General features: G+C 65.9%; 43 protein-coding genes and 2 tRNA genes. 12 read left to right on the top strand and 33 right to left on the bottom strand.

Features of this window, described 5'->3' with window-relative positions:
- The 7 genes from FE263_RS10830 to FE263_RS10800 all read right to left on the bottom strand — a co-directional run.
- The coding region (locus FE263_RS10830; RefSeq protein WP_205880335.1) for a carbohydrate-binding domain-containing protein at positions 1-1,940 on the bottom strand (1,940 nt) is incomplete at its 3' end.
- A gap of 362 nt (positions 1,941-2,302) precedes the next feature.
- Positions 2,303-3,715: a hypothetical protein gene (locus FE263_RS10825; protein WP_138326004.1), complete on the bottom strand. Its 1,413-nt coding sequence runs from the start codon at positions 3,713-3,715 to the stop codon at positions 2,303-2,305.
- 1,150 nt (positions 3,716-4,865) lie between these two features.
- Positions 4,866-7,271 (bottom strand): glycosyltransferase, encoded by a 2,406-nt coding sequence (locus FE263_RS10820; RefSeq protein WP_138326003.1) that lies wholly within the window; start codon positions 7,269-7,271, stop codon positions 4,866-4,868.
- Positions 7,268-8,755, bottom strand: a complete 1,488-nt coding sequence (locus FE263_RS10815; RefSeq protein ID WP_171034043.1) for a lipopolysaccharide biosynthesis protein — start codon at positions 8,753-8,755, stop codon at positions 7,268-7,270. Before FE263_RS10815 ends, FE263_RS10820 begins: the two co-directional genes overlap by 4 nt.
- A gap of 59 nt (positions 8,756-8,814) precedes the next feature.
- Positions 8,815-10,926, bottom strand: a complete 2,112-nt coding sequence (locus tag FE263_RS10810; protein WP_276611184.1) for a GumC family protein — start codon at positions 10,924-10,926, stop codon at positions 8,815-8,817.
- A 20-nt stretch (positions 10,927-10,946) separates the two neighbouring features.
- The gene (locus FE263_RS10805; protein ID WP_138326000.1) at positions 10,947-12,224 is read right to left on the bottom strand and encodes a glycosyltransferase; all 1,278 of its coding nucleotides are present in this window, start codon (positions 12,222-12,224) and stop codon (positions 10,947-10,949) included.
- A gap of 15 nt (positions 12,225-12,239) precedes the next feature.
- The gene (locus FE263_RS10800; RefSeq protein ID WP_138325999.1) at positions 12,240-13,481 is read right to left on the bottom strand and encodes a glycosyltransferase; all 1,242 of its coding nucleotides are present in this window, start codon (positions 13,479-13,481) and stop codon (positions 12,240-12,242) included.
- A gap of 555 nt (positions 13,482-14,036) precedes the next feature.
- On the opposite strand from FE263_RS10800, the gene FE263_RS10795 reads away from it, so the two are divergent.
- Positions 14,037-15,389 carry an O-antigen ligase family protein gene (locus tag FE263_RS10795; RefSeq protein ID WP_138325998.1) on the top strand — a complete coding sequence of 451 codons (1,353 nt, stop codon included), beginning with the start codon at positions 14,037-14,039 and terminating at the stop codon, positions 15,387-15,389.
- A gap of 181 nt (positions 15,390-15,570) precedes the next feature.
- On the opposite strand, the gene FE263_RS10790 is transcribed toward FE263_RS10795, so the two are convergent.
- Positions 15,571-15,660, bottom strand: a tRNA-Ser gene (locus FE263_RS10790).
- 206 nt (positions 15,661-15,866) lie between these two features.
- Here FE263_RS10790 and FE263_RS10785 point away from each other — a divergent pair.
- Positions 15,867-17,318: a circularly permuted type 2 ATP-grasp protein gene (locus FE263_RS10785; protein ID WP_138325997.1), complete on the top strand. Its 1,452-nt coding sequence runs from the start codon at positions 15,867-15,869 to the stop codon at positions 17,316-17,318.
- A gap of 71 nt (positions 17,319-17,389) precedes the next feature.
- Positions 17,390-18,520 (top strand): alpha-E domain-containing protein, encoded by a 1,131-nt coding sequence (locus tag FE263_RS10780; RefSeq protein WP_138326309.1) that lies wholly within the window; start codon positions 17,390-17,392, stop codon positions 18,518-18,520.
- Positions 18,521-18,580: 60 nt separating this feature from the next.
- Here FE263_RS10780 and FE263_RS10775 read toward each other — a convergent pair whose 3' ends face one another.
- Positions 18,581-18,802: a hypothetical protein gene (locus FE263_RS10775; RefSeq protein WP_138325996.1), complete on the bottom strand. Its 222-nt coding sequence runs from the start codon at positions 18,800-18,802 to the stop codon at positions 18,581-18,583.
- Between the two features lie 137 nt (positions 18,803-18,939).
- Positions 18,940-20,016: a glycosyl transferase family protein gene (locus FE263_RS10770; RefSeq protein ID WP_138325995.1), complete on the bottom strand. Its 1,077-nt coding sequence runs from the start codon at positions 20,014-20,016 to the stop codon at positions 18,940-18,942.
- Between the two features lie 111 nt (positions 20,017-20,127).
- Between FE263_RS10770 and FE263_RS10765 the strand changes: the two genes are divergently transcribed.
- Entirely contained in the window at positions 20,128-20,805 is a 678-nt protein-coding gene (locus FE263_RS10765; protein WP_138325994.1) for a DsbA family oxidoreductase, read from the top strand.
- On the opposite strand, the gene FE263_RS10760 is transcribed toward FE263_RS10765, so the two are convergent.
- Positions 20,790-21,773: a bile acid:sodium symporter family protein gene (locus FE263_RS10760; RefSeq protein WP_138325993.1), complete on the bottom strand. Its 984-nt coding sequence runs from the start codon at positions 21,771-21,773 to the stop codon at positions 20,790-20,792. The two genes, FE263_RS10765 and FE263_RS10760, sit on opposite strands and share 16 nt — an antisense overlap.
- Positions 21,774-21,851: 78 nt before the next feature.
- Here FE263_RS10760 and FE263_RS10755 point away from each other — a divergent pair, with 78 nt between their 5' ends.
- Complete coding sequence (locus tag FE263_RS10755; protein WP_138325992.1) at positions 21,852-22,856, top strand: hypothetical protein; 1,005 nt, start codon at positions 21,852-21,854, stop codon at positions 22,854-22,856.
- Between the two features lie 48 nt (positions 22,857-22,904).
- Here FE263_RS10755 and FE263_RS10750 read toward each other — a convergent pair whose 3' ends face one another.
- The 5 genes from FE263_RS10750 to FE263_RS10730 all read right to left on the bottom strand — a co-directional run bounded on the left by FE263_RS10750 (position 22,905) and on the right by FE263_RS10730 (position 31,613).
- Positions 22,905-23,417 (bottom strand): amidase, encoded by a 513-nt coding sequence (locus FE263_RS10750; protein WP_138325991.1) that lies wholly within the window; start codon positions 23,415-23,417, stop codon positions 22,905-22,907.
- A 261-nt stretch (positions 23,418-23,678) separates the two neighbouring features.
- Complete coding sequence (locus FE263_RS10745) at positions 23,679-26,411, bottom strand: glycoside hydrolase family 3 C-terminal domain-containing protein (RefSeq protein WP_171034041.1); 2,733 nt, start codon at positions 26,409-26,411, stop codon at positions 23,679-23,681.
- 536 nt (positions 26,412-26,947) lie between these two features.
- Positions 26,948-27,739 (bottom strand): 3-hydroxybutyrate dehydrogenase, encoded by a 792-nt coding sequence (locus tag FE263_RS10740; RefSeq protein ID WP_138325989.1) that lies wholly within the window; start codon positions 27,737-27,739, stop codon positions 26,948-26,950.
- Entirely contained in the window at positions 27,739-31,206 is a 3,468-nt protein-coding gene (gene mfd / locus FE263_RS10735) for a transcription-repair coupling factor (RefSeq protein ID WP_138326308.1), read from the bottom strand. Before mfd ends, FE263_RS10740 begins: the two co-directional genes overlap by 1 nt.
- 41 nt (positions 31,207-31,247) lie before the next feature.
- Entirely contained in the window at positions 31,248-31,613 is a 366-nt protein-coding gene (locus FE263_RS10730) for an FAD assembly factor SdhE (RefSeq protein ID WP_138325988.1), read from the bottom strand.
- Positions 31,614-31,792: 179 nt separating this feature from the next.
- Here FE263_RS10730 and recG point away from each other — a divergent pair, with 179 nt between their 5' ends.
- Together recG and FE263_RS10720 are read left to right on the top strand one after the other, a co-directional pair.
- Positions 31,793-33,886 carry an ATP-dependent DNA helicase RecG gene (recG, locus tag FE263_RS10725; RefSeq protein ID WP_171034077.1) on the top strand — a complete coding sequence of 698 codons (2,094 nt, stop codon included), beginning with the start codon at positions 31,793-31,795 and terminating at the stop codon, positions 33,884-33,886.
- 33 nt (positions 33,887-33,919) lie between these two features.
- Complete coding sequence (locus FE263_RS10720) at positions 33,920-35,998, top strand: S9 family peptidase (protein ID WP_138325986.1); 2,079 nt, start codon at positions 33,920-33,922, stop codon at positions 35,996-35,998.
- A gap of 5 nt (positions 35,999-36,003) precedes the next feature.
- Here FE263_RS10720 and FE263_RS10715 read toward each other — a convergent pair whose 3' ends face one another.
- The 3 genes from FE263_RS10715 to FE263_RS10705 all read right to left on the bottom strand — a co-directional run bounded on the left by FE263_RS10715 (position 36,004) and on the right by FE263_RS10705 (position 37,917).
- Positions 36,004-36,438, bottom strand: a complete 435-nt coding sequence (locus FE263_RS10715; protein ID WP_138325985.1) for a GFA family protein — start codon at positions 36,436-36,438, stop codon at positions 36,004-36,006.
- A gap of 73 nt (positions 36,439-36,511) precedes the next feature.
- Complete coding sequence (locus tag FE263_RS10710; RefSeq protein ID WP_138325984.1) at positions 36,512-36,946, bottom strand: GFA family protein; 435 nt, start codon at positions 36,944-36,946, stop codon at positions 36,512-36,514.
- 11 nt (positions 36,947-36,957) lie between these two features.
- Complete coding sequence (locus FE263_RS10705) at positions 36,958-37,917, bottom strand: acetamidase/formamidase family protein (protein WP_171034040.1); 960 nt, start codon at positions 37,915-37,917, stop codon at positions 36,958-36,960.
- Between the two features lie 232 nt (positions 37,918-38,149).
- Here FE263_RS10705 and FE263_RS10700 point away from each other — a divergent pair, with 232 nt between their 5' ends.
- A complete protein-coding gene (locus FE263_RS10700; RefSeq protein WP_205880334.1) occupies positions 38,150-39,250 on the top strand; it encodes an AI-2E family transporter in 1,101 nt (366 codons plus the stop codon).
- 48 nt (positions 39,251-39,298) lie between these two features.
- Here FE263_RS10700 and FE263_RS10695 read toward each other — a convergent pair whose 3' ends face one another.
- Positions 39,299-39,958 carry a helix-turn-helix domain-containing protein gene (locus tag FE263_RS10695; protein WP_205880333.1) on the bottom strand — a complete coding sequence of 220 codons (660 nt, stop codon included), beginning with the start codon at positions 39,956-39,958 and terminating at the stop codon, positions 39,299-39,301.
- Between the two features lie 39 nt (positions 39,959-39,997).
- Here FE263_RS10695 and FE263_RS10690 point away from each other — a divergent pair, with 39 nt between their 5' ends.
- Positions 39,998-40,189 carry a hypothetical protein gene (locus tag FE263_RS10690; protein WP_138325981.1) on the top strand — a complete coding sequence of 64 codons (192 nt, stop codon included), beginning with the start codon at positions 39,998-40,000 and terminating at the stop codon, positions 40,187-40,189.
- A 53-nt stretch (positions 40,190-40,242) separates the two neighbouring features.
- Here FE263_RS10690 and FE263_RS10685 read toward each other — a convergent pair.
- From FE263_RS10685 to FE263_RS10650, 8 genes are all read right to left on the bottom strand, one after another.
- Positions 40,243-40,319, bottom strand: a tRNA-Pro gene (locus FE263_RS10685).
- Between the two features lie 97 nt (positions 40,320-40,416).
- A complete protein-coding gene (locus tag FE263_RS10680; protein ID WP_408886183.1) occupies positions 40,417-41,118 on the bottom strand; it encodes a MerR family transcriptional regulator in 702 nt (233 codons plus the stop codon).
- Positions 41,115-41,477 (bottom strand): integration host factor subunit alpha, encoded by a 363-nt coding sequence (locus FE263_RS10675; RefSeq protein WP_171034039.1) that lies wholly within the window; start codon positions 41,475-41,477, stop codon positions 41,115-41,117. The genes FE263_RS10680 and FE263_RS10675 overlap by 4 nt, the downstream gene beginning before the upstream one ends.
- A gap of 33 nt (positions 41,478-41,510) precedes the next feature.
- Positions 41,511-42,506: a beta-ketoacyl-ACP synthase III gene (locus FE263_RS10670; protein WP_138325979.1), complete on the bottom strand. Its 996-nt coding sequence runs from the start codon at positions 42,504-42,506 to the stop codon at positions 41,511-41,513.
- 11 nt (positions 42,507-42,517) lie between these two features.
- Entirely contained in the window at positions 42,518-43,585 is a 1,068-nt protein-coding gene (plsX, locus tag FE263_RS10665; protein WP_276611183.1) for a phosphate acyltransferase PlsX, read from the bottom strand.
- A 135-nt stretch (positions 43,586-43,720) separates the two neighbouring features.
- A complete protein-coding gene (gene rpmF / locus FE263_RS10660; protein ID WP_138325978.1) occupies positions 43,721-43,924 on the bottom strand; it encodes a 50S ribosomal protein L32 in 204 nt (67 codons plus the stop codon).
- Between the two features lie 171 nt (positions 43,925-44,095).
- The gene (locus FE263_RS10655; protein WP_138325977.1) at positions 44,096-44,668 is read right to left on the bottom strand and encodes a YceD family protein; all 573 of its coding nucleotides are present in this window, start codon (positions 44,666-44,668) and stop codon (positions 44,096-44,098) included.
- 47 nt (positions 44,669-44,715) lie between these two features.
- A complete protein-coding gene (locus FE263_RS10650) occupies positions 44,716-45,252 on the bottom strand; it encodes a ubiquinol-cytochrome C chaperone family protein (protein ID WP_240759373.1) in 537 nt (178 codons plus the stop codon).
- A gap of 99 nt (positions 45,253-45,351) precedes the next feature.
- Between FE263_RS10650 and FE263_RS10645 the strand changes: the two genes are divergently transcribed.
- Positions 45,352-45,942 (top strand): outer membrane protein assembly factor BamE, encoded by a 591-nt coding sequence (locus tag FE263_RS10645; protein ID WP_138325976.1) that lies wholly within the window; start codon positions 45,352-45,354, stop codon positions 45,940-45,942.
- A gap of 25 nt (positions 45,943-45,967) precedes the next feature.
- On the opposite strand, the gene FE263_RS10640 is transcribed toward FE263_RS10645, so the two are convergent.
- The 3 genes from FE263_RS10640 to FE263_RS10630 all read right to left on the bottom strand — a co-directional run bounded on the left by FE263_RS10640 (position 45,968) and on the right by FE263_RS10630 (position 48,789).
- Complete coding sequence (locus FE263_RS10640; RefSeq protein WP_138326303.1) at positions 45,968-47,308, bottom strand: ATP-binding protein; 1,341 nt, start codon at positions 47,306-47,308, stop codon at positions 45,968-45,970.
- A 90-nt stretch (positions 47,309-47,398) separates the two neighbouring features.
- Positions 47,399-48,121 (bottom strand): response regulator, encoded by a 723-nt coding sequence (locus FE263_RS10635; protein ID WP_138325975.1) that lies wholly within the window; start codon positions 48,119-48,121, stop codon positions 47,399-47,401.
- On the bottom strand, positions 48,118-48,789 hold the full coding sequence (locus FE263_RS10630) for a MarR family winged helix-turn-helix transcriptional regulator (RefSeq protein WP_138325974.1): 672 nt from the start codon (positions 48,787-48,789) through the stop codon (positions 48,118-48,120). The genes FE263_RS10635 and FE263_RS10630 overlap by 4 nt, the downstream gene beginning before the upstream one ends.
- A 91-nt stretch (positions 48,790-48,880) precedes the next feature.
- Between FE263_RS10630 and FE263_RS10625 the strand changes: the two genes are divergently transcribed.
- Positions 48,881-49,783 (top strand): branched-chain amino acid aminotransferase, encoded by a 903-nt coding sequence (locus tag FE263_RS10625; RefSeq protein ID WP_138325973.1) that lies wholly within the window; start codon positions 48,881-48,883, stop codon positions 49,781-49,783.
- A 19-nt stretch (positions 49,784-49,802) separates the two neighbouring features.
- Here the strand turns inward: FE263_RS10625 and FE263_RS10620 are convergent, their stop codons facing one another.
- Positions 49,803-50,480, bottom strand: coding sequence for a COQ9 family protein (locus FE263_RS10620; RefSeq protein WP_240759371.1), 678 nt, complete (start codon positions 50,478-50,480; stop codon positions 49,803-49,805).
- Positions 50,477-51,031 (bottom strand): peptide deformylase, encoded by a 555-nt coding sequence (gene def / locus FE263_RS10615; RefSeq protein ID WP_138325972.1) that lies wholly within the window; start codon positions 51,029-51,031, stop codon positions 50,477-50,479. Before def ends, FE263_RS10620 begins: the two co-directional genes overlap by 4 nt.
- 234 nt (positions 51,032-51,265) lie before the next feature.
- Here def and rpsU point away from each other — a divergent pair, with 234 nt between their 5' ends.
- Positions 51,266-51,469 carry a 30S ribosomal protein S21 gene (gene rpsU, locus FE263_RS10610; RefSeq protein WP_084440514.1) on the top strand — a complete coding sequence of 68 codons (204 nt, stop codon included), beginning with the start codon at positions 51,266-51,268 and terminating at the stop codon, positions 51,467-51,469.
- Positions 51,470-51,510: the final 41 nt, after the last annotated feature.

The following is a 51,510-nucleotide window of genomic DNA, read 5'->3' as shown; positions in this document are numbered from 1 at the left end:
CCTGCGCCAACCGTCGGAAGCGCCTGCGCCGGGTTGATGAAACTCATCGTTTGCGTTCCGGCGCTATCCAGGGTCAAGGACCCACCTGTTATCGCCGCGCCGTTGTAACTGCTCGAGGTAACATAGAGGTTCCTATCACCGACGCCGGGCGTATAGAGGTCGTTCAGGAAATCTACCGCAACGGTATGCTTGCCTGCTCCGAACGTGCCGTCGATATTCAGCAACTGCGTCTGGCCCGCTGCGTGGCTGGCGGTCACGGTCATCGTGCCGCCGACCTGCGTGCCGTCAACGCTGACGGTGAACTGCGCGTCACCCTGGAATGCGTCCTCCGACAGGTTAAGAGCCACGACATTGGGACCTGCGCCAACGGTGGAGAGGCCTGCAGGGAGTGACACCGCGGCTGGTTCGACCTCGACGATGAGGGGATGGTCAGTCACCGAAAGCACAACCGAAGAGACCTTGAAGCTGTCCGAGACTGTGTTGCCGGTCAGCGGATCCACGACCTTCACTTCCGACTGTATCCCTGCGAACTGAACAATGGTTGCACGCGGTGTCGCGGCGATAGGTGTACTCGTCTTTGCGTTCCAGATCTCAGGTTCCGCCCAAACTACTAGATCGAAGGCCCCGTTGGACTTCTCCATTAACAAGGTGTCGCCGGATGCAGGAAGGCCACTGATGGTGTATGCGAGGGCACCGGGCGTGAAAGTAGAGGCGGCAGAGCCGGTGTCGCTAAGCGTTGCCATCAGGTTGTGGATCGCGGTCGCCACCTCTTTCGGAGTGCCGTCGGCATTGAACAGGCCGAAATGGTCCTCGTTGTTAGTGTCCTTGGGATCGACCTGCTCATCCAACAACTCGTACAGGAAGGTCGCCTGGACGCCATCCTTGGTGGCGTCCATTAGCAGGTCAAGGTCATAGCGTGCTTGCACATCCACGGAGACGGAGCCAGAGATCATCGGGGCCGAGGTATAGTTGGTCTCGGTGATGACAGTCGGGTCGGAGGGTGTCGATGTAGTGGCTAGGCCAAGCGCATATTGTAACGTGGATGCCGGTGGCAGGCCGTTCTGATAGTAGACATGCATGTTGCCATCGGTGGCTGCAGCTGAGAGATTGCCCAACCCAGCATAGCCGGACGCGCCAACGCCGCCAAGCGTGAGACTGTAGACAGCATCTTTTGCTAGATCGGGAGTGGCCTCAACGGCCGCATATAGTGCGGACTGATAAGCTGCCGCGGCTCCGAGCGTGCTACTGCCGTTCCAGCTGAAGTCTGACGTCAAGTTGACCTCATTTGGACCCTCGACCGCCATAACGGCACTCGCGATTGGCGCGATCGCGGCCAGCTGACTCGTTAACAGACTGCTCGACGAGGTCGACGGCATCAGCACATCGAACTTAGCTCCGGACGCTGCCAGCGCTTCCATCTCGGGAAGTGTTTGGGCGGTCGGCACTCCGACGCGAAGATTGGTAATCCCCAGATAGGCAAGCGAGCGGGCGACGAGGGCCTCATTGCCGCCGGTCCCGCCGATCAATCCATAGGAGGTATTCCAGTAGTCAAGATGGACGTCGACTCCAAGGCTGGACTTGAAGGCAGCAGCCCTTATAGCTGGAGTAGCTGAAGCACTCAGCGTGAACGTGTTGGTTTGATCGTAGTAATAAGCTTTTTTGTCGCCGAGTTGGGAGACGTTGTCGTAGGAAAACCCGTCAAGATACAAATTCTGCTGTTGCGCAGGTGTTCCTGTGTAGGGATCGTTGAGATACGAGACGGCGACCACCGGTCTGGTTCCGAAGTTCCCGGTGAAGGTGAATGCCTGGACATCGTCTTGCGCGTTGATCGCGGCGACATCAAGAACGCCGCCTACGTTTACGCCGTTGACGTTGACCTCTGCCTCAGGATTACCTTGCCAGGCGTCTCCGGAAAGGTAAATCGTCAGCGTGTCGGTCATGTGGAAGCTCTCTATGACGGTATACTAACCTTTCACGTCGTTGCGATATAGCATATATAATTATTTAAGATTTTTAAGTCAATTTAAGGACGGCTCTATCCAAGTCAGCCATGGCCGGAATATCGGTCGTCTGTCGTCATGATCAATCGCAGTAGCACGCCGCCCTCCTGACATGAAATACCTGCGGTGGAACTCAAGCAGAACCTCTCGTATGAGGTCGTTATAGTTACGATATGAATTGCCGATAGGGAGGGTGAACTCAAGATGTTACCATGTCGGAAAGACTACTATCTCAACCACCTGCCGGAGCGCGGATAGATAGTAGGTGGACCCACAGTCCCAAACTATTGGAGTGCTGCGCGTTATGATGCCCGATGCATCAGCACCGCGACTACCTGATCTCTTAACGGCACACTGACAGACGCGGTATTAGGTGCCACCTCGTGACGGTCGAGATGCCAAGCGAGGTCGTAGTCGAACCAAGCTACCGGACGCCACGCCTCTTGTGGAGTGACGTCGATCTGACCTGGGGGGACAGCGATCGACCGGGGCGGTGAGACAACGGTGTCCGCGCTTGCGACCTCGTGCCAAATCAACAGGATCGACTCATTCATCGAACGCTGAACGATCAGACTGTGAACGTAGCGTGGTCGATCAAGACCGGCGGGCATGTGTGCGAGAAGGGTGACTTTAGGCTTTACGGCAACTTCATTATCATGTCCCGCATCTTTGATCGGTTTGACCAATGCGAGGAGACCCTGCAACGCGATGAAAGCTGGCTTGCGTGTGAGGTCGTTGCGCATAAGGCCGAAATGAGCTTCCATGTCTCCACCCTTGGTATCCGGCCGCACGTCCACAAGTTCGTATAGATAAGTTCGACGAATTCCCAGGCGGCAATATTCGGCCACCAGTCTCGGGATGTACTTTGCCTGCACTTCCTCGGTGACGCCGTTCCGCCACGTGGGGTAACCGGTCTCGGTGGCATCCATCGGCCGGGGCTGGAATGGTGGTGAATAGGCCTCAAACGCATACGGATATTCATCAAGGTTTCCCGATGGCGGATTCCCCGTCCAGTAATAGCGGGCAACACTGTCATACGAGAACGGCAGACTGAAGGAGTTGCCGCCGAATGGGTAGGGGTGGAAGTTGCCGAAATCGACGGCATCCGCCAGGCCGCCGCCGAAATAAGGGTTGCTGTTCAGCGGTGCGGGAGGATAGGTGCGACCAAGGCTGGGGCCGATTACGTGCACGGCTCTAAGCTCGGGACGGGACCGGATCGCTGCGTAGAGGTCGCGCTGGTAGGCCAATGTGCCGGCTGGGAAACTCTCTCCATGATATTTGTATTTGTGCATCGGCCAGAAAAGGTCGGCCTCGTTCGGACCCTCGACTGCATCGATGACAAAGGATTTAGCGTTAGCAGCGGTCACCGTATGCGCGATCTGCTCTGGCGTTCCAACCTCTGGCCCTGCGACCAGCATAGCCGTGACGCCGAAGCGAGCCAAACTTGCCGAGGTCTTCGGGTCATAACCCCTGAGGTGGCGGATGCCGAGTGCCTTGACAGCATCTGTGACCGCAAGGGTATCTCGCCCGTAAACCGTATCCTTATACTCCCAGTGGACGCTTACTCCGATGCTGTCCCGGAAGGCGACGGCATTCACCACGGGACCGGTTGCAACCTTGACAGTGTGGCCATTGAGCGCTGGAGCTCTCATTGGTTGCAAAACGAGCCAGAGCAAAAGGAACGAACCGAATAGAAACCTAAAGTTGATGGCCAAAGGGCTCCTCACGACGTAGATATTGAATGGGCCGTAGCTGTAGATGAAGATCCTGAGTGATCGAAAGCTTTCGGTATGCAATCTTGAGGGACATATCTTGGACGCAGCCCGAGAGCGCTTGCATAACGTTGTGCAAGCGCTTTTTCAGACAAGTGGGCCTCCCAAAATCTTAGACTTTCGCGCTCTATGTTATGAAGCTGATCAGGATCATCCAGAAGTCGCTGCATTATCTCAGGAAGTCGAGACCAGTCGTCGATCTGGATGATTGGACTGCCGATATAGAAGGGGTGCCGAGGCAGCTTATCTGAGATGACTACACAGCCTAGCCTCAGGCCGTCAGCTAGACGCCAAGTCTCATGAGTCGTGCCACGTGGCGCGACGCAGACTTTTGTCTGGGAAAGTATTTCTGAATATACTTTTCCAGCATCCAGCAGACTCTCTTGAAAACCTTCCGTTAAACTAATGTAGACAGCATTTAATGGTAAGATAAGTCTTAATTTCTCAAGCGCGGCGATCATTGCTTGGCGGCAATAGACTTTGGGTGTTCCTACGAGGCTCCGGAACCAATTGCGGCTCGACTTCTGTGGGATGCTTCCGAGGAATGACGTCGCATATATTCGCTTCTGCATCGGTACAGGCTGTATTGATGAAGGTATTCCATAACCGATTGGTACCAGATGACACTTGTTGCGAACGGAATTTGAGAATGCCCACCGCCATCCATTCGGCAGCCAGAGCGCCAAGTTCCGAACAAACTCCGCCATTTCGATCTGCGCGAGCCTAAGCGGCCGAAATCGTGGGACATAGGTCGGAAACAATCCGTGGCACTTAATGACCGCTGCTACCTTATTTGCATATCCTGGAATGCGGCAGTGTTCGTCGCCATAAATGAGCGCGATTACGTTCTTTCCTACAACTGGAAGAGGGGTATTAGAACTCCAGGCGAAGCAGACAATATAGCCATCAAAGCAAAAGGCCTTTTCGAGTAGACGAAATCCACGTATAAAATACGCTATTTCTGCGTCGGCGACTGGACGATCTTCCTGGAGATCAAACTTGACCGGAGGCCGGTTTCGGGTGCAGACGAAATACTCGTTCGTCATCTTTAAAGCCCTGATGTTGTTTAGACTTATGGAATCAGATGCGAATCTCAGCGCCGCAGTCCCGCGACTTGTCGATAGACCGCCTCCAAGTCATCGCCGACCCGCGCCCAAGTGAAGTTGCTTTCGACATATTTCCGATTCTCTGCACCCATTCGAGCCTGCCGCTCATCCGAACGGAGCACCGTCAGCAATGCTTCCGCCAGTGCTCGGGCATCGCCTGGCGGCACGCAGATGCTGCCCTCTTCGCAGACCATGTGGGGTAATCCACCGGCGCGGGTAACGACCACCGGCCGTCCACACGCCATCGCCTCCAGCACCGTGGTGGCATAGGGCTCGCCGAAGGACGGTAGGCAGTAGACGCTGCACTCGCGCAGCAGCGCAGGTGCCTCATGACGCTTTATCGGCTTGCGGATCTCGATCCTGTCCACGCACCCGGACCTCTCGACATGGGCTCGCAGTTCCTCAAGATGATCGCCCCGTCCTACCATCAGCAGGCGAGCCTCGGGCATCTCGCGCACCAGTAGGCAGAAAGCATCCACCAGTATGAACACGCCCTTGCGTTGGTCCAAGTGAGAATAGAACAAGATCGTTGGCGGACGATCGCCGGCCGACACCCCTGTGCCGGTTCCAGGATGGAAGAGGGTTGTGTCGATACCGTGTCGCACGACGTGACTTTTACGTCGGGACATGCCGGGCAAGGGTATCCGGTTGGTCGCCGCAGGCGTCGTGATCAGCAACGCCGACGCCGTCGATTGATGCATCAGATTGATGAGCCAGCGCCCGATCGAGGTCACCCGGGTTCTCAATGCCGCGTGTCCGTATTCGTAGGACTCGCCGCGCGGCCACCGCGCGACATAGGTGCCGAGGACGATCGGCAGACCACACCCCGCTAGTCCGAGAGACAAGCCGGCAAAGACCGGATTCATTTGATGCACTAAGTCGATCTGCTCGTCGCGGCGGAGGCGACGAAGCAGACGGCGGATGGCGAGCATGTAATGTAATCTGTCCAGAAGCTCGCTGCGGAAGCGCCGGGGGATGGGATGCATCACTGCATTTGCAGGCAGGGGCGCCTGCAACGCCGTGCCACGGGTGGCGATATGCAATCTGTAATCACGCCGCAACAGCTCGCGGATGAAACCGTAGGCCACCAGCCCGTCCCCGTTCGGCAGATGGTCGGTGAGCAAGTCGGATGGATGCGCAATGAACACCACCGGGCGTTCGAGTGCTTTGGCCGGCTGTCCAAGGCGCGTCTTCTGCACCACGGATCGCTGCACGGCCTCTCGATAGTACTGGTCTATCGAGGCGACCGCATCCACGATCTCGAAGCCGTGAGCAGCGATCTCCGCCGCGACCCCAGGATGCCTGCTATCTATCCTGGGTGGCAACGACAGGAGCGCCCTTGCCCATCGTTCGGCGCCAACTTCAAGCGGAAGATGCGTCGCACGACCTCGCACGACCGAGGCCTCACTCGGTACGCGGTCGGAGAGCAAGCAAGCAAGGCCAGCAGCCTGTGCCTCCACGGCAACCAGACCAAGGCCCTCATACAGCGACGGCAAGACGAAGCCATCCATTGCACTGACCATGTACTGCGGCACGGTGCGGCAGTCGGTGATAAAAGTCACATGGGAATCAAGGCCGCGCTCACGCACTCTTTCAACGCAGTTGTCGCGCAGAGTACCATTTCCTATCAGCAGGAAATGTATGTCTGGCTCTAGTCGACACGCCGCGGCGATCACTTCAATCAAAAATTCGTGGTTCTTCTGGATCTCGAAGCGACCGACATGGCCGATTACGCGGCACCGAGCCGGGATCTTCAGCTCGTTGCGGAGTGAGGGATCTGGTGCAATCGAGAAGGATCTCAGGTCGACCCCGCAGTAAAGCACACGCCAGCGAGGATCGGTCCGCCAGTCTTTTCCAAACATGGACACGGCTGCCAGCTCGCTAACTGCCAAGCCACCGGTCGAAAGCAATCGGATCGCTAGATGTCCGATCTTCGCATAAGCTCGGTAGATTAGCCTGGCGTGGTGTAGCACAGGTTGGATGTCGGTATGGCTGTGAGCAATTCTGACCCGAATGGAGGCAGTACTGGCAAGCAACATGACGAAACCATGAAATTGGGTGCCATGCGTGTGCAGAATCTCAAAAGGTCCATCCGCCTTGACGAGTTTTCGAAACTGCTTTGCAAAACGTACGGGGTTGATATGTCCCGGCAGCGCATGCACGCGAACCCCGGCGGCCAGGAACTCTGCGGTAAACGCCTCCTGCTCTCGTGTCCAGACCATCACATGATGCTCAAAGCGCTCCGGGTCGAGCCGCTTGATCAGCTGGAACAGCCAATTCTCGATGCCGCCTCGGGAAAGGTGGCCAACACTATGAAGTATTCGAATGCGTCTTGGGTGCGTGGGTATGACCGTGCCCGATCGCACGGAACCAGGATCTAGCTCGACGTTCATGACGAAACAAGGCGCCGGAAGCGGCGCCGCAGCTGCGATTTCGTCAGGTGCACGAGTTCATCCTCGACAAGGCAGGTGGCACAGACACAAGCGGCATAGAGCAGATAGATGGCCGAGACGATACCGAACGTCTGCAGGATCAAGACAGCTCTCGGCGGGCGGACGACGTCGGCTGATAAGTCACCCGTCAACAGGCCGTTCGTCAGGAAGCGGGTGATAAACAGGCTCGCAGCCACGCAGATCATTGTTGCGAGCGCGATGTCAAATAGCCACCGGAGGGAGAAGCGCAACCGCCCCGTCCGCACAAGGCGATACAGGCAGGCGACGCTGACCGTGAAATTGGCGATACCGGTCGCCAATGCGGCGCCAGTGACACCAAGCGGTGGCAGCAGGATGAAGCAGCCGGCAATGTTTAGCAGCGCGGTCCCGACCATAAGCAGCATGACGATTCTCTCGTCACCAGTCATATGCAATGCGTTGACGGTGGGACCGACGAAGGTCGCGACAATCTGTCCGGCGACCAGCACCAGCAGCGGCAGTGCAGCGGCCGCATAGGCCGGCCCAAACAGCAGATGCACCCAGAAGGCACTGGTGCAAGCAAGTACAACCAAGCCCGGGACCGAGATATGCAACAGCAGACGAGTCGCGGCAAAGAATTCGGTGGTCACATCCGGCGGCGAAGCGGACGGATGATGCTTGGGCACCCGTGCCTCGAAGACTGTCGTCACCGCCGACCGCAACACGACCATGATCATCGCGAATTGCGACGCCACTTGGTAGGTGGCGAGTGTCCGTGGGTCGGCAACAACACCGATCACTACGCGGTCGGCCCAGAGGTTCAGTACGCTCGTACTGTGAATGAGCATGGTTACGATGCCAAAGTGCATCAACTGTCTTGTCGTAGGTGTCTGCCACTCAGTTGCGTGAGCCTGCCACAACAAGGCGATGCATGGCACTAGGATCAGTCCCAGGGACATATTGTAGGCGTTCGCTGCCGCAACCGCAGTCGGATGTATCTCAAACATCAACACGGTGATGACGAGATAAGCCAGACCGGATGTAGCTCCGATCAAGGCGGAAGCAAGCATCCGGCCAGAGCTTCGAAGAGAGCCCGTCAACACAGCAGTCAGGCCAAGCAGCGGCACGGAGGGAGCGAAAGCACGTATGATTGGAGACGAAGCCGGCTCGCCGAAGATGTGTGCAGCTATCTGTCCGGAGCCGATTGTCAATCCAGCTGCGCCAGCCAGCCCCACAATCAACACGATAATCGTCGGCCGCGATAGGATCGAGGCGCGGCCGCCTATGCAGTATCTCAGTACCGCCTGAGGCATGCCAACAGGCGTCAGGGTTCCGGTCAACCCGGCCACGGTCCAGCCGATCGCATAGAGGCCGAAACCCTCTGGGCCTAGAACCCTGGCAAGAACCACTTGCAAGGCCAGATAGCTGCCCCTTCCGACCAGCGTACTCAGAAACTGTGCCACCACCTCAACGAGGTTGCTAGGACGCTTCGGTAGCGCACCAGCAGTCGCTGTCTCGAGGCGGCTCAGTTGAGCCGCCGGTAGTAGCTGCGGTTCCTCTCGAAGTAATACCCGGAGTCGGACGGGACGACGCCGCTCTGGCGATCGAGCCGGGCAAAAGTCACTACAAGCCCGGCAAGCTTACCGTCCGCCCGCTCGATCTGCGCAGCGACGTTCGCCAGCAGGCTGCGTGGAGTACGGTTCACTCGGGCCAACAGTAGGGTGGCATCCACGATCGGCGCCAGCACGATGCTCTCCGCCATGGCAGACAGAGGAGGCGTATCGAAGATGATGAACTCGTAGTCGGCCTTCCAGGCCTCAACAATCCGCCGCAACTCCCGTTCGTTGTTGAAGGCGGTCGGGGGAGCCCAGTCCACCGCGAACAGCGGCAACTTGCTGTCGAGCGAGCTGGTGCTGGATGGCAGGCCGTCGTTGGACTGCTTGCTGCGCTGGATGTCAGTGCGAACGATCAGCGTGCGAATACCGCTGCCCGCGGAGAATCGACCGATCTCCAGGCAGAAACGTGACTTGCCGTCGCTCGGTAGCGGCGACGTCACGAGTATGCTGGTGCTGGCATTAGGCCGTCCGTAACCGCGTATCAAAGCTGCACAGATCGAGCGCAACTCCTCGTGGAAGAAGTTGTAGTGCGGATCGAGGTCGCGCAGCAGACCCGCCGGATGGTTCTGCTCTAGGTAGGGCATAACTCCAAGACAGCGTATACCGGTCAGCCCGATCGCATCCGACGTGTCGCGTATGACATCCTGCCTGTTTGTCCGCCACGCCAACGTTCCCGCGGCCAGGCCGCCGGCAATCAGAAAACCAAACATCGTCATCAGGCCTCGGCGCGGAACACTCGGCAGCGTTGGAACCGCAGCCGATGACAGCACCGACGCATCCGCATGAACCAAGCTGTCGACACCGTCGAACGAGCGAAGCTTGCTGAGTAGGGAGAGATAGATGCCTCGCTCGGTTTCAACCTGACCGTTCAACCGATTGAGCTGAGCACGAGCGCCTTCCCCATGCACAACTTCCAACTTAGCCCTCTCGAGAGCGGACGACAGACTTGCAGACGTGGTGCTGGCGATGGCGGCCTCGTTCTGCGCACCCTGTACGAGGTGTTGGACCTCAGCTCTCAGGGCAGCACCCAGTTCTTCGCTGCGAGCGCGCAGCAATCGTAATTCCGGATGATTAGGCCCTAGGTTCGCACTGGCAGACATCAGTTGACCGCGCGCCTGCGTATAGCTTGCCTGCATGTTGCTGAGCGTCGTGCTATTGGACAGCGCCATGATGCCTTCAAGCTGATTTGCCTGCTGCAACCGGCTGATCTCGTCGGCACGGGCACGTGTCCGAACAACATTCGCTTGCGCGGCCGCAAGATCGACAGTCAGTTGTGCTAGACTTTCGTCCACGGCGGAATGCCCGTTGGCATCAACCAGCGTTCCGCTAGCATTGAAGTCCTCTACCGCCTGTTCCGAGGCGACCAGCCTCGAATGAGAAGCAGCGACCGCAGACTGAAGCCAGCCAGAGGCTTCGCTGATGCCCCCGGCGCGGCGATCGCGCAACCAGTCGAGGTAGGCAGCTGCGTGGGCATTCGCCAAGCGCGCGGCTAATTCCGGGTCCGCCGCCTGCATGTCGATCCGCAGGATGTAAGTATCTTCATCCTGGCGAACGCTGAGATGATCCAAATAGTCGGAGACGAGCCTCGGCATGCCGTCCCGCGGCCGGGCCGGAGGCGAAAATAAGTGATTAAGGCTCGTCGCACGCGCAATCAGGCCGATCACCCGTGCACGTAGTCCCTGATGAGGCTTGAACATCGGATTATCAGCCAGTCGCAGCCGGTTGATGACGGACATGGCGATCGTGCTGCTGCGCAATACCTCCATTTGGCTGTGTACCATGGTGGTGCGCTGCATCGCATCCATACTGCCGATGTCGGCCGCATTGCCAAGCCTACCCGAGTTGGTGCGATCAAAGAGGATCACGCTCTCAGCCTCGTAGATTGGCGTGATGGTCAAGGTGAAGCCGTAGGCGAGACCGGCGCCGATCAAAGCGACGAGCAGGATCAACCATGCCTTCCTGCGCCAGACCTCGAGGATCTCCGCCCAGCTCAACTCCGAAGGCTGAACCGAATGTCCCATCTGAACACGACTAGCTGAAGTCACGACCGGCCCTCCAACTCTTGAACAAGATCATGCCCCCGATCAGGACCATGCACGAGCTTGGAAGCTAGCCGCCTGATATCACGAACCATACGATCCGCGGTGTAGTGAGTCTCCGCGTGTCGACGTGCTTCCACCACTTGACGTTGGGTCGTCGATACCTCCGGAGCGTTGTTGTCAAGCAACCTCGACAGAGCGGCAGCCAAGGCCGCGACGTCGCCGGGGGGAACCAGGGTTCCGAAACGGCCGCTATCAAGTATGTCGAGTGCGGCGCCGGTATTTGAGGCAAGCACTGGTGTTCTAGCGAACATGGCCTCCACGAGGGTCAAACCAAATGGCTCCGGCTCAATCGAGGGATGGACTACTACATCCACGGCGCGCATCAGCAACGCCACGTCATCGCGATGTCCCAGAAAATGAACACGACCAAGTAGACCAAGCCGCTCTACTTGCTGTCGAAGACCGGCAACATAATCTCTCTCGCCGAATAGAGCCTCTCCAACGATGATGCAAGCAGCGCCAGGAAGAAGCGCAAGGGCTTCCAGCGCGACGTGCTGCCCCTTCCAAGGCGACAGGCGGCTGAACACCCCGAACAGCGTGCCATCCGGTAGACCCATTTGACGGCGCAACAACGCGCGACTGTTAGGGCCGGTCTCATGTGTTGACACTTTAACACCATTTGCGACGATCTTGACCAGGTCGGCACGGCCACCGACCGCAACGAAAGCCTCCGCCACCGCGCGAGAAGGGGCAACTACTTGCGATGCCCGCCAATTCGCCAACCGGATCACGAGACGAAGCTGATAATGGCCAAAATGAGCTTCATCCAGAATGTCGTGCAGATGCCACAAGAGGGGGCGTTGTTGCAAGGTAGTCGCGATTGCTCCAAGCACGAAGCTCTTCTGGCTGTTGCAGTATATAAGATCATAACGTGCGGCCTTACGCCGGATCTCTCCAAGCAAGGCTACGATCCCTCCTGTCACCGGCAACGCATTGAGTATCCCGCGATCGCGTCGGACCGCTTGCAGATCGAGTTGCCGCCGGGGAAGCTCAACGTGGACCCCAAGGTCACGAAGCCGTTGTCGTAGTGGTCCGTCCTTAAAAAGAAACACGCTTGAATCGAAGCCATTGACTACGTTCAGCAGGCAAACTTCCGCACCCCCAATTTGCCCGGTATGGGTCAGGAACATAGTTTTGACCCCAGGGGCCGCAACCGCTGGTAGTGGCGATGGGATTGTAACAGTGTCGCCGTCTGAAACTTCGATCAGCTTAATCATCGCCTGTCAATGCCACTAAGCACTCTTTGGCCTGCTCCTGACCGTTGCCTGCAAGGCATCTTGGTGCTCCAACTCGCTGTAGGCGCCACGCCACTGTACGGCATGCACCACCTCGCTCTCGATCGGGCCGGCGAATTGACGGCGGAACGCTTCAAAGCGATCAAGCACGAACGACCGGAAGTTATCTTCGAAGATTCGCTCGGCAAATCTGGCGGCGTTTGCATGGCACGCTTGACGATCGAACGAATGCTCGCTGGCGATGAAACGCTGGATCGCCGATGCCACCGCCTCTCCAGTCGGTTCGTCGAAGAACAGCCCGGTTGGGGCATCCCCGCCCGTGCGTATCGTCTCCCGGGTGCCGCCGCGCCCAAGCGCGATCACGGGGGTCCCTTCACCCTGAGCCTCAACCGGCGTGATCCCGAAATCCTCCTCCGCCGCGAACACGAACGCCCGCGCTCTGCTCATCATGGACCGAAGTTCCCCGTCAGGGACGAACCCAACAAAGGTCACGTTGGGGCCGGCGATAGCCTTCAGGGCCGCGGCCTCGGGTCCGGAGCCAGCAACGACCAGCCTTTCCTCCGGAAGAAGCCGGAACGCCTCGACGATGCAACGCACATTCTTATAAGGCACCAATCGAGATGCGGTCATGAAGTTACGACCGACCGGGACCCGGTGGTAAGTCTCAGGAACACGTACCGGCGGATAGATGACCTTGGCGTGCCTCCCGTATATCTTACGGACGCGCCTTGCGATGAAGTGCGAGTTCGCGACGTAGTCATTCGGGCCGTGCGATGTCCGGACATCCCATAACCTGATGCGATGCAGGAGGAGGCGTGTCACCATACTCTTAAGGCCACTTTTAAGCCCGGATTCGTTGAGATACTGATGCTGCAAGTCCCAGGCATATCGCATTGGTGAATGCACGTAAGCCACGTGAAGTTGATCCGGACCTGTAATGACGCCCTTGGCAACCGCATAGCTGCTAGAGATTATCATATCGTAACCGGAAAGGTCGAGTTGTTCAATCGCGATCGGCATGATCGGCAGAAACCGCCTGTGGTTCCTACGCATCCCAGGTAGGCGTTGCAAAAACGAGACTCTACTCGTCTTGAAGCCAATCTTCTCGCGATCTTCCTGCGATAGAAAGTCAAATAGGCAGAAGACATCTGCCTGCGGGAAGCAACGAAGCATCGCCGCGAGGACTTTCTCCGCGCCGCCGAGCGTGTATAGCCAGTCGTGGACAATCGCGATCCGCATGATCTATCCGTTCCTTTCGCAGTTGTTGATCTCCGACCTGCTGCTTGCCTGCCTCAGATGGGAAACGCGCAGCCCCACCTTCCACGTGTTAGAACAAGCGAATCTTCGCCCACTCGGTCGATAAGCCAGGAACGTTGTTTAAGTGCAATGTTACGATCTTGCTCTAGACCGGTGCAGAAGCGCACCTTGTTATTGTTGTCTAGCCACATGGTTCAACTTTGTCATACTATAAATGAGAATTAACTTCAAATTAACGGGTGTCTCTAGTCAGGCTTGTTGTTGGTTGATGTGCAAGGCAGGGTTGTGCATAAGCGAATTCGGTAGAGCCGGCGTTCGACCAAGTGCCAACTGGATGAAGTTCAATGCCCCGTGTCGGGGCGGAACGTTTTATTTGTATAAACGAAAAATTTGTGGGGCTGTTATCAACGATGCAAAAAGCTGGACTGACCGGTTCATTGAGATCATGAGAAAGTTTTGCGGGTGCTTTTGAAGCTAGTGCGGAGGTCCGGGCTGTTGCTCGGGCCAGGAAGCTCCCTGTCGCTTGCGGTGCTCGCGGTGCTCGTTGCTATCACTTCTGTCGGCGGCGGTTCGCTGGCCAAGCTGATGTGGCCACTAGCTTTCACGTTGATGGCGCTTTTCTGGTGTAGTCGTTCCCCATCCGACTACATTCAAGCGCTGTTATGGTCTCTAATCTTATCGCCCGCATTTCGGCATTACGTTGATTGGCGAACGTCTTTTTCCCAGACAAACCCAATCATGCTCGCACCATACTGCGTGATCTTTGCATCCTCTGGTCCGGTCCTGCTACATCTAATCAATGGACGGCGCTACGCTCCCGAGATGCTGTTACTAATCCTGACGGTTACCGCGGGCGTCGGGATTTCGCTGGATACTGGCTCGATCAAAGACCCCATGATGGCCGCTATGCGTTGGCTGGCGCCCGTCTGGTGTGCGCTCTACATATTTGCGCAGGCGAAGCATCTTTCTAGTATGCGAGAAAATGTTAGGAGTGTCTTCGCGCTTGCGGTTCCAGTAGTTGCGCTGTACGGCATCGAGCAGTTTGTTTCCATCTTGCCCTGGGATGCTTACTTTATGAAGGAGGCGCCGATCCAGAGCATAGGCTTTCCCGAGCCATTTTTGGTTCGTGTCTTTGCAACGATGAACTCACCAGGCAGCCTGGCGGCGATGCTCTGTTCTGGTCTTCTGCTGATGCTGCCCAGGGTTCGCATCCTAATCTGGGTGATTTCGCTCATCGCACTAATTTTTACGACGCAACGGGCAGCTTTGGCGGCCTTCCTGGTCGCGCTCCTAGCACTAGCCGTTGTTGGACGTGACAAGTTGCTAAGACGAAACTTAGTTAAACTCGCGGCCTGTCTTGCCGTTTCTGTAATATTAGTGCTCTCAATACCAGCAGCCAGCAAAAAGTTAATGGGTTCGGTGGGATCTGTAACCCACCTACAGGACGACAATAGTGCACAGGAACGCTGGACACAATATTTGTCGGCTGCCTCAATGCTCGATGAGTACAAGTTTGGACGCGGTATCGGATGGTCAACCAATACGATCTATATTAGCGTTGGTAACCATACGGCGATAGATAGTGGATTGCTCGATATTTACGTCAGCTTGGGTGTGATCGGAGGTTCAATTTTCCTCTTCATCCTCTTTGCGTTGCTGATGCAGGGATGGCGTGTTGCGCGTTCGAGTGGTGATCCCTCAGCCTTCGCAGAACTCGCTACGGCGCTGTTTGGCATCGCGCAGTTGCCGTTTGGTGACCAGCACACAGCTGAACATGGCGTCTTTCTCTACCTCGCATTAGGACTTCTTCTTGCACGCCCGATGGCTTCAAATAACGAGGCAACAACACGACCGCAAACTAGTGTTCCGTGGCCTGACCAGTCCAACTAGATTAGCCGTCGCAGAGACCTCAGGTAGTCTCACTATGCCGCTCATTGTAAGCAGATGTAGCTGGAAAATGACAGTTAGTATTTGAGTAGCGGCATGATGTGAGTGATGACGCACATGCCCCTCTAGTATTTCATCGATAACGGCCAATCAAACCTTTACGTCGTGAAGATCAACACTGGCGTGGCGGAAGGGGTGGGATTCGAACCCACGGTACGCTCACACGCACGGCGGTTTTCAAGACCGCTGCCTTAAACCACTCGGCCACCCATCCGGTCCCCCCACATAACGCCCCACCCCCCTCCCCGGCAACGCCTCGCGCAAGGCGCCCGGACGCCAGGGGGCTTGGCGAGCGGATCGATTCTTGCAACCGTAGGGGTTGGTCTCACAGCAGGTGGACGGAATGCTCTCCTCGCGCCTGATCCCCGGCCCGCGCCGGACCCGGCCCCCGACACGACGGTCCACGAGGCCACGCGCCGCATGAGCAGCGAGGCCCCCACCGGCGGCCTGCTCGAAGGCTACGACTGCACCGCCTTCTGCGAGCTGATGAACGGCCTCGAGCCGGACAACCCCGACCTCGCCCTGATCCGCGAGCGGCTGTCGCGCATGGATCTCGCCGAACTCGGCCGGCGCGCCGCCACCGCCGAGGCCGAGCTCTACAACCTCGGCATCACCTTCACGGTCTATTCCGACCGCAACGCCATCGACCGCATCCTGCCGTTCGACCTGATCCCGCGCGTGCTGACCGCGCGCGAGTGGGACATCATCGAGCGCGGCGTGGTGCAGCGGGTCACCGCCATCAACGCCTTCCTGTGGGACATCTACCACGACCAGAAGATCCTGGCCGACGGCATCCTCCCGCGCGCCCTGGTGGTCGGCAACAGCAACTTCCGCCCCGAGATGATGGGCCTCGACGTGCCGCTCGGCGTCTATGTCCACGTCAACGGCACCGACATCGTGCGCGACGGCGAAGGCCGCTTCCTGGTGCTGGAGGACAACGCCCGCACCCCATCGGGCGTCTCCTACGTTATCGAGAACCGGCACATGACGCTGCGCGTGCTGCCCGACCTCGCCAGCGGCTTCCGGCTGCGCGGGGTCGAGGATTACGGCGTGCGTCTGCGCCAGGCGCTGGTCGATGCGTCCCCCGCCGGCGTGCTCGACCCGCAGGTCGTGCTGCTGTCGCCCGGCATCTACAACTCGGCCTATTTCGAGCACGTCTTCCTGGCCCGCGAGATGGGCGTCCCGCTGGTCGAGGGCCGCGACCTGATCGTCGAGAACCGCCGGGTCTACATGCGCACCATCGCCGGGCTGCGGCCGGTGCACGCGATCTACCGCCGCCTGAACGACGACTTCCTCGACCCCGACGTGTTCCGGCCGGACAGCCAGCTCGGCGTGCGCGGCCTGATCGACGCCTGGCGCGCCGGCAACGTCGCCATCGCCAATGCGGTCGGCACCGGGGTCGCCGACGACAAGGCGATCTACGCCTACATGCCGCGCATCATCCGCTACTACCTCGACCAGGACCCGATCCTGCACAACGTCGACACCCGCATCTGCGCCGAGCCGGACGGGCTACAATACACCCTCGACCACCTCGCCGAGCTGGTGGTGAAGCCGGTCGGCGAGAGCGGCGGCTACGGGCTGATCATCGGGCCGCACGCCTCGAAGTCGGAGCTTGCGGAGTTCCGTGCCAAGCTGCTCGCCGACCCCGCCAACTACATCAGCCAGCCGGTGATCAGCCTGTCCACCTGCCCGACCCTGTGCGAGACCGCCATCGAGCCGCGCCATGTCGACCTGCGGCCGTTCGCGGTCACCGGCCGCTCGACCTGGGTGCTGCCCGGTGGCCTGTCGCGGGTGGCGCTGCGACGCAACTCGCTGGTGGTGAACTCGTCGCAGGGAGGTGGCTCCAAGGACACCTGGGTGCTGGCTTGAGCGCGCCCAACGGCAGCGGCGGCCTCGCCAACGGCAGCAACGGCGGCGGCAGCGGTCGCTATCCCGACGAGATGGAGCCGATCCGCTCGTCCGACCTGCTGTCGCGCTACGCCGAGAGCACGGTTTGGCTGGCCCGCTACATGGAGCGTATCGAGAACCTCGCGCGCGTGCTCGACGTGACGGAGACTTTCGTGCGCACCGGGACCGGGCGCGACGGCTGGGCGTCGGTGGTGCAGATCAACGCCGACGACGAGCCGTTCCGCGCCCGCCACGCGGTGGCCGACGCCGCCAGCGTGACCGAGTTCTATGTGCTCGACACCGGGCACGGCAACTCGATCGCCTCCATCGTCAACATGGCGCGGGAGAACGCGCGCACGCTGCGTCCGCTGATCTCGACCGAGATGTGGACGCATATCAACGTGTTCCACAACTGGATCCGCCGCCTCGGCCCCAACGACGTACGGCCCTCGCACCTGTCGGCCCTTTGCGCCCGGGTGAAGCAGGAATGCCAGACCCACTACGGCATCACCGAGGGGACGTTCTACCGGGACCAGGGGTGGTACTTCTACATGATCGGCAAGTATCTGGAGCGCGCCGACCAGATCACCCGCCTGGTCGACATCAAGTACCACACGCTGCTGCCCGAGGAGGCCGGCATCGGCTCCGAGGTGGATGTCAGCCAGTGGAGCGCCGTGCTGCGCGCCGCCGCCGGCTATCATGCGTTCCGGCGCACCATGCCGCGCGTGCTGCGGCCTAAGGATGTCGCCGGGTTCCTGCTGCTGAACAACGCGTTCCCGCGCTCGCTGGCGCTCACGCTGCGGCAGGTCTACTGGGCGGTGGGACAGCTCCGCACCGACTACGGCCTGCGTCGCAGCGGCATGATCCTGGAACGGCTGGACGAGTTGCGTGCCTCGCTGCTCGACCAGACCATCGAGCAGATCATCGTGCGCGGCCTGCACGAATTCCTCGACTGGGTGCAGCTGGAGTTGCGGCAGATCCAGGAGGGGATTGCCAGCGCCTTCTGGCCGCCGCCGCCGGAGCTTGTCCTGCCCGAGCAGGCAGTCGATGGTGGCGCGAGCACATTGGCGCAGTCGCAGGGCGGCATGAGCCAGACGATGGGCAGCATGACGCAGACGCTGGGAGGGATGACCCAGTCGCTCGGAGGTCCCAGGTCAAGCGGTAATACACAAGATCAATCTTGAACCGGCGAAACGTTGAGGTTCCGTCCCGCGGGCACCGGGCCCGCGGGACGGAGAGACACCTCAGCTCGGCGGGTTGGCGGACTGGGCGGCCTTCTTGTTGGCCATGTGATGACCAACCGCGCAGCCTACGCCGGCGCCGACCAGGCCGTGATGGCCGGCCATGTGTCCGCCGACACCGCCGACCGCGGCGCCCTTCAGGCAGCCCTTGGCGTCCGCGGGCTGGGACGCGACGGCGGCCAGCATGAGCATTGCCGAGCCGGCGGAAAGCAGAATGGTCTTCATGATACGGAGCTCCTTGTTTTCAGCCCCCGGGGCAGATCCACGCGATCAAGCCTCGGGAGCCGGGCGGGCCGGAATGGCCGGGTGTCGCCCTAGTGCCGGTAGAACGCTACAGATGGCAACAGTTCCCGATCTTGCGATCAACCGGCGCTGGATGCGGGCTGCGTCGCGCGCCGGTGCCAGATGGCTCTTGCGGTCTGATCGGCGTGCTCCGGGTCGGGGGCGCGATCCGGCTGGGCGGTCGCCAGCAGGGCCATCGCGATCGTGCCCACCACGGTGTTGCGCGCCGTCGACAGTAGCGGGTCGGCCTCGTCGCGGTCATGCCAGACACGGAGCATCGTCGCCGCGCTGTCGGCCGACGGATCGCCACGCGGTCCCGTAGGCTGCAGCGCCGGCAGCAGAAGCTCGCGCGGCGGCGCACCGGCGAACTGCAGATGCACCGCGATGTCCTTGCCCGGCGAACGCTCCGCCTCGCCGCCACCGCCCTTCAGCACCAGCAGCGCCGGACGTTCGAGCAGGGCAGCCACGCCGAGATGCAGCGCGATGTAGGGGGGGTGGAATACGCCGTCGACCGAGGCGGCGGCGTCCGCCGGGTCGAGCAGCCTGGCCACCGTGTTGACCGGCGACCGCAACCCGAACAGCCGGCGCATGGCGAGGAAGTCGCCGACCCGCGGCGCCATCGCGGCGACCGGCCAGTAGGCGAAGCGGTCGCGCTGCAGGCACCCTGCGACGCACCCGGCGTCCCGGCAGGCCGCAAGTCCGAGCGACGGCAGCACGCTGTCGACGCTGAGGCCGCCGGAGAACTCGTTGGAGCCGTGCATCAGCACGCGCATCCCGGATTGCGCCAGCGCCAGCGCCGAAAGCAGGAACCAGGGCGCCCCGCGCGTTCGACCGGCGCCGTAGCTGGGCCAGTCGAGATCGACCACCGGGAAGCCGGCCGCAACACCCGCACGGCCCAGCCCGGCCTCGTCCCGCGCCGCCTCGATCAGGCCGGTGATCTCCGCCAGATCCTCGCCGCGATAGCGCAGCAGCATCAGGAACGCGCCGACCTGCGCCGGGTCCGCATCGCCACGCAGCGCCATGCCGAACGCCTCGCGCGCCTCCTCCCGGGTCAGCGCCCGCGAACGCCCTGGACCGCGTCCCAGGGTCGCCACGAACCCGGCGAAGCGATCTTGCAGCCCGTCCCGGTCGATCGTCTTTTTCACTGTCTGATCCATGGATGGGCTCCTGTCGGCGCCGGCCTGCGCAAGCTGCGCGCGGCCTGCGGGAGTGCTGGCTTTTGCGGCGGCTTTCCCCGATTATCGTCCAAACCGCGCCAAAGTCGCCCCGTGAACGCTCTCGTCCCCCCGCGCCCGCGCATCGCTCTCGAGATCGTCCACGATTTCGTTTGCCCGTGGTGCTATCTCGGCGTGCGCCGCCTGATGCGGGCGCTGTCCGAGCGCACGGCCTGCGGCTACGACATCACCTGGCGGCCGTTCCTGCTCAACCCCGACATGCCGCGTTCCGGGATGTCACGCTTCGACTACGTCGTGCGCAAGTTCGGCGGCGAGGAGCGGGCCCGACGTCTCTATGCCGCCGTCACCCATCTCGGTGCCGCCGAGGGCGTGGAGTTCCGCTTCGACCGCATCCTGCATGTGCCATCCAGCGTCGATGCGCACCGCCTGGTCGGCTACGGACAACCGCACGGGCTGGCGACCGAGCTGGTGGAGGCGCTGTTCGTCGCGCACTTCACCGAGGGCCGCGACATCGGCGACATCGGCACCCTTGCCGCGATCGCCGCAGAGACCGGCCTCGAGGGGCTCGAGGCCCTTGATTTCCTGCGCTCGCGCGAGGGCGCCGACGTGGTGCACGGCGAGAACCTCCGCGCGCACCGGCTCGGCATCAGCGGCGTGCCCTGCTTCGTGATCGGCGACCGCATGGCGGTGTCCGGCGCGCAGGAGCCGGAAGTGTTCCACCGGCTGCTCGATATCGCCGCGGTGGAGGCGTTCGACTACGTGCGCGGCTGAGCCGCCCCGGGTTCGTTCGCCGCTTCCGAGGCGCCGTAGCGACGCGCCATCACCGCGCAGACGAACAGCTGCAGCTGGTGGAAGATCATCAGCGGCAGCACCACCATGCCCACCGTCGCCGGCGGGAACAGCACGCCGGCCATCGGCACCCCCGACGCCAGCGTCTTCTTCGAGCCGCAGAACACGATGGCGATCTCGTCCTCGCGGGCAAAGCCGAGCAGGCGGGCGCCATAGCGGGTGATCAGCAGGATGGCGGCCAACAGCACGGCGTCGATCAGCAGCACCAGCGCCAGCATCGACGGCGGCAGCTTGTGCCAGAGCCCCTGCACCACCGCCTCGCTGAAGGCCGTGTAGACCACGATCAGGATCGAGCCGCGATCGGTGAAGCCGAGCAGGCGCTTGTTGCGCAGCGCCCAGCCGCCGATCCACGGCTGCAGCAGCTGGCCGAGCACGAACGGCAGCAGCAGCTGCAGCACGATGTCAAGCACCGCATGCACCGAGATCCCGCCGCCGCTGCGGCTGAGCAGCAGCCCGACCAGCACCGGCGTGATGGCGATGCCGAGCAGGTTGGAGGCGGTGGCGGCGCATACCGCCGCCGGCACATTGCCGCGTCCGATCGAGGTAAAGGCGATCGAGGACTGCACGGTGGACGGCAGCGCGCACACGAACAGCACGCCGAGCCACAGCGTGGGGCTGAGCAGGTGTGGAAAGAGCGCGTGCAGCGCCAGGCCCATCAGCGGGAACACCGCGAAGGTGCAGGCAAGGATGGCGAGATGCAGCCGCCAGTGCCCGAGGCCAGCGAGCATCGCCTGCCGCGACAGCCGCGCGCCCTGCAGGAAGAACATCACCGCGATCACCAGCACGGTCAGGGTCGAGAATACCGGCACCGCAGCGCCCCGGCAGGGCAACAGGCTGGCCAGGAGCAGGGTCGCGATCAGGGCCAGCAGGAATGGATCAAGCTTCGGCATACCGGCTTCCGCGCAATGAGGGTCGTCACGGCACGCGCCGATTGCAAGCCGACCCGGGCTGCGCCACCCTAGGGTCGGATGCCGAGCAAGACCATCACCCACCTGACCGCCCGATCCCTCCTGGCCGGGGCGGCCTGTCTGGGCTGGCAGCCGGCGGTGGCCGCCACCACCACCTCGCTGGGCCTGCCCGGCGGCTGCGGCACCGCCAGCGCGGTCGGCGTGCACCGGATCGAGGCCGTGTCCGGCAGGTCTGCGGCGTTCGAGGCCGGCGCCCTGCACATCCAGCTGCCGCCCGTGCATGCCGGCCGGGACAAGGAGACCGATCCCTCGCCCTCCTTCGCCGCAGCTTCGCTGCATGTCGACAGCCGCGGCGTCCAGACCACCCCCGAGGCGCTCGAGCGCGCCTCCACCGCCGCCGGCGCCGCGCTGCTGATCGCCCTCACCGGCACCGGCCGCAGCGGCTGCCCGGCCGACGTGCTGCAGGCGGCGGCCTATCCGGTCGTGGACGGCCTGCTGCGCGGCGGTGGTTACGTCGGCAGCTGGCAGGGGGTGACGCTGCATGGCGCCGCCGGCCATGTGCTGGCCCGGCGCATGACGCTGAGGCTGGACGGCGCCGGCGGGAGCGGCCCCGACGCCCCGATCCACATCACGCTCAGCCTCGACGGCATCACCGGCAGCCTGACACCGCCGACCCTGCTGCCGGATCATCTGTCGGTCGCCGCCACCCTGCCGGCGTCCAGCGTGCCGACCCTGCTTTCCGCCGCCGGCGGCGCCGCCCCCGATGCGCGCATCCCGGTCACCATCGACGACATCACCGTCACCCGCGGCGACGCCACCCTGCACGGCACCGGCACCGCCAGCGCCGCCGCCACCCCGCAGGACAGCGCCGCCGACATCCTGCTGACCGCGCGCGACTTCGACGCCCTGGTCAACGCGGCGGCGCTGCAGAGCCTGACGCGCGTTCACACCACCTTGTTCCTGTCCCGCCTGATGGCGCGCCAGGACGGCGACCGTCTGCAGTGGCAGGTCAGGTATGGCGACGGCCTGCTGAGCGTGAACAACGTCCCGATCCCGCTGCGCTGATCGGCAGGGGCCGGCGATTGCTGCAGGGCATCGCGTCCGGCCGCCACTTCATGGTCCGAGGCTTCTCTCCACGGCTGCAGCCACTGGTCCTGGCCGTGCCAAGCTATCAGCATCAATCCGGCCGGGAGGCACCGGCAGTGGTAGCGAGGTCGCCGGCAGGTCCGGCAGGTTGGCAATTTGGGGGCGGCGCGACAGCAGCCCGTTGACCCGCTGGAACGCGGCGGGCTCTGCCATCGCCGCGATCGGCGGCGCCATGATCGGCACGGTGGGAAGCACCAGCACCTCGCCCGAGGCAAGCCGCGCGTCGGCCTGCGCGATCAGCTTCGCCCACCGGCGGGTCATGAATATGTAGTCGGCCGCGGTCAGGCTGCGCCCGGCCTCGATGCATGCCCGCGTGCGTGGATCGAGGCCATAGAGGCTTCGTAAGCCGCGCCCGGCGCCCGGCACGTCGAACAAAGCCTTGATCGAGACCAGGCGCCTGTCGAGAGGACCAAGCGCGGCGCGTTGGGCCGCTCGTTCATCCGACGCGCGGGCGGCAGCGCGGGCTGCGTCCGCAGACACCCGGCGGGATCGGCGATCAGGGCGAGCGCCGCTTCGAGGCGGCCACTGCTGCTGGTTTCCGGCATGGCGGCCCCTCCGTCGCGTCCCAGGCGGGCGTGCTCAGGCAGGACCGTAGTAGTGGCTTTCCAGCAGCAGGCAGCCCCGTTGGAGCGGGATCCAGGCGGCACCGCTGGCAGTGGTATGCAGCTCGTCGGCCGGTCCGGAGCGATCCCCCGACCGGTGCCGGAGGGGTAGGCCGGCTCAAACCGAGCCGGCCATGCTCTAGTTCAGCAAGCGGGCCGACACGCCGCCGTGCCGTATCGCGGCCGGGCACGGCTCACGACCGCGCGCCGCGTCCTGGGCGAGTTGGACCGGGTTGGCCACCTGCGCATCGATCGCCTTCGGGCAGGCGCCGGGCGCGAAGTCGGCGGTGCCGAACAACGTGACTTCGCGGGTGACCGCACTTGCCGGCGGCGTCAGCGCAAAGGCGACGCTGAGCGCCTGGCCGGGCAGCACGTTCCTGAACTCGGTGGCGCTCGTCGGCTGCACCTTCCACCCGCCGGGTGCGGCGAGCGAGAGGTCGACGTCGGACAGCGACTGGCTACCGCCGGCGCTGAGCGTCACCACCGCGGTGCCGGCAGCACCGGCGGTAAAGCTGCGCGGCGCCGTGACCGTCACCTGCCGGTGGCCGATGCCGCCCTGCATCGAATAGCTCCCGGTCGCCGTCAGGTCGGACAAGGCCGAGCTGTCGCCGATCCAGACCTTGTACTGGCCGGTGCTCTCGTCCCAGCCGGTGCCGTTCCACCACCATTCGTCGCTCGGGCGGATGGTGAAGGTCAGCCGCCTGGTTTCGCCGGGCGCCAGGGTGACCCGCCTGAAATCGACCAGCTTGCGCGGCGGTTCGCCGGCGGCGGCGGGATAGCCGAGATAGAGCTGCGCCGCATCGCTACCGGCGACGCTCCCGGTATTGGTGACGGTGGCGCTGACCCGTACCGGCGTCACGCCGTCCACGGACGAATTCTCGACCTGCAGGCCGCTGTACCTGAAGGTCGTGTAGGACAGCCCGAAGCCGAACGGGAACAGCGGCGCCACGTTGTTCTGGTCGAACCAGCGATAGCCGACCAGCAGGCCCTCCGAATACGCAACCGTATTGTTCTGGCCCGGGAACTGCGCCGCCGATGCGGTCGGGATCGCGCTCAGGCTGGTCGGGAAAGTGACCGGCAGGTGACCGCCGGGGTTCGCCTTGCCGTACAGCAGGTCGGCGACCGCGGTGCCGTCGGTCTGGCCGGGATACCAGGTGTCGAGCACGGCACCGACATTCCCGAGCCAGGGCATGGTGATCGGCGCGCCGGCCTGCACCACCACGACGGTGTGCGGATTGACGGCGGCCACCGCTTCGATAAGCGCATCCTGCGCCGATGACAGCGACAGGTTCGGGCGGTCGGCGGCCTCGGATTCCGTGTTGTCGGCGACCACCACGATGGCGGTCCCGGCGGCACGCGCGGCGGCGACCGCGGGGGCGACGTAGGACTGGATCGTCGACGGCGTGGCCCAGACCAGTCCGCTGGCCGGTCCGGCGCCCCCGAGCGTCAGGCTGTAGGTCTGCCCGGCAGTGAGCTGGATCGAGGCCGAGTAGACCGAGACCGGCGGCGTGCCCGGATTGTTGATGAGCGTCGTGCCGTTGATGGCAAGCGAGGATACGGTATAACTGCCGGGATTGCTGAAGCCCAAGATGTAGGTGCCGGTTTCCGGCGCGGTCAGCGTCGCGCTGTAGGAACCGCCGTAGTTGGTGGCGGCGTATGGGGTGGAAAGATCGCCGGCCGGTATCGGCGTCAGCTGTGCATCGGTCGGCAGGCCCTGCTGGTAGGTGACGCTGCCAGTGGCTGCAGCCTGTATCCCGCTCAGTGGCGAAACGATCGGCCCGGGAACGACATGGGCACTGCCGCCACCGCTGGTGGTCACCTGCGCCGACGCGGCCGGGCCGATGACGGCGATATTGGCGCCGGGCTTGAGCGGCAGAAGGCTCGCCGTGTCCTTGAGCAGCACGCTGCCCGCTTCGGCGAGCGCGTTGCTGGTGGCGACATGCTGGGGCGACGTCGCGACCGCCGAGGTGGTGACCGGCGGCGGGTCGTTGAAGAAATCATACCGGAACATCTCATACAGGATCGGCTCGACCTGCGAGTTCAGCACGGCGCGGGAGAGCGTGCCGTTGGTGACCGCGGCCTGCAGCGGGGCGCCGAAATAGGTGTTCTCCGGCTGCTCGGAATCGGTGCCGGCGGTGGCGGCGCTGAGATCGTGGATCGCGCCGTAGTCCGACATGACGAGACCCTTGAAGTCTAGCTCGTTGCGCAGCACGCCGGTCAGCAGCGACCGGCTCTGGCAGGCATAGAAACCGTTAATCGACGAGTACGCGCACATCAGCGAGGCGGAGCCTGCATCGTTGATCGCCGCCCTGAAGGCGGGCTGGTAGATCTCGTGCAGCGTGCGGTCGGAGACGATGACGTCGTCCGCCTGCGTGTTGCGGTTGGTCTCCTGGTTGTAGGCGTCGAAATGCTTGACCTGCGCCAGGACACGCTGGCTCTGGATACCCTTGATCACCGCGGCGCCGATGCCGGCGGTGAGCGCCGGATCTTCGGACAGGCTCTCGAAGGTGCGGCCCCAGCGCGGGTCCCGATCGATGTTGACGGTCGGGCCGAGATCGGCGCCGGCGCCTTTCGCAGCCTGCTCCGCTCCGAGCGTCGCGCCATAGAGCAGGGCATCATCCTTGGAAAAACTCGCGGCTACGGCGATGCCGGCAGGAAACTGCGTGACGTTGGTAAGGGTATCCGCCACGCCGGCCGGTCCGTCCTCGTAGCCGATGCCGGGAATGCAAAGCCTGGGATTGGCGGCGGTGAAGAACACATAGGGTACCGCGGGCGGCGTGCTCTCGCTGGTGCCGTTGCCCTGTACCAGCGCGATCTCGTCTGCGACCGTCATGTTCGCGAGCACCATGTCGACGCGGGTCGCAATCGGCAAAGCCGTATTGAGCCATGGGCAGTCTGCGGGATTGCCCACCGGTCCGGCGATCGCTGCGTGCAGCGGCGCAAATCCGATCAGGAGGGCTGGCAGTGCCGCGCCGGCCCACCGGAGGCGCCGTGTATGCCTGGCGGAGATGTTCGTTGTTGCAGGTCGCGGCACGCATGCCGGCCTGGCTGCCGTCCGGCAGCCGTCGATGCTGATCATTCGAACGTTTCCTCATTTTTTGTTTTACTTGGACGCAAACCGGATCAGGCGGAAATGCGGCCGTCCCGGGTCCGGTGTCTCACGAGGAGGTTGAAGCTCCTTTCGTTCGTTGATCGAGCACACCTTTTCCTCGTGCGGGCATACCGATCGTCGATGATCGTAGGCGGACGGCCGGGCTTCGGCAATTTGTGCCGATAACGAAACACCGTCGGCGCCCGGTTTATCCCTTCAAGATCTCGCGACCCGAAAGCGTCGATAGTGCAACCAGCATTTTTTCCGGCTTGTCGCGGACCGTGCGGTCATGTCGACCGCCCGGCGTGGGCAGCAGACTACTGCATGCTCCAGCCGTGGCTCACCACCAGCGACTGCCCGGTCAGGGCGTTGCTGCCGAAGCCTGCGAAGAACAGGACCGCTTCGGCGACATCCTCCACGGTGGTGAATTCGCCGTCGACGGTGTCCTTGAGCAGCACCTGGCTACGCACCGCATCCTCGCTGATCCCGAGCCGTGCCGCATGCTCGGGGATCTGCCGCTGCACCAGCGGCGTCAGCACGAAGCCCGGGCACACCACGTTGGCGCGTATGCCGTCCACCGCACCTTCCCTGGCCACCACCTTGGCCAGCCCGATCAGTGCATGCTTCGCTGCGACATAAGGCGCCTTGTACGGTGACGCCTCCTTGGAATGCACCGAGCCCATGTAGATGATGCTGCCGCCAGCGCCTTGCGTCTGCATCGCCCGCATCGCCGCACGCGTGGTCAGGAAGGCGGCGTCCAGATGGATCGCGGTGACCCGGCGCCAGTCGGCGAGCGACAATTCCACGATCGGCTGCACATGCTGGACACCGGCATTGCTGACCAGGATGTCGAGCCGGCCAAACTGCTGCACCACGGCGGCAACGCCGGCCTCGACCTGGGCCTCCTCCGTGACATCCATCGCCACGGCGATTGCCACGCCGCTGCCGAGCGACGCCGCCAGCCGCTCCGCTTGCGCGAGATCGAGATCGGCGATCGCCACCTGGGCCCCTGCGGCGACCAGGCGCCTCGCGACAGCCGCCCCGATGCCGCTCGCAGCACCCGTCACCAGTGCGACCCGCCCCTGGAGCGTGACAGCATCCGGCTGCATCAGGCCGCCTTCCCCTGCCTCGCCAGTTCGTCCAGGCTTGCAACCACCTTGCGCGCCAGCCCGATGCGCTGGGCGGTGGTCATCTCGCGCGCCACCGCCAGCTTGTGGTCCGGACGCAGCCGCACGCCGTCCTGCTGGCGCTTGCCGATCCAGGAGATAAGCCCGGCCGGATTGCCGAACGAGTTGCCGCGGAACTGCACCACCATGCCCTTCGGCCCGGCCTCCAGCTTCTCGACGCCCGCACTCCGGCACAGCCGCTTCAGCGATACCACCTGCAGCAGGTTCTCGACCTCGTCCGGCAGCGGCCCGAAGCGGTCGACCAATTCGGCCGCCATCGCCTCGCTCTCGGCATCCGAGGTCAGCGCGCCGATGCGGCGGTACAGCCCCAGCCGCACCGGCAGGTCGGGCACATACGTCTCCGGGATCAGCACCGGCAGCCCGAGCACGATGTTCGGCGTCCAGTCGCGATCCTCTGCCTTGCGACGACCCTTCTCAACACGCAGGTCGGCGACCGCATCCTCCAGCATCTGCTGGTACAGCTCGATGCCGACCTCGCGGATATGTCCGGACTGCTCGTCGCCGAGCAGATTGCCGGCACCGCGCAGGTCAAGGTCGTGGGAGGCGAGCGTAAAGCCGGCGCCGAGCGCATCCAGCGTCTGCATCACCTCGAGCCGCTTCTCGGCGGCGGGCGACAGGCGGTGGCTCTGCGGCCAGGTCAGATACGCATATCCGCGCTGCTTGCCGCGCCCGACACGGCCACGAAGCTGGTAGAGCTGGCCTAGGCCGAACATGTCGGCGCGGTGGATCAACAGCGTGTTCACCGCCGGCATGTCGAGCCCGCTCTCGACGATGTTGGTCGACAGCAGGATGTCGTACTTGCCGTCGCCGAACTCGGTCATCACCCGCTCGAGCTCGGTCGGCGTCAGCCGTCCGTGCGCCTCGACCAGCCGGGCCTCGGGCACGATCTCGCGCAGCCGCTCGCCCATGCGCGACAGGTCCTCGATGCGCGGCACCACGCAGAACACCTGCCCGCCACGGAACCGCTCGCGCTGCAGCGCCTCGCGTATCACCACTGCGTCAAACGGCATGATGAAGGTGCGTACCGCAAGCCGGTCGGCCGGCGGCGTTGCGATCAGGCTCATCTCCCGTACGCCGGTCAGGGCAAGCTGCAGCGTGCGCGGGATCGGTGTCGCGCTCAACGTCAGCACATGCACGTCCTCGCGCAGCGCCTTCAGCTTCTCCTTGTGCGCCACTCCGAAATGCTGCTCCTCGTCGATGATCAGCAGCCCGAGATCGGCGAACTCGATGCCCTTGGCGAGCAGCGCGTGGGTACCGACGATGATGTTCACCGTCCCGTCCGCGACGCCCTTTTTCACCATCGCCGCGTCCTTGGCATTCACCATCCGCGATAATTGCTCGACGCGCACCGGCAGGCCTTCGAAGCGGGCCACGAATGTCCTGTGGTGCTGGCGCGCCAGCAGCGTGGTCGGCACCACCACGGCCACCTGCGAGCCGGACATCGCGGCCACGAACGCCGCCCGCAGCGCCACCTCGGTCTTGCCGAAGCCGACATCGCCGCAGATCAGCCGGTCCATCGGCTTGCCGGCTGCCATGTCCTCCAGCACGTCGGCGATGGCGCGTGCCTGGTCCTCGGTCTCGATGAACGGGAAGCGGGCGCAGAACTCGTCCCAGCTGCCTTCCGCCGGCGCCAGCGACGGCGCCTCGCGCAGGTGGCGCATCGCGGCGACCCGTATCAGCTCGCCCGCCATGTCGCGTATGCGCTGCTTCATGCGCGCCTTGCGGGTCTGCCAGGACGCGCCGCCCAGCTTGTCCAGCGCCACGCCGTTCTGCTCGGACCCGAAGCGGCTCAGCAGCTCGATATTCTCGACCGGCAGGAACAGCTTCTCGCTGCCGTCGTAGATCAGCCGCAGGCAGTCGTGCGGCGCGGTGCCGACGCCGATGGTCTCCAGCCCGTCATAGCGGCCGATGCCGTAGTCCTGGTGCACCACCAGGTCGCCCTCCGCGATCTCGGTGGCCTCGGCGATGAACTGGTCGGCGCGCTTGCGACGGCGCGGCGGCCGCGAGATGCGCTCGCCCAGCAGATCCTGCTCGGACACCAGCGCATAATCGTCGGCCACGAAGCCGCGCTCGAGCTGCAGCGTCAGCAGCCCGATGATGCCGGGCTTCAGCCGGCGTGCCTCGCGCCAGGTCTCCACCACCTCGACCGGCAGCCTGTGGTCGCGCAGCAGGGTGCCGATGCGCTCGCGCGAGCCACGCGTCCAGGCTGAGACCAGGGTGCGGCGCTTCGCATCCGCCCAGGATTTCGCCTGGTCGCCGAGCACCGAGAACACGGTGTCCCGCGACCCCGGCGGCAGCGAGCGGGCGAACATGATGCCGGGCCGGCCGCCGGCATCGTGCCCCTCGGCGCCGTCGGGCTTGCCGAACGGGCTGAAGGCGAGCATCGGCAACCCGCCCAGCATCGCGTTCCAGGCCTCGCGGTCGAGGTAAAGCAGGCCCGGCGGCAGCGGCCGGTATGGGACGTCGCCCTCGCGCGACGGCAGCTTGCGCGCCTCGGCATGGTCCGCGATCATCTCGAGGCGCGCCGTCAGGACTTCGTCGGCCTGGTGGTCGAGACTGACCGACACCCCGGGCAGGTAGTCGATCAGGGTCTCCAGCCGGTCGTGGAACAGCGGCAACCAGTGCTCGATCCCGGTGTGGCGGCGCTGGTCCGACACGCTCAGATAGATCGGGTCCGATGTCGCGTCCTGCCCGAAATGCGCCCGCCAGCCGGTGCGGAAGCGGGCCACGCTGCCGGCATCGAAGGACAGCTCCGCGACCGGGCGCAGCACGAACTCCGCCCGCTTGCCGGTGGAGCGCTGCGTGGTGGGGTCGAAGCCGCGAATGTTGTCGACCTCGTCGCCGAACAGGTCGAGCCGCACCGGCTCGGTCTCGCCGGACGGGAACACGTCGAAGATGCCGCCGCGGGTGGCGAACTCGCCAGGCTCCATGACGGTATCGACGCGATGGTAGCCGTTCGCCACCAGCAGCTCGGACAGGAAGGCGGAGTCCAGCGACTCGCCCGCCTTCACCGACAGCGAGGTGCCCTCGAAGGTCGTCCGCGGCGGCACCCGCTGCACCAGTGCGTTCACCGTGGTGAGCACGATGCGTCGCGGCGCGTCGCGGCTTGCAGGTTCCACCAGCCGCGCCAGCGTCGCCACCCGTTCGGACACGATCACCGGGTTCGGCGAAACGCGGTCGTACGGCAGGCAGTCCCAGGCCGGGAACCGCAGCACCTCGGTGTGCGGCGAGAAACAGGTCAGCAGGTCGGCCAGCCGGGCGAGCCCGGCATCGTCGCGCGCGATATGCAGCAGCGGCCCGTCATGCTCGGCGAGGCGCGCCGTCAGCAGCAGCGCGTCGAACCCCTCCGGAACCCCCCAGACCTGGGTGACGCCACCCTGTTTCGCGATCGGCGCCCTGGCGGCCGGCCGGTTCGCGGTGATGCCCAGGCTCAACGCTGCACCAGCCCGAGGCGCGCGTTGCGGGCAGTCTCGTGCGAGGCGTCCTCGATGCGCCGCAGCATCGGGCTGTCGGATTCGGGAGGGATCGGACGGCGCCCGGTCAGCCAGTCAGCGAGGTCGACGTCGGGCAATTCCATGATCTCCTCGAGCGCATCGAGTTCCTCGCCGCTGAAGCCGGCGAGACCCGCCTGCACGAACCCGCCGATCAGGATGTCGGTTTCATGGGTGCCGCGGTGGGTGGCCCTGAACAGGATACGGCGCCGCCGGGCCCCGTCCGAAGGCAGGATCCCCTCCGGCGGGGCGGGAGAGTGCGGAGCCGGCGTGGACGGAGTATCAGGAATGGCGGTTTGTTCCATGGCGCGCGCTGTCATATAGCGGCGCACCCCCTGCCTGTCAGCCCATACCGACCGAGGATGCCAGCAGCAACTTGTCCCAGCAGACCGCATCCCAGCAGCCCGCATCCCGGCAGCACGGGCGACGCCCGCCCGAGCCGGCTGCCGAAGAAGCCGTCCGGCCGGCGTCGCCGCACGACGCTTTGCGCGCGCCGCTTTCGTCCCTGCCGCTCAATGCCGGTCTCGTCGGCCTGCTCGCCCGCGCGGTCGGCGGCCCGACGCTGCTCGACCTGCTGTTCCATCTGCCCGAAGGCATGATCGACCGCCGCTACCGGCCGCGGCTCGCCGAGGCCGAGGCCGGACGCATCGCCACCCTCGCCGTCACCGTGCAGCGACTCGATCGCCCGCAGCGGCCGCGGCAACCCTGGCGCGTGCTGGTCGGCGACGGCAGCGGCACCGCCGAGCTGGTGTTCTTCAGCCAGCACCAGGCGCGCGGCCTTGCTCCGGGTGCCGAGCTGATGGTGTCCGGACGCCTGGAACAGTACGGCAACCGCCTCAGCATGGCGCATCCGGAGCACATGCTGCCGCGCACCCGCGCCAACGAGCTGCCGCTGCTGGAAGCCTCCTGGCCGCTCACCGCCGGACTGGTCCCGAAGGTCGTCGCACGCAGCCTGCGCATCGCCCTGGAGCGGGTGCCGGAGCTGCCCGAATGGCTGGAGCCATCGGTGGTCGCCCGCGAGAAGTGGCCCGGCTTTGCCGAGGCGCTGCGCCTGCTGCATTTCCCCGGTGACACCCTCGTCGACGCCGACCCGGTCACCCTCGCGAAGAGATTGGACGCTGCCCGCCAGCGGCTGGGGTGCGACGAGCTGCTGGCGAGCCAGGTCGCGGTGGGGCGTGCCCGCCGACGCAGCCGTACCCGTCCGGGCCGTGGCCTATCCGGCGACGACACGCTGCGGCGCCAGGCGCTGGCCACCTTCGGCCACCTTCCCACCCCGGCGCAGCGCCATGTGCTGGCCGAGATCGATGCCGACCTCGCCGCCCCGACCCGGATGCTGCGCCTGCTGCAGGGCGATGTCGGCGCCGGCAAGACGCTGGTGGCGTTGATGGCCATGCTGCGCGCCGCCGAATGCGGCCTGCAATCGGCGTTGATGGTGCCGACCGAGATCCTGGCCCGCCAGCACCACGCGACGCTGAGCCGGCTGTCGCCGGTGCCGGTCGCCCTGCTCACCGGCAGCATCAAGGGGCGCGCCCGCAAGCAGGCGCTGGACGATCTCGCCTCCGGCCGGGTGAAGCTCGCGGTCGGCACCCACGCGCTGTTCCAGCATGGCGTTGCCTTCGACGACCTCGCACTCGCGGTGATCGACGAGCAGCATCGTTTCGGCGTCGAGCAGCGCCTCATGCTTGGCGACAAGGGTGAGATGACCGACATCCTGGTGATGACGGCAACCCCCATCCCGCGCACCCTGCTGCTGACCCAGTGGGGCGAGATGCAGGTCAGCCGGCTCGACGGCAAACCACCCGGCCGCAAGCCGATACGCACCAGCCTGCACGCCATCGCCGCCATGGAGGAGGTCTGCGCCGGCATCTCCCGTGCGCTCGCCGGCGGTACCCAGAGCGGCGGGGCCCAAGGCGGCGGAGCGCAGGCGTTCTGGGTCTGCCCGCTGGTCAGCGAGAGCGAGCTGCTCGACGTGGCGGCGGCGGAGGCCCGGCACGCCTCGCTGACCGAGCGGTTCGGCCTCGGCCGCGTCGGGCTGGCGCACGGCAGGCAGGACATCGCCGTGCGCGAGGCGGCCTTGGCGGATTTCGCGGCCGGCCGCACGCGCATCCTGGTCGCCACCACGGTGATCGAGGTCGGCGTCGATGTTCCCGGTGCGACCATCATGGTGATCGAGCATGCCGAGCGTTTCGGGCTGGCGCAGCTGCACCAGCTGCGCGGTCGGGTCGGGCGCGGTGGCGAGGTCAGCTACTGCCTGCTGCTGCATGACGACGCGCTCACCGCAAGTGCGCGCCAGCGCCTCGCCATGCTGCGCGAGACCGAGGACGGCTTCCTGATCGCCGACGAGGACCATCGCCTGCGCGGCGGCGGCGACCTGATGGGGCGCCGGCAATCCGGCCTGCCCGGCTTCCGCCTCGCCGCCGGCCCGCGCTTCGACGAACTGCTGCGTCTCGCCTGGCAGGATGCCGAGATGCTGCTCGATCGCGATCCCGCATTGACCTCGCCGCGCGGGCAGGCTGTCACGGTGCTGCTCGACCTGTTCGGCCGCACCGATGCACTGCGCACCCTGCATTCCGGCTGACCACACTCAGCACCTCTCGACGGAGCCACCCGAATGGACGCCAACCCACTCCAGCCGCCCGCCGCCGGGCGTCGGCCGCTGCGCATCGAGCAGCTCGGGCGCACCCGCACCGACGACTATGCCTGGATGAAGGACGAGAACTGGCAACGCGTGCTGCGCGATCCGGCGGTGCTGCGCGATGATATCGCGACCCATCTGCGCGCCGAGAATGCCTACACCGCGGCGATGCTGGCGCCGACCGAGGCGCTGCAGGCGACGCTGCTGGACGAGATGAAGGGCCGCCTGAAACCGGACGAGATGTCGCCGCCGCTGCCGGATGGCGATTGGGAATACTATGCGCGCTATGCCGACGGCGCCGAGCAGCCGGTCTATGCGCGGCGTCCACGCGGCGGTGGAAACGAACAGGTGCTGCTCGATGTCGACGCGCTGGCGAAGCCGCACGACTATTTCGTCGTCGCCGACGCCCAGCACGGCAACGACCACCGCCTGTTCGCCTATGCCGAGGACGCGCAGGGCTCGGAGGTCTACCGCATCCGCGTGCTCGATCTCGAGACCGGCACGCTGCTGGACCATGCCATCGAGAGCAGCACCGGCGACTTCACCTTCTCGCCCTGCAGCCGCTTCCTGTTCTGGACCTTCCGCGACGACAACGGCCGCCCGACGCGCATCTACCGCCGGCCCGCGCGTGGTGGAGATGACGAGCTTGTCTACGAGGAACACGATCCGGGCTTCTTCATCGGCGTCGGCACCACGTCGTCGCGAGAGTGGATCACCCTCGAGTGCGGCGACCAGGAAACCACCGAGACCTGGCTGATCCCGGCCTCCGACCCCACCGCGGCACCGGTCCTGGTCGCCGCCCGCGACAAGGGCGTGCGCTACTCGCTGTCGCACTGGGGCGACCGTTTCATCATCCGCACCAACCTCGACGGCGCCGTCGATTTCAAGCTGATGCAGACCCCGGCGGATGCGTTCTCGCGCGAGCACTGGCGGGACCTCGTGCCGTACCGTCCTGGCCATTATATCGTACGCGAACGGTCGTTCCGCGATCATCTGGTCTATGTCGAGCGGCATGAAGCCAACAACAGCATCGTCATCATGAGACGTGATGGCGATACGCACGGCATCGCCATCGACGAGCCGGCATACCTGCTGTCGGTGGATGGCAGCTACGAGTACGACACCACGAAACTACGCACCGGCTACCAGTCGCCGACCACGCCGCGGCAATGGTTCGAGTACGACATGGACACCCGCGAGCGGCGCCTGCTCAAGACACAGGAAATCCCGTCCGGCCATGACCCCGCGCAGTATCGCACGCGGCGGCTGCAGGCGCCGGCGCCGGACGGCACCATGGTGCCGGTCACCGTCCTCATGCGCCACGACACGCCCGAAATCGGCACCGCGCCGCTGCTGCTGTATGGCTACGGCTCGTACGGCCACGCGATCGAGCCGGCGTTCTCCATCACCGCCCTCGGCCTGGTCGATCGCGGCTGGGTGTATGCCATCGCCCATGTCCGGGGTGGCTCGGAGAAGGGCTGGGGCTGGTTCCTGGACGGGCGCGGCCCGCGCAAGCCGAACAGCTTCACCGACTTCATCGCCTGCGCCCAGCATCTCGTCGAGCAGCGCCTTGCCGACCCGGCGCGCATCGTGGCGCAGGGTGGTTCGGCCGGCGGCCTGCTGATGGGTGCCGTCGCCAACCTGCGCCCGGATCTGTTCGCCGGCGTGATCGCCCAGGTGCCGTTCGTCGACATGCTCAACACCATGTCCGACGTCTCGCTGCCGCTGACGCCGCCGGAATGGCCGGAATGGGGCAACCCGATCACCGACGCCGAAGCCTACGACCTCATCGCCGGCTACTCCCCGTACGACAACATCCGCGCGGTGGCCTACCCCGCCATCCTCGCGCTCGGCGGCCTGTCGGACCCCCGCGTGACCTACTGGGAGCCGGCCAAGTGGGTCGCGAAGCTGCGGCAGGTCACCACCGGCAACCGCCCGATCCTGCTGCGTATCAACATGGAAGCCGGCCACGGCGGCGCCTCCGGCCGCTACGCGCGGCTCAAGGAGACCGCCCTGGCGCAGGCCTTCGCGATCTGGTGTGTCGGCGCAGCCTGAAGGGTCTACTCCGGCAGCATCTCGCCGGAGCCGCCGAGTTCCGCGGGGAAGTCCCGGAACTTGGGCAGCCCGTCATGCATGTGCAGGACGGTGTCGGCATAGTTGACGTGCACGCCGGCGGCGAACGGCAGGGTCGGCACGGTGGCGGCGAACACGTCGACCAGGCCGACCGTCGGATGGCGGGACATCAGGTGGCCGCCACAGCGGGTGCAATACTGCCGCTGCGTGAAGTCGGTCTTCTGGAAGGTTCCGACATGCTCCGACCCGGACGTCACCCGCACCGCGTCCGGGGACCACAGCGTGAAGGCGTTCACCGGCCCTCCCGACCAGGACTGGCACGACCGGCAATGGCAGTAGCCCATTCCCTCCGGCGTGCCGGACACCTCCAGCGACACCGCGCCGCAGAAGCAGGACCCGGCATGGGTTGCTGTCTCGCTCATCGTCGTCCCTCCTGGATTTATCGACCGCGGCTCTCCGGCCGGTTCGCATAACGACTACGACGCCATCCCGGCGTCAATCGCCCCGCGCGGCCCCCGGCGGCGGCGGCTGCTGCTCGAAATGCCGTGCCTGCGGATCGACCAGGCCCCAGGCCGGCCGCGACGACGTCCAGATGTAGCTCGCCGGGTGTGCCGGCGCCGGATCGTCCAGTGTGCCGGCGCGCACCACCACCGCTTCCGGGCGGCAGGTCGCGGCACTGAACAACCCGGTGCCGCAGGTCGGGCAGAACCGCCGGCGCATCTCGTTGCCGCTATCCGCCACGCTGACATACTCGGTGGTGACGCCCGTCACCTTCAGGCCGGCGCTGGCGCAGATCACGTTCACCGCCGCATTGCCGCAGGCGAGATACTGGCAATCCCGGCACCAGCACGCCCGTGTCGTCAGGGGCGGTCCCTCGACCTCGTAGCGCACCGCGCCGCAGAAACACCCGCCGGTCATCTTGTCCTTCATGTCCATTTCCCTCACGCGAACAGCAATCCCTTGCGCAGCATGCCGTGCACGCCCTTCTCGCCGTTCACCGTCTGCGTGACCCGGAAGTCCACTGCAAGCGAGCAGCTGACATAGGCCTCGTCGCGGGTGAGCCCGCTGCGCGTGGTGATCAGCGCGATCATCTCCCGCAGTGCCTGCTTCATGGCGATGCCCAGATCCTCGTTTAGTCCCATCGTGATGAAATGCGTCGGCGTCTCGGCGCGCGGCTGCAGCAGGATCGGATCCTGCACGCCGTGGCCCTTGTGCAGCACCAGGGTGAAGCGGCCGTCGAGACACATCTCGAGCGCGTTCACGCACACCTCGCCGTCGCCCTGCAGCCCGTGCCCGTCTCCCGCCGAGAAATTGGCGCCCTCGACCAGCACCGGCAGCCACAGCGTGCTGCCGGCCACCAGCTCGCGGTTATCCAGGTTGCCGCCGTGCAGGCGCGGCTCGCGGGACGAGATGCGGCCCCAGTCGGCGGGCGGCGCCACCCCCATGATGCCGAAGAACGGCCGCAGCTTCAGTTCCGGCCCCCAAGGCAGCCGGCACACGCCACGCGCGCGGTCCACCGGGATATGGCTCATGTAACGGTGCGGGAAATCCTCCGGCAGCGTTCCCGCCAGCGGCCGGAAGCCGCAATACCCCCAGTCCGCGGCCGGCTCGACTGCCTCGATGCGTACCTCCAGCATGTCGCCCGGCATGGCGCCCGCCACCGCGACCGGCCCGGTCAGCATGTGGGTGCCGAGCCGCGCCGGGTTCGCGGCATGGATCGCCGCCAGGCCCGTCGGGATGGCGAGCGGACTGCCGGGCGGCGGCATCACCTCGGGACCGCCGGAGAGGCATTCGAGCGCCACCGTATCGCCGGAGGCTATCGTCAACACCGGCGGGATCGTCGCGTCGAACATCCCGAGCCGGACCGTCTCCGGCGTCGCCGCCACCTGATGCACCGCCATCGTCCACTCTCCTCCGAACCTCGGGGCCCCGCCCGTGCCCGGATGTTGCCCGCAATCCCGGCGCCCGACGAGCACCGTCCACGAAGCGACATGCGCAAATCATCGGTCGTCAGCTTCCGCGGGCCGGGCTAGACAGTGCCCGAACCCTGGCTTTGTCTGATCGTTGCAGCGCGATGCCTCTGGCGGACCGGCGTCGACCGGAGCCGGACCGGGCAAGCAGCGCCACGAGAGGATGAGCATGTCGTTCGAGAGCACTCCAGATCGCACCGGCCCGATCGATCCGACACGCTCGCAGCAGGTCGCGCGCGGCATCCTGGTCCTGCTCCTCGTCCTGCTCGGCCTGTTCACCCTGCAGGACTTCCTGATCTCGCTCGCGTGGGCGGCTGTATTCGCGATCGCCATCTGGCCGCTGTTCCGCCGCGCCAAACGCCGCTGGCCGCCCGGCAAGCACAACCTGCTGATGCCGTTGGTGTTCACCAGCGCGGTGGCGCTCATCTTCGTGGTCCCCCTGCTGCTGATCGGGATCGAGGCGGCGCGGGAGGCACAGGGCGTGCTGGTCTGGGTCGACCATGCCCGCCAGAGTGGCGTCCCGGTGCCCCCGGCACTCGAGCACCTGCCTGTCGGCAGCGAGGCGGCGACCAACTGGTGGCGGCAGCACCTCACCGACCCCGGCGATGCCAACACCCTGTTCAGGCAGCTCAAGCCGGCCCGCAGCGTGGCGATGACGCGACAGCTCGGCAGCCAGGTGGCGCACCGCGTCACCCTGTTCGCCTTCACCATCATCACCCTGTTCTTCCTGTTCCGCGAAGGCGAGGATGTGACCGCGCAGATGCTGGTCGCCAGCCGGCGGGCGTTCGGCGAGCGCGGCGAGCGGATCGGCCGGCAGATGATCGCCTCGGTGCATGGCACGGTCGACGGACTGGTGCTGGTGGGCCTGGGCGAGGGCGTGATCCTCGGTGGCGCCTATGCCATCGCCGGCGCCCCGCATCCGACCCTGTTCGGCGTGCTGACCGCGGTCGCCGCCATGATCCCGTTCTGCGCGGTGATCGCGGTGGCGCTGGCTTCCCTGCTGGTGGTGGCGAGCGGCAGCGCCGCCTTCGGGATCGCCCTGTTCGCGTTCGGCATGGTGGTGATCTTCGTCTCCGACCATTTCATCCGGCCGGTGCTGATCGGCGGCGCCACCAAGCTGCCGTTCCTCTGGGTGCTGCTCGGCATCCTGGGTGGCGTCGAGAGCTGGGGACTGCTCGGCCTGTTCCTCGGCCCGGCCATCATGGCGGCGCTGATCCTGCTCTGGCGTGAATGGACCGCACCGGCCGGCAGCAAGTCGGCCTGAGCCTGCGTTGCCGGGATGACCGCCGGCGACGTGATCAGAACCGCCGCCTCAGGCGAGTGACAGCGCCTCGATCGCATCCGGATCAAGCAGACGCACTCCACCCGGCACCACCAGCAGGAGGTTTTCGCGCGCCAGCCGGGAGATCGTCCGGCTGACGGTCTCCAGCGTCAGCCCGAGATAGTCCGCGATATCCGCGCGCGTCATCGGCAATGGCAGGTGCAGGTGGCCGGCAGCACCGTGGCGGCTGCGCCGGTCGCGCAACTGCACCAGGAACGCAGCCACCCGCTCCCCGGCAGTCTGGCGGCCGAGGAGCACGATGTGATCCTGGGCCAGGGCCAGTTCGTGCATGGCAACCTCATGCAGGCGTTGCAGCAGCCGCGGCTTGGAGCCGACCAGGCACGAGAAATCCGTGCGCGAGAACCGGCAGGCGGTCACCGGGTCCACGGCATCGGCGCAGAAGGCGTGGCGCTCGGACAACGCTAGCCCCAGGAAATCCCCGGGCAGCAGGAAACCGATGATCTGCCGGCGTCCGTCCGCAAGCAGCCGGTACAGCCTGACCATCCCGCCGGTGATGTTGAAGACCCAGCCGGCAGGATCGTCCTGCCGTGCGATGGTCTGCTTCTCACCGAAATGCACTTGGGCGCTGATCGCATCGAGGAGTTTCAGCTCTTCCGTCTCGAGGGCGGCACACAGGCTGATGCTGCGCACTGCGCAACCGGAACAGACTTCGTGCGGGAGGTCGATCGGATGTCGCGCGAGCCCCTGCATGGCAAGTCTCCACTGTTCGGCCAGCCTGTCGCGATCGCCAGCAATCCTCCGCTGGCCTTCGAGGCACGGTCGGTGTCGCACGATACGCTTGCGCCTGCGCAGGAACGCTGCTGCGGCGTCCGCAGGCAGCCGCTTCGCGAGAATGCCGCGCATCAGCGTCGGCAGGCCTGACGGGCTTGCCTCAGGATCGTATGCGATGGCGAGGGTAGGAGACGACAGGAATTTGGTCGGGCAGGCGGGATTCGAACCCACGACCCCCAGTCCCCCAGACTGATGCGCTACCAGGCTGCGCTACTGCCCGCCATTCCTGCGGTCGCGTCGATGTAGCAGCGCCGGGCAGCTACTGCAACGGCAGTGGGCCGACAACCCGGCACCGGAACCCGACAGGCCGGGACCGCTCAGACCGGCAGTTGCCGGCGCAGGCTCTCGAGTTCCGCCAGCACCATGCCGAGCGCCGCGCGCAGCCTGCCGATCTCGCCCGCGAGGCTGCCCGGCCCTGCCAGGGACACCGCGCTCGCGACCCGTGGCGCGGGCGACGCCGGCGACATCGACGTGGCGGCCGTTCCGGCGCTCTCGGGCCGCGCACGCAGCGGTGCGGCAGGGCGCTGTTCCTGGACCACGCCCACCGGCTCGTCGCCGTCCTGGTCGGCAACCTCGGGCGGCGGCAGATCGCCCTGCAGGGTGCCGTCGCCATCGCGCAGCAGCCGCTGCACGCCCTTGATGGTGTAGCCCTGGATGTACAGCAGGTCGGCGATGCGGCGCAGCAGCCCGACATCGTCCGGGCGGTAGTAGCGCCTTCCACCGCCCCGCTTCAGCGGCTTGACCTGGGGAAACCGCGTCTCCCAGAATCGCAGCACATGCTGCGGCACGTGCAGTTCGTCGGCAACTTCGCTGATCGTCCTGAACGCGGTCGCCGACTTCTTCAGCCGTCCGCCGCCGGCGTCGTTATGACTGTCGCCACTTGCCGGTGCCCCGGCGTCGAGGTCGAACAGGCCCGCCTCGGCTGTTGTCCCGGAAATTGCCCCGGAGGACTCGTCGGGCCAGTCGGGGCGATCCCCGAAGGTCGGCTCGTCCGACAGCGGGTCGCCCGGACGGCTCATCCGGCGTCATCCTCGATGCCGGGTTCCTGGCCGTTCACCCGTGCCTTCAGCACCTGGCTCGGGCGGAACACCAGCACCGAGCGAGGCAGGATCGGCACCTCGACGCCGGTCTTCGGGTTGCGGCCGATCCGACGTCCCTTCTGGCGCACCGAGAAGGTCCCGAAACCACTGATCTTGACGGAATCTCCAGCCTGCAGGGCGACCGCGAGCCGCTCGAGGACACTCTCCAGGAGGTCGGCCGATTCATTCCGGGACAGTCCCACCTGCGTGTAGATGTGCTCGGCCAGATGCGCACGTGTCACGGTGTTCATGTTCGAAGCGTAGGCAACCACGCAACTCACGTCAATTGAACGAAACATCCTGCCGATGGATGCGCCACCGGCCACGGCCGGTCACATGCGGACCAGCGCCGAACCCCAGGTCATGCCGCCGCCCAGCGCTTCCATCAGCACGAGGTCGCCGCGGCGGATGCGGCCATCCCGCATCGCCTCCGCCAGTGCCAGGGGAATCGACGCCGCCGACGTGTTGGCATGCCGGTCCACGGTAACGATGACCCGTTCCGGCGGCAGGCCCAGCTTGCGTCCCATCGCATCGATGATGCGCTTGTTGGCCTGGTGCGGCACCAGCCAGTCCACGTCGGCATGAGCCAGCCCGTTCGCCGCCAGCGCCTCGTCGACCGAGGCCGAGAGCTTGGCGACCGCATGCCGGAACACCTCGCGCCCCTGCATGCGCAGCGTGCCCGGGCGATCCGGCCGTCCGACCGCGCCGTCGACGTAGAGCAGGTCGCCGAAGCCGCCGTCCGCGTGCAGGTGGGTCGAGAGGATGCCGCGCGTGCCGGGTTCGCCGGCACGCAGCACGACCGCCCCGGCGCCGTCGCCGAACAACACGCAGGTGCTGCGGTCGCTCCAGTCGAGGATGCGCGAATAGACCTCGCTGCCGATCACCAGCACGGTGCGCGCCTGGCCGTTGCGGATGAAGGCGTCCGCGCTTGCCATCGCATAGATGAAGCCCGAGCACGCCGCCGCCAGATCGAAGGCAAAGCCCCCGGGGACGCCGAGCGCTGCCTGCACCCGGGCCGCGGTAGCCGGGAAGGCCTGGTCCGGGGTGCTGGTCGCCAGGATGATCGCATCCACGTCGGCGGCCTGCAGCCCGGCATCGTCGAGGGCCGCCTGCGCCGCGCGGGTGCCCATGTAGGCGGCGGTCTCGTGCGGTGCCGCGAGGTGCCGCTGGCAGATGCCGGTGCGCTCGCGGATCCACTCGTCCGAGGTCTCGACGCGCAACGCGAGGTCGCTGTTGGTGACGACCTGCTCGGGCAGATAGCCGCCGGCGCCGACCAGATGCACCCCCGGCAGGTCCCGGCTGTTGTCGCGGCGCGATTGCCCGATCATCGCCTGCTGCCCTACTCGGCCGCGGCGATCGGCGCCGCCTGCAGTTCGAACTGCTGCAGGCCGGTGCGGATGCGCTCGTTGAACCCGTGCGTGACCATGTCCATCGCGACGTCGACGGCATGCGCGAAGCCCTCCGCGTCGGCGCCGCCATGCGACTTCACCACCACGCCGTTCAACCCGACCAGCACGGCGCCGTTGTAGCGTGCGGGATTGAGCCACTCGCGCATGCGCTCCAGGCCAGGCCGCGCCAGGATGTAGCCGAGCTTGGAGACTGCGCTCGAGCTGAAGACCTGCTTGAGCATCTCGCCCACCAGGCGCAGCGCCCCCTCGCCGGTCTTGAGCGCGATGTTGCCGGTGAAGCCGTCGGTCACCACGACATCGGTGGTGCCGGCGGTGATGTCGTGCCCTTCGACGAAGCCGCGGAACTGCGCGGCGAGCTTGCTGCCGCGCAGCACGTCGGCTGCCTTCTGGACCCGGTCGTCGCCCTTCATCTGCTCGGCGCCGACATTGAGCAGCCCGATGGTCGGCGCCGGCAGGCCGAGAACGGTACGCGCGAACGCCTCGCCCATGACGGCGAACTCGACCAGGTTGCGCCAGTCGCAGACCACGTTGGCGCCGAGATCGAGCATCACCACGTCGCCCCGGGCGGACGGGCTGAGCGCCGCCAGCGCCGGCCGGTCGATGCCCGGCATTGTCTTCACCACAACCTTGGCAAGCGCCAGCATGGCGCCGCTGTTGCCGGCCGAGACCACGCCCTGGGCCTCGCCGGTCGCCACCGCATCCATGGCCAGGCGCATCGACGAGTTGCGCACCCGCAGCGCCAGCGTCGGCTTGGCATCCATGCTGATGGCGCTGCCGGCGTGGCGAAGCGTGCAGATCGATGCCGCGCGCTTGGAGCGTGCCAGCATCGGTCCCAGCACGGTCTCGTCGCCGATGAGCAGGATGCGGGCTTTCGGGTGGCGCTCGGCGGTGATCGCCAGGCCCTTGATCACGATGTCCGGGGCGCCGTCGCCGCCCATGCCGTCCACGGCGAGGTTGAATGGTCCCGGACCGGCCTGGACGCTGCTCGCCTGCAAGATCACGCCCGGGTCCCCGGAAACGGCAAGGGACCGCGCATCGGAACCCGGCACACCGGACCCGGCTGCATCGGAGTTGGCGGCAGGCCCCGGGCCGGCTTCACCCGAGGATGCGGCGCCCGACAACCCTGCCTCCGGTCAGATCCGAATGGTGCCTTTCAGGGCCTTGCCGGCCTGGACGACCTCACGTCCGTCATAGTGGCCGCAATGGCCACAGACGTGATGCGGGCGCTTCAGCTCGCCGCAGCTGCTGCATTCCGCATGGGCCTCGACACGCAGCGCCTCATGACTCCGGCGCATGCCGGCGCGAGAGGGCGAGGTCTTTCTCTTCGGAACAGCCATGGGGGTGATCCCCTCCAAAACATGATTAAACAGGACGGCGCGGCAGACGCATGTACGATCGCCGGCCGTCCAAAGATGAGGCGCGGGCTCTAGCAGACGGCGCCTGCCTCCGCAAGCACGTGCCCTGCAGGGCGGAGAGCCCTCCCGGCGGCGATCGCGACGGCGCCCGTCTCAGGCATTGCCCCCACCGCCACCGCCCTTGGCCCGGGCGGCCAGGATGGCGAACGGGTGCGGGCGATCCGGCAGGGCGCTCTCCTCGATCGGGTCAACAACCTCGTCATCGCCCTCGATACCCAGCAACCCCGGCAGCGCATCGGCGGGCAGGCCGGGCCGGCGCGGATAAGGGTCGAGACCCAAGGCAAGCTGCTCCGTCGCCGTCTCGCCGAGATCGATGGCATCGTCCCGGTAGGGAACCTCGTCCGGCGCGTCCGGATCGGGATCGTCATTCTCGGCGCCTTCCGGCACGAAGTGCAGCCGGAAGCGCTCCTGCACCACCGCCTCGAACGGCTCCAGCGTGACCACGCAGACCTGCGTCACCTCGGCGCGCAGCTCGCCCTCGGCCTCGACCGCCCCGCGGGACGGCGCTCCGAGCGTGAAACGGCATCGCAGCGAGGTGACCGCCGGGATCTGCAGCCGCGCCGCCAGCGCCTGAAGTTCGGCCGCATTGGCCTGCACGTCCTGCTCCAGCCCATGCGCGCCGATCCGCTGCAACGGGACCCGGCGGGAAAATTCTGGGCGGGTCATGGTTCTCTCCGCGAACAGGACGGGCCTGCAGACAGGTTGGGCCGTACTCAGGCCGGGCCGGCTTCGAGCAACACCCGGCCGGCGATCAGTTCGGCATCGGACTGCTGCGCCAGCGCCCGGTCCAGCGCGATCGCCTCACGCGCCAGCCGGCCGACCGTCGCTTCATCCGGCGGCGACCCGCGCCATATGTTGCGCGCCAGGCAGTCGGACAAGAGCTGCCTGTCCTCCACCTGCAGCGCCGCCTCGTAGGCATGGCAGCGGCCGTTGAAGGCCTGCCACATCGCCCCGACCCGGCGCGGCACCCCGAGATCGCCGACGCCGAGCTCACGCAGGCTCGCATCCATGTCGCGGAACATCGCATCGAACACCGACTGCGCCAGAGCCGGCGCCGTCCGACGCAGCCGGCGCACCAGCAGGGCGGCCATCAGGCAGATCATGTCGAAGCGCCCGTCCAGGGTGTCCGGCACACCGCCCGCGCGATAGAAGTGCGGCTTGCGCGCAGCCGCCACCGCCTGCAGATAGAGCAGCCGGCCGGCCTCCTCGCCTTGCTGCCGGGAAGCCCGGCGCGCCAGCATGCCCCACATGAGATCTGTCCCTTCCCGCCGACACGGCCGCATCCATTGACACCATCCGGACGATCGGGCACCGGACAGCAGCTTCAAGCACAGGACGACGACATCGCCATGCGGCCGATCTCCAATCAAGTCCGGGCGGCGCGAGCTTCGGCCAGCCGCCGTGCGATCGGTCCCGCCGCCTGCCTGCCCCTGCTGGCCGTCGCGCTCGCCGGGTGCGGGCTGTTCTCGCCTTTGCCGACCGATCGCGGCATCAGCATAGAAGCTGTCGACTACGACAAGCTGGTCCCCGGCACCACGACCAAGGCCGACGTCACCAACCTGATCGGCTCGCCGACCTCGCACGCCACCTTCGACGACAACACCTGGATCTATATCGGCGAGGTCACCGCCCCGGTGCCGATGGCGCGGCCACGCGTCGAGAAGCAGGAAGTGGTGGTGCTGGCCTTCGATGCCGGCGGCACCCTGCGCAGCCGGCGGCTCCTCGACAGGGCCGACGGGCGCGACATCGCGATGGCGGCAGGCAAGACGCCGACACCGGGTAGCCAGACCTCGTTCATGCAGCAGCTGATCGGCAACGTGGGCCGCTACAACCCGCTCGGTGCGATGGGCGGGGGTGGCCTGGGCAGCAGCGGCCTCGGCAACTCCAACAACGGCTACGGCCATGGCGGCACCGGCAACACCGTCGGCGGCGGTTCCTAGAACAGGAGGCAGGCCTGCTGCAGCCTCAGGCCGCCGCCTGCAGGGGCAGCCTGATCCGGGCGCGCAGCCCGCCCATCGGCGAAGTCTCCAGCGACAGCTCGCCGCCATGCGCGCGTACGATGTCGCGCGCGATCGTCAGCCCCAGACCGGTCCCGCCGGTGGCGCCGCTCTCGAACGGCCGGAACACGCTCTCGCGCCGGTCCGGCGAAATGCCCGGCCCGTCATCGTCGACCACGATCTGCACCGCCCGCTCCTCGAGCATCGCCACCAGCGAGATGCGGCCGCCATGGCGGCGCGCATTGTCGAGCAGGTTTGCCAGCACGCGACGGATCGCGTCCTTCCTGAGCATCAGCTCCGGCATCGGCGTGCTCAGCACGCGCACGAAGTCGGCCCCGGCACGGCTCGCCGACAGCGCCACCTCGTCGAGCAGCAGCGGCAGGTCGACCGGGCGCGCCTGCTCGCTGCCCTCGCCGCGGGCGAAGCCGAGATAGCCCTCGATCATCCGCTCCATCTCCTCGACATCGGCGATCATCTCGCTGATCTCGGGCGCCAGCTCCTCCGCGTTCAGGGCGCCGTGCTGCGGCACCATCGCGAGCGACAGCCGCAGCCGGGTCAGCGGCGTGCGCAGGTCGTGCGAGACGCCGGCCAGCATCGCGGTGCGTTGCGTCACGAAGCGCAGGATGCGCTCCTGCATGCGGTTGAAAGCCGACGCCGCCTTGCGGACCTCCTGTGCGCCCTCCGGACGGATGGTGCCCTGCTCCCGGCCCATGCCGAACGCCTCGGCGGCACGCGCCAGCCGGCGGATCGCCCGCACCTGGTTGCGCATGAACAGGGCCGCCACCATGAACAGCAGCAGGGCGCTGCCGGCGTTCCAGGCCACGAACAGGTAGATCGGTCCGACATCGAGCCGCTTGCGCGGCGCGTCGATGTCGAGCACCCCGCCCTCGAGCTGCACATGGATCTTCACCACGTGCGGGTCGGTATGCCAGTCCATGGTGAAGGGCCGCCTGATGCCCTGCAGCGCCGCCGCCAGCTCGTCATCCATCGGGCCGAACAGGTTGGCGCGCCTGGCGTGGTCGAGGGTCGCATCCGGCCGGAAGCGCATCGCGAGCAGGAACTGGTCGCTGGCGGTCGCCATGATCCAGGCCTGGTCGGCCGGGCGGCGGTAGCGGTCCAGCAGCAGCAGGGTCTGGGCGACCTCTCCGGCGACACCGGCGGACAGCCGGCGCGAGACGATGTCGAGATGGCTGCCATAGAACAGCTGCAGCGACACCCCCTGCGTCACCACCAGCGGGATCAGCACGATCAGCAGCGACCGTCCGAGCAGCGAGCGCGGCAGCACCCGCCGCATCGGCCGCTCCAGCATGCTGGTCCAGCGGCGCCCGACCCGCTGCCTCGCAGGTCCCGGCGAAGCCCGGACCGCGGTCTCGTCAGGCGCCGCCATTGCCGGCGCGGCTCACGATCCCGGCTTCAGCACGTAGCCGCGGCCGCGGACGGTGTGCAGGTAGCGTGGCTCGCGCGGGTCAGGTTCGATGCGGCGGCGCAGGCGGGTCACCTGCACGTCGATGGCGCGCTCGCCCGCCTCGTCCATTTCCAGGGTGCGGGCGATCGCCTCGCGCGACAGCACCTCGCCCGGCCGGCGTGCCAGCACCGCCAGCAGGGCGCTCTCCCCGCCGGTAAGATAGACGTTGCCATCCGGCCCGCTCAGCAGGCTGCGCACCGGGTCGAACACCAGGTCGCCGAGCTCGACCGGGCGCTGGTTGTCCGTCGGCTGCGGCGGTCCGACCCGGCGCAGCAGCGCTCGCAGCCGCAGCAGCAGTTCGCGCGGCTCGAACGGCTTGCCGAGGTAGTCGTCGGCGCCGCTCTCCAGTCCGGCGATGCGGTCCTCCGGCTCGCCGCGCGCGGTCAGCAGCAGGATCGGCAGGTTCTGCCCGACCAGGCGCAGCGCCCGGGTCAGGTCGAGCCCGGTCTCGCCAGGCATGGTCACGTCGAGCACCATGGCGTCCGGCTGCATGAAGCCGAGGATCTGCCGCGCCTCGGTGGCCCCGGAAGCGACGCTGATCCGGAATCCCTGGGTGGAGAGATAGCGCTGCAGCAGCTTGCGCAGGCGTGCATCGTCATCGACCACCAGCACATGCGCGTCCGGCGCGCCGGGCGGCGGCGAGGTGTAGAGACTCATTTCCGCCTTGCCCCCGGGGCATCCGCCCGCAACGGCGTAACCGCCTGGACGCCGGGGCGCAGCGGCGGACGCGACGGCGAGTTCGATCCCGGTGCGCCACCCTCGAGGAAGCGCGGGTCGAGCTGTGCGCGGGTCTGTTCATCCATCATGGCATGCATCACCCGCCGGAAGCCCTCCACCGCCTGGCCGCCGGCCTCGCGATAGGCATCCAGGATCCGCTCGCGCTGCCGCTCGAACAGTTGTCGCTCCAGCGCCCGGCCGCTGTCGGTGAGGCTGAGCAGCCGCTGCCGCCGGTCGCGGGTGCCGGTATCCTGGCGGACGTAGCCGCGCGCAACCAGCTCGCCCAGCACCCGGGCCAGGCTCTGCTTGGTGATGCGCAGCAACGCCAGCAGCTCGCTGACGGGAAGCTGCGGCCGGCGGCCGATGAAGTGCAGCGCGCGGTGATGCGCGCGCCCGAGCCCGAGGCCCTCCAGCACGATATCCGCCGACGCCGTCAGGTCACGATAGGCCAGGAAGAACAGGTCCTGCGCCAGCCGCATCTGCTCCTCGCGCAGGAACAGCAGCGACGAGCCGGGCTCGACCGGCTGCGCGCCCCGCGGTCCGTGCTGCGACGCACGCGCAACTTCGCCCGGAAGGGGTACGACGCGGCCAGGCAGCTTGGACACCATGCACGAGTTAAGACAGCTTCATTGACATAATGGAAGAGGCCTTCTAGGTCCAAAAGGCACTCTTCCCCCATGATGTTTAAGGACAGGACCGATGGCGCTGGTGCCGTTCGACGACCGCGACGGAATGATCTGGTGGGACGGCGCGCTGATCCCCTGGCGGGACGCGAAGCTGCATGTCCTCTCGCACGGCCTGCACTACGCCAGCGCCGTCTTCGAGGGCGAGCGCTCCTACAACGGCCACATCTTCAAGCTGCGCGAGCATACCGAGCGGCTGGTCGAGAGCGCACGCATCCTGGGCTTCGAGATCCCGTTCTCGATGGACGTGATCGACGCCGCCTGCCGGCAGGCGCTCGAGGTCAACGGCCTGACCGATGGCTATGTCCGCCCGCTCGCCTGGCGTGGCGCCGAGCAGCTTTCGGTCTCCGCCCAGCAGACGAAGATCCACCTGATGGTCGCCGCCTGGTCCTGGCCGAACCTGTTCGGCGACGACCGCATGAAGGGCGTGCGGCTCGGCATGGGAAGCTGGAAGCGCCCGCACCCGGAGACCGCGCCGATCCGCGCCAAGGCGGCCGGCCTGTACATGATCGGCACCATGTCGAAGCACGACGCCGAGGCGCGCGGCTTCAACGATGCGCTGATGCTGGACTGGCGAGGCCAGGTGTCGGAGGCGACCGGCGCCAACATCTTCTTCGCCATGGACGGCGCGCTGCACACGCCGATCCCGGACTGCTTCCTCGACGGCATCACCCGGCGCACGGTGATGGCGCTGGCTCGCAAGCGCGGCCTGCAGGTGATCGAGCGGGTGATCATGCCCGACGAGATGCGCGCGGCCTCCGAGGTGTTCCTGGCCGGCTCGGCCGCCGAGGTCACGCCGGTGCGCGAGATCGACGGCCTGCATTTCGCCCCCGGCCCAGTCACCGAGATGCTGCTCGGCGACTACGAGGCGCTGGTCCGCATGCCGCCCGCCGATGTCGAAGCACGCCTTGCGGCCTAGTATCTTCAGGCCGTGATGTTCAGACGGCCTGCGGACGCAGCCGATCGAGGCTGAGCGTGCGCTTCAGCTTGCCGATCCGCGCCACGCCCTGCAGCCGGCGATCGAGGAATTCCTCGGTCGCCGGGCCGCCGGACGCATCGCGCAGCCAGAACAGCAACGTCGTCGAATAGACCGCGGCCAGGATCGCACGCTTGCTGTACCAGCTCTGGTCCACCGACACGTCTCCGGCGACGTGCCAGATGGTGTCGACGGTGCGCGCGATCGCCCGCAGGGAGGCGAGCCGGTTGCCTGGCAGCGACAGCACCGCGAGGCCGCGCCGTATGGCATCGCGCTCGTCCTCGGACTGGCGCAGCCGCAGCAGGATCAGCTCCCGCACCCGCCGGCTGGTCCGGGTTTCCTCGATCTCGCCGGCCGCCGCCTCCATGCGGCGGTCGCCGTAATCGGCGTGCGCCTCCACCATCTCCGCGGCACCCCCCGGAAACAGCAGGTCGGCATCGGGCCCCGCGGCCAGCCGCATCGCAGCCGCGGTCCAGCCATGGACACCGACCAGCGGGACCACCAGCAGCAGGGCCGCATCGCGATCGTCGCTACGCTCGATCGGCCCGGGAAATTCCGTGACGGCGGCGCGCGAGGCGCCATCGACCAGCCCGGGCAACTGACGCATGAACAGGCCGGGCAGCATACGCAGCGGGTTCATCGTGCCGGCTCCTGCTGCACCGGGCCCGCGATGCCGTAGCGCTGCATCTCGTCCTCGAACGCGAACCTGGTGAAATCCTGCATCCGCATCGGATACAGCACGCCGTCGAGATGGTCGTATTCATGCTGCAGCACGACCGCAAGGAAGCCGGTCGCCTCGCCCTCGACCGGACGCCCCTCGCGGTCCACCCCGGCATAATGCACCCGCGCCGGACGCGGCACCGCTCCGCGCAGGCCCGGGATCGACAGGCAGCCCTCGACCGCCAGCGCGGTCTCCTCGCCGACCGGGGTGATCACCGGGTTGATCAGCGCCTGCGTCTCGCGCGGCGGATCCTCCGGACCGGCGCTGCGCTCGGCCGGCACCCGGTAGACGAACAGCCGCAGCGGCACATGCACCTGAGGCGCCGCGAGCCCGGCGCCCTTGGCATCGATCATCGTCTCGATCATGTCGTCGATCAGCCGGGCGATCTCCGGGCTGGTCGGTTCGGACACCTCCGCCGCGCGGGCGAGCAGGACGGGATGCCCCATGCGGGCGATCTTGAGCAGGGCCATGCGGTCTCCGGTAATGTGCCGGGCATGCCCCGGCATGTCGCTCAATCTGGCGATGCCTGCGGATCCTGCAACGCCGCCGGGGTGGATCGCGAGTCGCTGCGGCATCCTGGGAAGCATTTGTGCATCCTCGGAAGCCTGTGCTATATCCCGCGCCTCTCAGCCAGCCCGCCACGTGCGGGCGATGCAACACGACCGCGACCGGACCACCGGCCGTGCAGAGGAGTTTACGGCGCAGTGCAGGTTCTCGTCCGGGATAACAATGTCGACCAGGCGCTGAAGGCGCTGAAGAAGAAGATGCAGCGCGAAGGCATTTTCCGTGAGATGAAGCTGCGCCGGCACTACGAGAAGCCGTCCGAGCGCCGGGCCCGCGAGGCCGCCGAGGCTGTCCGCCGCGCCCGCAAGATGGAGCGCAAGCGCCTGGAGCGCGAGGGCTTCTAAAGCCCGCTAGCCAGGACCGATCGACAGGAGGGCCGGGTTCC

Source organism: Lichenicoccus roseus (assembly GCF_005844085.1).
GTDB classification, from domain to species: Bacteria; Pseudomonadota; Alphaproteobacteria; order Acetobacterales; family Acetobacteraceae; genus Lichenicoccus; species Lichenicoccus roseus.
This window is presented reverse-complemented; position numbering and strand designations above follow the sequence as displayed.

What these genes read in the sequence shown, in the direction of transcription:
- FE263_RS10820 (WP_138326003.1), bottom strand. Translation starts at nt 7,271, where the DNA reads ATGAACGTCGAGCTAGATCCTGGTTCCGTGCGATCGGGCACGGTCATA.
- FE263_RS10810 (WP_276611184.1), bottom strand. Translation starts at nt 10,926, where the DNA reads ATGGGACATTCGGTTCAGCCTTCGGAGTTGAGCTGGGCGGAGATCCTC.
- FE263_RS10805 (WP_138326000.1), bottom strand. Translation starts at nt 12,224, where the DNA reads ATGATTAAGCTGATCGAAGTTTCAGACGGCGACACTGTTACAATCCCA.
- FE263_RS10800 (WP_138325999.1), bottom strand. Translation starts at nt 13,481, where the DNA reads ATGCGGATCGCGATTGTCCACGACTGGCTATACACGCTCGGCGGCGCG.
- FE263_RS10785 (WP_138325997.1), top strand. Translation starts at nt 15,867, where the DNA reads ATGAGCAGCGAGGCCCCCACCGGCGGCCTGCTCGAAGGCTACGACTGC.
- FE263_RS10780 (WP_138326309.1), top strand. Translation starts at nt 17,390, where the DNA reads ATGGAGCCGATCCGCTCGTCCGACCTGCTGTCGCGCTACGCCGAGAGC.
- FE263_RS10775 (WP_138325996.1), bottom strand. Translation starts at nt 18,802, where the DNA reads ATGAAGACCATTCTGCTTTCCGCCGGCTCGGCAATGCTCATGCTGGCC.
- FE263_RS10770 (WP_138325995.1), bottom strand. Translation starts at nt 20,016, where the DNA reads ATGGATCAGACAGTGAAAAAGACGATCGACCGGGACGGGCTGCAAGAT.
- FE263_RS10760 (WP_138325993.1), bottom strand. Translation starts at nt 21,773, where the DNA reads ATGCCGAAGCTTGATCCATTCCTGCTGGCCCTGATCGCGACCCTGCTC.
- FE263_RS10755 (WP_138325992.1), top strand. Translation starts at nt 21,852, where the DNA reads ATGCCGAGCAAGACCATCACCCACCTGACCGCCCGATCCCTCCTGGCC.
- FE263_RS10740 (WP_138325989.1), bottom strand. Translation starts at nt 27,739, where the DNA reads ATGCAGCCGGATGCTGTCACGCTCCAGGGGCGGGTCGCACTGGTGACG.
- FE263_RS10730 (WP_138325988.1), bottom strand. Translation starts at nt 31,613, where the DNA reads ATGGAACAAACCGCCATTCCTGATACTCCGTCCACGCCGGCTCCGCAC.
- FE263_RS10720 (WP_138325986.1), top strand. Translation starts at nt 33,920, where the DNA reads ATGGACGCCAACCCACTCCAGCCGCCCGCCGCCGGGCGTCGGCCGCTG.
- FE263_RS10715 (WP_138325985.1), bottom strand. Translation starts at nt 36,438, where the DNA reads ATGAGCGAGACAGCAACCCATGCCGGGTCCTGCTTCTGCGGCGCGGTG.
- FE263_RS10710 (WP_138325984.1), bottom strand. Translation starts at nt 36,946, where the DNA reads ATGAAGGACAAGATGACCGGCGGGTGTTTCTGCGGCGCGGTGCGCTAC.
- FE263_RS10705 (WP_171034040.1), bottom strand. Translation starts at nt 37,917, where the DNA reads ATGGCGGTGCATCAGGTGGCGGCGACGCCGGAGACGGTCCGGCTCGGG.
- FE263_RS10700 (WP_205880334.1), top strand. Translation starts at nt 38,150, where the DNA reads ATGAGCATGTCGTTCGAGAGCACTCCAGATCGCACCGGCCCGATCGAT.
- FE263_RS10690 (WP_138325981.1), top strand. Translation starts at nt 39,998, where the DNA reads ATGTCGCGCGAGCCCCTGCATGGCAAGTCTCCACTGTTCGGCCAGCCT.
- FE263_RS10680 (WP_408886183.1), bottom strand. Translation starts at nt 41,118, where the DNA reads ATGAGCCGTCCGGGCGACCCGCTGTCGGACGAGCCGACCTTCGGGGAT.
- FE263_RS10675 (WP_171034039.1), bottom strand. Translation starts at nt 41,477, where the DNA reads ATGTTTCGTTCAATTGACGTGAGTTGCGTGGTTGCCTACGCTTCGAAC.
- FE263_RS10670 (WP_138325979.1), bottom strand. Translation starts at nt 42,506, where the DNA reads ATGATCGGGCAATCGCGCCGCGACAACAGCCGGGACCTGCCGGGGGTG.
- rpmF (WP_138325978.1), bottom strand. Translation starts at nt 43,924, where the DNA reads ATGGCTGTTCCGAAGAGAAAGACCTCGCCCTCTCGCGCCGGCATGCGC.
- FE263_RS10655 (WP_138325977.1), bottom strand. Translation starts at nt 44,668, where the DNA reads ATGACCCGCCCAGAATTTTCCCGCCGGGTCCCGTTGCAGCGGATCGGC.
- FE263_RS10650 (WP_240759373.1), bottom strand. Translation starts at nt 45,252, where the DNA reads ATGTGGGGCATGCTGGCGCGCCGGGCTTCCCGGCAGCAAGGCGAGGAG.
- FE263_RS10645 (WP_138325976.1), top strand. Translation starts at nt 45,352, where the DNA reads ATGCGGCCGATCTCCAATCAAGTCCGGGCGGCGCGAGCTTCGGCCAGC.
- FE263_RS10640 (WP_138326303.1), bottom strand. Translation starts at nt 47,308, where the DNA reads ATGCTGGAGCGGCCGATGCGGCGGGTGCTGCCGCGCTCGCTGCTCGGA.
- FE263_RS10635 (WP_138325975.1), bottom strand. Translation starts at nt 48,121, where the DNA reads ATGAGTCTCTACACCTCGCCGCCGCCCGGCGCGCCGGACGCGCATGTG.
- FE263_RS10630 (WP_138325974.1), bottom strand. Translation starts at nt 48,789, where the DNA reads ATGGTGTCCAAGCTGCCTGGCCGCGTCGTACCCCTTCCGGGCGAAGTT.
- FE263_RS10625 (WP_138325973.1), top strand. Translation starts at nt 48,881, where the DNA reads ATGGCGCTGGTGCCGTTCGACGACCGCGACGGAATGATCTGGTGGGAC.
- FE263_RS10620 (WP_240759371.1), bottom strand. Translation starts at nt 50,480, where the DNA reads ATGAACCCGCTGCGTATGCTGCCCGGCCTGTTCATGCGTCAGTTGCCC.
- def (WP_138325972.1), bottom strand. Translation starts at nt 51,031, where the DNA reads ATGGCCCTGCTCAAGATCGCCCGCATGGGGCATCCCGTCCTGCTCGCC.